Below are 54,570 nucleotides of genomic sequence, written 5' to 3' on the forward strand. Positions count from 1 at the left end.
CATTGAAAAACTGGTTTCGCGAGTACTGGTGCTGGCCGAATGAAAGGAATGTTTCGCGGCCCGCTGAAAGCCTTGTTCAAACGATTGTTGCTGCGGGTTTTGTTGGTGCTGGCCGTCTTCTGGGGCGGCAGCATTGTGCTTTTCAGTTTCCTGCCGGTGCCTTTTTCCGCTGTGATGGCAGAACGGCAATTGGGGGCATGGTTAAGCGGTGATTTCGGCTATGTGGCGCATTCTGACTGGGTCAGTATGGATGACATTTCCCCGGCAATGGCGCTGGCGGTGATTGCTGCGGAAGATCAACGATTTCCCGATCATTGGGGGCTGGATCTACCGGCGATCCAAAAGGCGCTTTCCCATAATGAACGACATGAAAACCGGATCCGCGGTGCATCGACGCTCTCTCAGCAGACGGTGAAGAACCTGCTTCTGTGGGATGGAAAAAGCTGGGTGCGCAAGGGACTGGAGGCCGGGCTGACGCTGGTTATGGAGACCGTCTGGAGTAAGCGGCGGATCCTCACCGTGTATTTGAACATTGCGGAGTTCGGCGAGGGGATTTTTGGCGTGGAAGAGGCAGCACAACGCTACTTCCATAAACCTGCAAGCCGGCTTTCCGCTTCGGAGGCGGCGCTACTGGCCGCTGTATTACCTAACCCGATACGGTTTAATGCAGGCGCGCCTTCGGGCTATGTACGCAGCCGACAGGCCTGGATTATGCGGCAGATGCGCCAGCTCGGCGGCGACGAGTTTTTGCAGCGTAACGCGCTACATTAATTCAGTCTTCGTCAAAACCGGCGTTAAACAGCGCGATCACTGCAGCCAGCGCTTCGACTTCCTGTGGACCGTTGGCTTCAATCTCTATCTGCCGTCCTTTGGCGGAGTCCAGCATCAGCAAAGCAATCACGCTGCTGGCTTCCGCTTCGGTTCCTTCGTCGTTGCGTAACAGGACCTCGGCATCAAAGCCCTGTACCAGTTCAAACAGTTTCATCGCCGGGCGAGCATGCATACCCAGCTTATTGGTTATCTCAACGGTCTGTTTTACGGTCATGTTTTGCGTTTTTCCAGCGTACGGTGACGGGACTGAACGTTTTTACCGCGTGAACGGAAATAATCCGCCAGCTGTTCGGCGACGTAGACAGAGCGGTGTTTACCGCCGGTACAGCCGATAGCCACGGTCAGATAACTGCGGTTGTTGGTTTCCAGCATCGGTAGCCACAGTTCAAGATAGCTACGGGTCTGGTAAATAAAGTTATGCACTTCGGTGTGCCGGTCAAGGAACGCTGCGACAGGTTTATCGAGACCGGTCATGGGGCGCAGTTTGGGGTCCCAGTGTGGGTTAGGCAGGAAGCGTACGTCAAAAACGTAATCGGCATCGATCGGAATGCCATGTTTGAAGCCGAAGGATTCAAACACCATTGTCAGCTCACGCTCGCGTTTGCCCAGCAGGCGCGTGCGCAGCATTTCTGCCAGCTCGTGCACCGACATTTCTGAGGTATCGACGATCAAATCTGCCCGGGAGCGCAGCGGCTCGAGCAGGTTGCTCTCTTCGTCTATTGCGCTTTCCAGCGACAGATTTTTACTGGAGAGCGGGTGAAGACGGCGGGTGTCGCTATAGCGGCGAATCAGCGTGTTGCGATCGGCGTCCAGAAACAGCAGTTGCGGGGAAAACGAGTCCGGCAGATTATTCATCGCCTGTTCGAATATTTCCGGAGATTCCGGCATATTGCGCACATCAATACTGACAGCGGCTGATGTCTGGCGATCGGCAAGCGTGCGTGCCAGATCCGGCAGCAGAACGACCGGGAGGTTATCGACGCAATAAAAACCCATATCTTCCAGGGCGCGGAGCGCCACTGATTTGCCTGAACCCGAACGACCACTTACGATCATCAGGACCATGGATCATCTCTCCTCAAAGCGACGGATAAAAAAGCAGTCTGTCCGTTACGCATCGTCACTGTCGCCTTCTGTTTGCGTGATGATCTGATACAGTTCTTCATCACTTTGCGCGCTGCGTAAGCGTCGGCAGATAGTTTTATCCGCCAGGCGTTTGGCGACCAGCGAGAGTGTATGCAAATGCGTTTTGGTTTGATCTGCCGGCACCAGTAACGCAAAGAGCAGATCGACAGGCTGATTATCGATAGCGTCGAAAGCAATGGGCGTCTCGAGTTGTACAAAAACGCCAACGGCGCGAAGCGTGTCTTCTTCGAGCTTACCGTGAGGAATGGCGATACCGTTACCAATACCGGTACTGCCCATTTTCTCACGTGTCAGAATCGCTTCGAAAACGACCTGCGGCGGCAGGCCCAACTGTTTTGCCGCCAGCTCACTGATGATTTCCAGAGCGCGTTTTTTGCTCTGACAGTGAACGCCGCTACGGGTACATTCCTGGTTAAGGACATTGCTCAACTGAAGAGCGGAATCGTTGTTCATCATAATTTCACCTAAGCGACGCCAGTGCAGACACCCTGCCGGGTTGCGGCAGGGTGCAACGCGCCAAACGGACGCCCGGACAATTAGTGTTGTTTCAGTTTATCTTTATGCTTCGTGAGCTGCCTCGCCAGTTTATCAATTAAACCGTCGATTGCAGCATACATATCCTGCCCTTCCGCACTGGCATGAAGCTCCCCTCCATTTACATGGAGCGTCGCATCCGAAGTGTGAGTCACTTTCTCCACTTTCAACACAATATAGACCTGATTAATCCTGTCGAAATACTGTTCAAGTTTAGCGAATTTGCTGTTTACAAAATCGCGAAGTGCATCAGTGATCTCGACGTTCTGTCCTGTGATGTTAAGCTGCATAGTGTCTTCCTTATCGGTTTGGTCAAACCAGTTGTTTGCGCTGGTTAGACGGCGGAATGGATAAAGACTCTCGATACTTTGCAACGGTACGCCGCGCCACCATGATTCCCTGATCGGAAAGGAGGGTGGTCAGCTTACTGTCACTCAGTGGTTTCGCAGGGTTTTCTGCGGCGATTAACTTCTTCACCAGTGCGCGAATCGCCGTCGACGAGGCTTCGCCACCGCCTTCGGTGCTTACGTGACTGGAGAAGAAATATTTAAGTTCAAAAATGCCGCGTGGACTATGAAGGTACTTCTGGGTTGTCACACGAGAAATCGTGGATTCATGCATTTCGACGGCCTGCGCGATATCCGCCAGCACCATCGGTTTCATAAACTCTTCGCCTTGCTCAAAGAAAGCCTGTTGCTGTTCAACAATACAGCGGCTAACGCGCAGCAGTGTATCGTTACGGCTTTCCAGGCTTTTAATCAGCCATTTCGCTTCCTGCAGATTACTGCGGATAAACTGGCTATCGGCGTCGTTACGCACACCGCCGCACATGGAGGCATAATGCTGGTTAATTTGCAGACGCGGAATGCTGTCGGTGTTCAGTTCGACTGCCCAGCGACCATTGTGCTTACGCACCAGCACATCCGGAATAACATATTCCGGTTCCCCGGTCTGGATTGACTGGCCCGGACGAGGATCCAGCGACTGGATCAGATTGACGGCTTCCTTCAGCACATCTTCTTTCAGTCGCGTTACGCGCATCAGCGAGCGGAAATCGTGATTAGCAAGCAGATCGAGATGTTCGCTAATGATAAGCCGGGCCTCTTCACACCACGGGGTGTCTTTAGCAAACTGAGAGAGTTGGATCAGCAAGCAATCGCGCAGATCCCGTGCCGCAACACCGACAGGGTCAAAGCGTTGGATACGTTTCAGCACGGCTTCGACTTCATCCAGCCCGACCTCTTCGTTGCCCATGCTTTCCAGGATATCTTCCAGCGACACGGTCAGATAACCGGTGTCGTCAACGGCATCAACAATGGAGGTCGCGATAGCGCGATCGGTATCGGAAAACGGCGTCAGTTCCACCTGCCACATAAGGTAGTCTTGCAGGGACTGCGTGGTTTCACCCTGATAAATCGGCAGTTCGTCATCAACGTAATCGTTACTGCTACCGGATGGGGTACCCGCGGTGTAGATCTCATCCCAGCTCGCATCCAGCGGCAGTTCGTCAGGCATCTCTTTTTGTTCGAGAGCATCGACGCTATCCAGTCCTTCGTTATCCTGGCTTTGTTGGGTATCCACTTCTTCATGAAGATCGGTTTGTTCCAGCAATGGATTACTCTCCAGCGCTTGCTGAAGTTCCTGCTGAAGTTCCAACGTGGACAACTGCAATAGACGGATAGCCTGTTGCAGTTGTGGCGTCATGGCCAGCTGTTGGCTGAGCCTAAGTTGCAAACCTTGCTTCATATTCAGAGCAGCACTCTCCGACAAAATACGTCAATAAACTCTACCCTATCAGAGTCTGAAGTCTTCCCCAAGATATACGCGCTTAACGTGTTCGTCTTCAAGGATTTGCTGCGGTGTTCCATGCGCAATTAAATGCCCCTGGCTGACGATGTAAGCACGTTCGCATACTGCCAGCGTTTCGCGGACATTATGGTCGGTGATCAGGACACCCAACCCGCTGTCACGCAGGTGTTCGATGATGCGCTTAATATCAATAACCGAAATGGGGTCAACGCCGGCAAACGGCTCATCAAGTAAAATGAATTTGGGATTCGCCGCCAGCGCGCGGGCAATTTCCACGCGTCGACGTTCGCCGCCGGACAGCGCCTGGCCCATGCTGTCGCGCAGGTGCTCAATATGGAACTCTTCCATCAGCTCTTTAGCGCGATCGTCACGCTGCTCGGCCGTCAAATCGTCACGTATTTGCAGCACTGCCATCAGGTTGTCGTAGACGCTCAAACGGCGAAAAATTGACGCTTCCTGCGGTAAATAACCAATACCGCGACGCGCGCGTGCATGCAGCGGCAGCAAGCTAATGTCTTCGTCATCAATGATGATATTACCGGCGTCACGCGGCACGATACCCACAACCATATAAAAGGTGGTGGTTTTCCCTGCGCCGTTAGGACCGAGAAGGCCGACGATTTCGCCAGAGTTCACCGTCAGGCTGACATCTTCAACAACACGACGGCCTTTATAAGCCTTGGCGAGATTCTTTGCAGTTAAGGTTGCCATAACGAATTAGTTACTCTTTTTTTGCGCCGGAGCCGGGGTTTTGTTGCCGTTTTTATCCTGCAACTGCGAAGGCACCAGTACGGTAGTTACGCGTTTACCTTTCTCACTGAATGCCTGCATTTTCTGCTCTTTGACCAGATAGGTGATTTTGTCACCCTTGATATTGCTATCCAGTTGTTCGAGGTAAGCATTGCCAGTTAACACCACGAAGTCGTTAGCCAGTTCGTAATGCATCTGCGAGGCGTGGCCTTTTACGGGTTTACCGTTATCCTGCATCTGGTAGAAGGTGGCCGGGTTGCCATAGCCATCGATGATCTCTTTGCCCTGCTCACCGCCCGGGCGGGTAACCACGACTTTATCGGCATTAATTTTGATTGTCCCTTGTGTGACCACAACATTGCCAGTGAACGTCACAATGTTGCCTTGCATATCCAGTGACTGCTGATCGGAGTCGATATGGATCGGCTGCTCGGTGTCACCCGTGACGGCAAGCGCCGGAAGCGCAGCGGCAAAAAGCGTACTGGCCAGGATAAGATTAAGGCTGAGTTTGTTTGTTTTGGATTTCATAGGAGCTTTTAACCTTTTCAATCAGCTCGGCGTTTTTGCTGCGTAAATTGCCGCGCATTTTCAGGCCGGTGGAATTAAATGTTGTACCGTACAACGTGACCTGATCATCGGAGGTAACATCCTGCGTTACCAGGTTGATCTGGGCGTTATCCGTGGTGATTTTTCGTAACTGTGCGTCCGCTGTCAGGGCGTTGACCTCAACATGTCCGTAAAGATAAAGCATTCTGTTATCGGTCAGCTTTGCTTTATCCGCCTTGATTGACCAGGTCGGGACCTTATCCTTATCAAAGGTGGTCAGTAGCGGCTGAGCGAACCAGCTCACACCCTCAGCGGAAAAATATTCTACATTTTGCGCGATCAAGCGGTAGTTCAGCGCCCCTTCCGGGCTGTAGGCCACTGAGTCGGTATGCTGGCTCTTATAAGTCGGCTCGTTACTGTTAGTCGCAACCGGCTCTGGTGCATCCTGAGTCGTCAGGTTGATACCAATTAGCACCAGTACCGCCAGCGACAGCAGAATGATGACCCAACGTCTGGTTTTACTCATATTGATTGCCCTTTGGCCTCATCCAGCTTGCCCTGCGCCAGCAGCAACAAATCACAGACTTCCCGAACAGCGCCGCGCCCGCCGTTAATACGGGTGACATAGTCTGCACGCGGGACGAGTAACGGGTGCGCATCCGCCACGGCGACGCTTAAACCTATTTCTGCCATCACAGGCCAGTCGATCAGGTCATCACCAATATAAGCGACCTGATCCGGCGCCAGATCCAGCTTCGTCAATAATTCACGATAAGCCAGCAGCTTATCGGATTGTCCCTGATACAGGTGTGTGATGCCAAGTGTCTCGCAACGATCTTCTACCAGTTTAGCTTTTCGTCCGGTAATAATGGCGATCTCAATGCCGGAGGTGAGCGCGCTACGGATGCCGTAGCCGTCACGGACGTTAAACGCTTTTAATTCTTCGCCGTTGTTGCCCATATAAATGAGCCCATCGGACAACACACCGTCGACATCCAGGATTAACAGCCGGACGTTACGGGCTTTTGCCATGACTTCCGCGCTTACCGGCCCGTAGCAGGTTGCAAGCGACGCGTCAGCGTTACTCATTCTCGTGTCCTTCTTTACACTACGCCTGCGCGCAGCAGATCATGCATATGTAACACACCCAGCAACTGGTCGCCATCGGCAACCATAACGGAGGTAATATGCCGGGATTGCATCAGGTTAAGGGCATCGACGGCCAGCGTGTTCGGACGTACGCGAACACCTCCCATCGTCATCACATCTGCAATACCTAAGTTGCGTACGTCGCCGCCCATATCGAACACGCGGCGCAAGTCACCATCGGTAAAAATGCCTTCAATCTTCATGAGGTCGTCGCAAATCACCGTCATGCCGAGATTTTTGCGCGTAATTTCCAGCAGGGCATCGCGCAGGCTGGCGCTTTTGCTCACATGCGGGATCTCGTCGCCAGTATGCATAATATCGTTGACCCGCAGCAGTAGCTTCCGACCCAGCGCGCCGCCAGGATGCGACAGCGCAAAATCTTCGGCAGTAAAGCCGCGGGCTTTCAGCAAGGCGACAGCCAGCGCATCGCCCATCACCAGCGCTGCTGTGGTACTGGATGTCGGTGCCAGACCCAGAGGGCAGGCCTCTTTTGGCACTTTTACGCAGAGATGGATATCCGCCGCGCGCGCCATGCTGCTTTCCGGGCGGCTGGTCATGCAGATCAAGAAGACTTTCAGTCGTTTCAGTACCGGGATCAGCGCAAGGATCTCATTCGATTCGCCGGAGTTCGACAGCGCAATAACCACATCCTGTGGGCTGACCATGCCCAAATCACCGTGCGCGGCTTCTCCGGGATGCACGAAGAAAGAAGACGTGCCGGTACTGGCAAAAGTGGCGGCCATTTTTCTGCCAATGTGGCCGGATTTGCCCATGCCCATGACGACCACTTTACCTGCGCAATAGAACATCTTCTCGCACGCCTGTGCGAACGCCTCATTGATGTATTGATCCAGCTCAGCGAGGCCTTCACGTTCAATCTCCAGGACCTCTTTTCCTGCCTGTTGAAAGTCAAAACCCGGCTGCAAATCTCTCTGCGACATAATGCGTATCCGATTATCCAGTCAAAAGCGGCGACAGCCAGTAAAGCAGCGCCAGCCATACGATAAACCCGCTGAACAATAGCGCGCCTACGCCCCGGGTGATTTGCTTACGCTTCCAGCAAATAAGGGCAAAAATGGCGCTGACCAGCAACATCACGCCGTAATCACGCGTGAAGGCCATTGGGTTGAAACTGCCCGGCGCAATCAGCGCAGGCAGGCCCAGCACAATGGCGATGTTAAAAATGTTTGAGCCGATAATATTGCCAATGGCGATATCATCCTCACCTTTACGCGCGCCGGCGATGGCTGTTGCCAGCTCCGGCAACCCGGTACCGATGGCGATGACCGTCAGACCAATGGTGAGTTCGCTGATGTCAAAATAGTTCGCCACCACGGTGGCGTTATCCACCACCATGCGTGTTGCCATCGGCATAATAATTAATGCTACGCCAAGCCACAGGCAGGCTACCGAGAGACTTCCTTCTCGCGGTAATTCGGCGAGTTGCTCGCGGGTCAGGCTGTCGTTACCCTGTCGTTCGGCCAGGCGGGCGATTTTAACAATGAACACCAGCCATAGCACAGCTAATATCAGTAAAATAATGCCGTCGAAGCGGCTGAGTTCCCCATCATACAGCACGGCGCCCGCCAGCAGGCTGGCAACTAAGGTTAGTGGCAATTCACGGCGCAGAATATCGGAATGCACGGTAAAAGGGTGAAGCAGAGCGGCAACACCGAGAATCAGCAGAATATTCGTGATGTTGGAGCCGATAGCGGTACCGATAGCCAAATCCAGTTGGCCGTGAAGCGATGCGGCGACAGAGGTGATAATTTCTGGCAGGGACGTCCCGATGCTGACCACCGTCATCCCGATAATTAATGGCGGAATGCCGAGTGCCCGGCAGAAGATGGAGGCGGCAAAAACCAGACGATCGGCGCTGTAGACCACCAAGAGTAAACCAATTATCAATAGCGCCGTCGCTAAAAGCATCTAACGTCCTTTCTTCAGGTATAATCGCCGGTTCGCAGGCTGCCATGCCGGAGGATACCGGGTGTTCCGCGTAGCGTAATGATTCCTAATTTTGACTTTATGCGGCTCAAAAGTAAAACAAATGCCAGCTTTCGCTAACCTCTGCGGGTAATATTCTGTAAAAATGTTGTGTTTGTAGTGTTATCCGGCGTCATGCTTACACCCGGTAAGGCTTATAAGGAAAAGTCAATGAGCCAGAATGTGGCGAATTTGGTCGATGTTCGTGGCGTCAGCTTCTCCCGTGGCAGCCGCCCCATCTTTGACAATATTTCACTCACGGTGCCGCGCGGTAAAATCACCGCCATTATGGGGCCGTCGGGGATCGGTAAAACAACGTTGCTGCGCCTTATTGGCGGGCAGATCCCGCCGGATAGCGGCGAAATTCTGTTCGATGGCGAAAATGTGCCGGAGATGACCCGTTCGCGCCTGTTCACCGTGCGTAAAAGAATGAGCATGCTGTTTCAGTCTGGCGCTCTGTTTACCGATATGAACGTGTTTGACAATGTTGCTTATCCCTTGCGCGAACATACGCAGTTATCTGAGTCGCTGTTGCACACCACCGTCATGATGAAGCTGGAAGCGGTGGGGCTGCGCGGCGCGGCAAAATTGATGCCTTCTGAGCTTTCCGGCGGCATGGCGCGCCGTGCGGCACTGGCCCGCTCGATTGCGCTGGAGCCGGACCTGATTATGTTCGATGAGCCGTTTGTCGGTCAGGATCCGATCACCATGGGTGTGCTGGTGAAACTGATTTCGGAACTCAATAGCGCATTAGGCGTCACATGTATCGTTGTTTCCCACGATGTACCGGAAGTGCTGAGCATCGCCGATTATGCCTACATTGTGGCGGACAGAAAGATCGTAGCCCATGGCAGTGCGCAAGGATTGCAGGAGAATAGCGATCCCCGGGTACGTCAGTTTCTTGATGGTATTGCCGACGGACCGGTTCCATTCCGTTATCCTGCCGGCGACTATCAGCTCGATTTATTAGAAACAGGGAGTTAAGTACTCATGCTGTTAAATGCACTGGCATCGCTTGGGCATCGCGGGATCAAAACGATCGCGACGTTCGGGCGCGCCGGTTTGATGCTCTTCAACGCGGTGGTCGGTAAGCCCGAGTTCCGCAAGCATGCGCCGTTGCTGGTACGCCAACTCTATAATGTCGGCGTATTGTCGATGCTCATCATTATTGTCTCCGGCGTGTTCATTGGCATGGTGCTGGGCCTGCAAGGGTACCTGGTGTTGACCACATACAGCGCGGAAACAAGCCTTGGCATGCTGGTGGCCCTGTCGCTGTTGCGTGAGTTAGGACCCGTTGTCGCCGCACTGCTGTTTGCCGGGCGCGCCGGATCGGCGTTGACCGCCGAAATCGGTTTGATGCGCGCAACAGAGCAGCTTTCAAGCCTTGAAATGATGGCGGTAGACCCGCTGCGTCGCGTGATTTCTCCGCGCTTTTGGGCCGGGGTTATCTCGCTGCCGCTGCTGACGATCATCTTTGTGGCCGTTGGTATTTGGGGCGGTTCCCTGGTGGGCGTTAACTGGAAAGGCATTGATACCGGCTTCTTCTGGACTGCGATGCAAAACGCCGTTGACTGGCGTATGGATCTGGTCAACTGTCTGGTCAAAAGTGTGGTGTTTGCCATCACCGTGACCTGGATTGCGCTGTTTAACGGTTATGACGCGATCCCGACGTCCGCCGGGATCAGCCGTGCGACAACACGTACCGTTGTGCACTCCTCGCTGGCCGTCCTTGGCCTTGATTTTGTGCTCACCGCATTGATGTTTGGGAATTGAGTTCATGCAAACGAAAAAAAGTGAAATTTGGGTAGGCGTTTTTCTGTTGCTGGCGCTGCTGGCTGCACTGTTTATCTGCCTGAAAGCGGCAGATGTCGCCTCAATGCGTACCGAGCCCACTTACCGTGTCTACGCCACGTTCGACAATATTGGTGGTCTGAAAGCCCATTCGCCAGTACGTATCGGCGGGGTAGTGATTGGCCGTGTGGCGGATATTACCCTCGATCCTAAAACCTATTTGCCGCGTGTGGCGCTGGATATTGAAGAGCGCTACAACCAAATACCCGATACCAGTTCGCTTGCGATTCGCACGTCTGGTCTGCTTGGCGAGCAATACCTGGCATTAAATGTCGGGTTTGATGACCCTGAGCTGGGAACTTCTATGCTTAAAGAAGGCAGCACCATTCAGGATACAAAATCCGCCATGGTGCTTGAGGATCTGATAGGACAATTCCTTTACAACAGTAAAGGCAGCGACAATAAGAATTCAGGCGATGCGGCGGCGCAAAGCGAAGCAAATACTCAAGCCGCACCGTCTGCAGGTCAGACGAAATAACGAGGAGAAGCGACGCATGTTCAAACGTTTATTAATGGTTGCCCTGCTGGTAGTTGCACCGCTGGGCGCGGCCGTTGCCGCCGACCAAAGCAACCCTTACGCAGCCATGAAAGAAGCAGCGCAGAAAACATTCGATCGCCTGAAAAGCGAACAACCCAAGATTCGCGCCAATCCCGATTACCTGCGCGATGTGGTTGATCAGGAATTGTTGCCATATGTACAGGTGAAATACGCTGGTGCACTGGTCCTGGGGCGTTACTACAAAGATGCTACCCCTGCACAGCGTGAAGCCTATTTTGCCGCTTTCCGTGAATACCTGAAGCAGGCTTACGGCCAGGCACTGGCAATGTACCACGGTCAGACTTACCAGATTGCGCCGGAACAACCGCTTGGCGATGCCACGATCGTGCCGATCCGCGTCACTATCATTGATCCTAATGGTCGCCCGCCGGTACGTCTCGACTTCCAGTGGCGTAAAAATACCCAGAGCGGCAACTGGCAGGCATACGACATGATCGCCGAAGGCGTAAGTATGATCACCACCAAGCAGAATGAGTGGAGCGACCTGCTGCGCACAAAAGGGATTGATGGCCTGACAGCGCAACTGCAATCTATTTCCCGCCAGAAAATTACTCTGGACGAGAAAAAGCAATGACCCCTCAGTTGAGCTGGTCGCGCGATGGAGCACGATTGACGTTGCTGGGCGAGCTGGATCAGGATGTGCTCAACCCACTGTGGGATGCGCGCGTGCAGGCGATGAAAGGGGTGACCTGCATTGATTTGCACGGATTATCGCGCGTCGACACGGCAGGCATCGCGCTACTGGTTCACCTCGTGGCGCTGGGTAAAAAGCAGGGTCTGAGCGTGCAGCTTGATGGTGTGAGCGAGAATGTCGCCACGCTGGCAGCGCTCTACAATTTGCCCCTGGATGTATTGCCCCGTTAACTTTTTCAATACGTTACTACCTAAAGCCCCATCCTTTATATTGATGGGGCTTTTTGCTTGTTTAAGCCTGCGTCACTTTCCTCTAAGATGTGTGACTGTTTTCACTATCAGATGATATTTACGCCCATGGAAAATCATGAAATTCAGGCAGTGCTCATGAAAGCACTCCCTCTCGAGGAAGCCCACGTCACTGGCGATGGCAGTCACTTTCAGGTTATTGCTGTGGGTGAAATTTTTGATGGCATGAGTCGGGTCAAGAAGCAGCAGACCATTTATGGCCCATTGATGGAATACATTGCGGATAATCGTATTCATGCCCTGTCGATCAAAGCATACACTCCTGCGGAGTGGGCACGGGATCGCAAACTTAACGGCTTTTGAGCGCTGGGGGGATACTCCTTAGCGCGTGTGAATTCTTAACAGAGATCAGATTAATGGATAAGTTTCGTGTACAGGGGCCGACGCGCCTCCAGGGCGAGGTGACAATTTCAGGCGCGAAAAACGCTGCGCTGCCGATCCTTTTTGCCGCATTGCTGGCGGAAGAGCCGGTTGAAATTCGTAACGTTCCGAAACTGAAAGATATCGACACCACCATGAAGCTGCTCAGTCAGCTGGGCACCAAGGTGGAGCGCAATGGTTCCGTGTGGATCGATGCGAGCAATGTCAATGTGTTCTGCGCACCCTATGAACTGGTGAAAACCATGCGTGCCTCGATTTGGGCGCTGGGTCCGCTGGTGGCGCGTTTCGGTCAGGGTCAGGTTTCCCTGCCTGGCGGCTGCGCTATTGGCGCGCGTCCGGTGGATCTCCACATCACCGGCCTGGAACAATTGGGCGCAGAGATCACCCTCGAAGAGGGTTACGTTAAGGCTTCTGTTAATGGCCGCCTGAAAGGCGCGCATATCGTAATGGATAAAGTGAGCGTTGGCGCCACGGTTACCATTATGTCTGCGGCCACGCTGGCTGAAGGCACCACAATTATTGAGAACGCGGCGCGTGAGCCGGAAATTGTTGATACGGCGAACTTCCTTAATACCCTTGGTGCGAAAATCACCGGTATGGGAACCGACCGTATAACCATCGAAGGGGTGGCGCGTCTGGGCGGCGGTGTGTACCGCGTTCTGCCGGACCGTATCGAAACCGGTACCTTCCTGGTGGCGGCGGCGATCTCTGGTGGTAAGATTGTTTGCCGTAATGCACAGCCAGATACGCTGGATGCTGTGCTGGCAAAACTGCGTGATGCAGGGGCTGACATTGAAGTTGGCGATGACTGGATCAGCCTGGATATGCATGGTAAACGTCCGAAAGCCGTTAACGTGCGCACCGCTCCGCACCCGGGATTCCCGACAGACATGCAGGCGCAGTTTACGCTGCTGAACCTGGTGGCTGAAGGGACCGGCGTGATAACGGAAACCATCTTCGAAAACCGTTTCATGCACATTCCTGAGCTGATCCGTATGGGGGCTCATGCCGAAATCGAAAGTAATACTGCTATCTGTCACGGTGTGGAGAAACTGTCCGGTGCTCAGGTAATGGCAACCGATCTGCGTGCCTCCGCAAGCCTTGTACTGGCGGGCTGTATTGCCGAAGGGACCACTTTTGTCGATCGTATTTATCACATCGACCGTGGTTACGAACGTATTGAAGACAAGCTCAGCGCCCTCGGGGCTCATATCGAGCGAGTTAAGGGCGAATAAGTTTTACCCGCGTAAAAGGGAGCTAAAGCTCCCTTTTTTATGGGCTTACTGAAAGGATGCCAGGCTAATGACGACTGCACCGTTTAGCGGTTTTGACCTCAGCGAATTCTGGAACGATAGCAAATACGCGCATGAGGCTTATATTAATGCCCCGTTTAGCGACGAGGAACTGGCTGCGATTGAAACCGCGCTTGGATACCGTTTGCCGGCTTCGTATGTCTGGTTAATGAAGCAGCACAATGGCGGCATCCCTCACAAACAGAATTTCCCAACCTGTGAGGCGACCAGTTGGGCGGAGGATCATATTGCCATTACTGGCATTTTTGGCATCGGCAGTAAACGTTACTCGCTTGGCAGTGACTTCGGCAGCCGTTTCTGGATCGAGCACTGGGGTTACCCGGATATTGGTATTGCAATTTGCGACTGTCCCTCCGCAGGGCACGATATGGTCTTTCTTGATTACCGGCATTGCCGGACACCGGAAGATGAGCCCGCCGTCGTGCATATTGATCAGGAATCTGATTACCAGATCGTGCATCTCGCGGATAATTTTGAAGCCTTTATACGTGGTCTGGTCGATGATGATGCTTTTGATATGTAGCCGGTCATTTGTGGCTCGCACCGTTCTCTGATCCCGCCCGTATAGCCCCTTGCGAAGAGACGCAAGGGGGATTGCTGCTTGATACGCTACCGCCTTACTTCGTGGTTCGCTTCTTTCTCATCAGCTTTGTTTTATCGATAAATTCATGGGTGATTGGATCGTGATAGCGCGAGGGCCAGATAACCCAGGGATCGGTGTCCAGTGCCTGGGCGATGATCCATTCCCCTTTAGGCCATGAGCGGGTTAATGCATTGGCAAGCGTCGAAGAGCTAAGGCCGTTCTTGCGTGATTCCGCCGCAAGCGATGTGCCTTTCTTGCGCAAGCCGGCAATAATATCGGCCTGGTGCCAGTCGGTAAATTTCGTTTCCATACTACCTCCCTGAGAATAAAACGCTCTGTACTTAAGTTGCGTAATGGCACTTACTATACGCATACAAGTGCATATGCTCTAAAAGGTTCATGTAGTGATGGCGCGTTTTAGGATTACGCCAGGGAGCGTAGTATAAGGTTGTGGGTGTTTTTTGATTTTTTATATGAACTTATTGGAGCTTTCCCGCAACAATATGCGGGAAAGTAAAGCGGCTTAGCGGTCGCGCTGAACTGCGATATGGGCAAGGCCAATCAGTGCTTCGCGCCAGGGGGTATCCGGCAGAACCTGTAAAGCTGCAATGGCTTTATCCGCCTCTTCTTCCGCACGACGACGTGTCCACTCCAGTGAGCCGCACGCGGCCATAGCTTCCAGAACTGGCTCCAAAAGGTGCCGGCCATTACCTTGTTCAATAGCATTGCGGATCATCAAGGACTGCTCAGGGCTACCATGGTGCATTGCATGCAGCAGAGGCAGGGTTGGTTTGCCTTCGTTGAGATCATCGCCGGTATTTTTCCCAAGCGTTTCGCCGTCAGCACTGTAGTCCAGCAAGTCGTCAATCAGCTGGAAAGCAGTGCCAAGATAACGGCCATAATCCTGCAACCCTTTCTCCTGCGCTTCGCTGCATCCAGCAAGAAGACCCGAGCATTGTGCCGCCGCTTCAAACAGACGTGCTGTTTTGCTGTAGATCACGCGCATGTAATTTTCTTCGGTGATGTTCGGATCGTTGACGTTCATCAACTGCAGTACTTCGCCTTCTGCAATAACGTTCACGGCTTCTGACATCACTTCCAGCACTTTCAGCGAGCCCAGGCTGGTCATCATCTGGAAGGCGCGGGTGTAAATGAAATCGCCAACCAGAACGCTTGCAGCATTGCCAAACGCCGCATTGGCCGTCGCCTTGCCGCGTCGCATATCTGACTCATCCACAACGTCATCATGCAGAAGCGTAGCTGTATGAATAAATTCGATTAACGCGGCGATAGTGACATGCGAGTTGCCTTCATAACCTACGGCGCGAGCCGCCAGTACGGCAATCATGGGGCGGATACGTTTTCCGCCGCCGCTAACGATGTAATAACCCAACTGGTTGATTAACTGAACGTCCGAGTTGAGTTGGTTCAGGATCGTCGCATTCACACCCGCCATGTCTTGCGCGGTTAACTCATTGATTTTTTCTAAATTCATCGCAAAAGCCGGGCTTTCAGTCCTGTTTACCACATATCAAAATGGGATAACGAAGGGTTACGGGTTAGAATAGTATCGCTGATTGTACTGAAAAAACGCGCCAGATAAACGTTACCTTACATGTTGTGTTTTTTTTCTTCATGGATCGCTGATCGCTCTTGTCAAAGGCTCACGACTTGCGTAATATTCGCGCCCTATTGTGAATATTTTTAGCGCGCTCTGAATCATTCAGAAGAAGTGCGCGGAAGCGGAGTTTTATATGTACGCGGTTTTCCAAAGTGGTGGTAAACAACACCGAGTAAGCGAAGGTCAGACCGTTCGCCTGGAAAAGCTGGACATCGCAACTGGCGAATCTGTTGAATTCGCAGAAGTTCTGATGATCGCAAACGGTGAAGAAGTCAAAATCGGCGTTCCTTTCGTTGATGGCGGCGTAATCAAAGCTGAAGTTGTTGCTCATGGTCGTGGCGAGAAAGTTAAAATCGTTAAGTTTCGTCGTCGTAAACACTACCGTAAGCAGCAGGGTCACCGTCAGTGGTTCACTGATGTGAAAATCACTGGCATCAGCGCCTAAGACCTGAGGAGAGATTTAAATGGCACATAAAAAGGCTGGCGGCTCAACTCGTAACGGTCGCGATTCAGAAGCTAAACGTCTGGGCGTAAAACGCTTTGGCGGCGAAGCAGTTCTGGCAGGTAGCATCATCGTTCGTCAGCGTGGCACCAAGTTCCACGCCGGCTCTAACGTTGGTTGCGGCAAAGATCATACTCTGTTCGCTTTGACTGACGGTAAAGTTAAGTTCGAAGTTAAAGGCCCGAAAAACCGTAAATTCATCAGCATCGTTGCTGAATAAGTTTTTCGAGTCCCGGTAACGGAAGAAAGCCCCGCAACACGTTGCGGGGCTTTTTACATTAGAAGTCCGGAAAAATTCTGGCAGGGAATACGGGCATGAAACAGCAGGCTGGCATCGGTATCCTCCTGGCGCTCACTACCGCGATGTGCTGGGGTGCGCTACCCATTGCGATGAAGCAGGTGCTGGAAGTGATGGAGCCGCCGACGGTGGTATTTTATCGCTTTTTAATGGCAAGTATCGGCCTCGGTCTGATCCTTGTCTGGAAAAGAAAGCTTCCGCCTGTGCGTATTTTTCGCAAGCCACGCTGGCTAATTCTGCTTGCTATTGCGACAGGGGGGCTGTTCGGGAATTTCATTCTGTTCAGCTCTTCCTTGCAATATGTCAGCCCTACGGCTTCCCAGGTGATTGGGCAGCTTTCACCAGTGGGGATGATGGTTGCCAGTGTCTTTATTTTGAAAGAGAAGATGCGCGCGACGCAGGTCGTGGGTGCCCTGATGCTGATTAGCGGGCTGGTGATGTTCTTTAATACCAGTCTGGTGGAGATTTTTACCCGGCTCACGGATTACACCTGGGGCGTAATTTTTGGCGTAGGCGCTGCCACCGTGTGGGTCAGTTATGGCGTGGCGCAAAAAGTATTATTGCGGCGACTGGCGTCCCAGCAAATTCTCTTTTTGCTGTACACTTTATGTACAATTGCATTGCTGCCGCTGGCGAAGCCAGCCGTAATATTGCAGTTAAGTGACTGGCAACTGGCATGCCTGATATTTTGCGGGCTGAATACGTTGGTCGGTTATGGCGCGCTGGCGGAAGCCATGGCGCGTTGGCAGGCGGCGCAGGTCAGTGCGTTAATCACGCTGACACCGCTGTTTACCCTGCTATTTTCAGATGTGTTATCAATGGCCTGGCCCGATGTTTTCGCCAGACCGATGTTAAACCTTGTAGGTTATCTCGGTGCGTTTGTCGTGGTTGCGGGCGCGATGTTTTCCGCTATTGGCCATCGTCTTTTGGGACGCTGGCGCAGTCGTGAAGTGGTCGCCACTGTGCCCCGCTCAGGCGAATGAGTTACGGAGAGTAAAATGAAGTTTGTTGATGAAGCTACAATCCTGGTTGTAGCGGGTGATGGCGGTAACGGTTGTGTAAGCTTCCGCCGCGAGAAGTATATTCCGAAAGGCGGCCCTGATGGCGGTGACGGCGGTGACGGCGGTGATGTCTGGCTGGAAGCCGACGAGAACCTGAATACCCTGATCGACTACCGTTTTGAAAAATCTTTCCGCGCTGAACGCGGCCAGAATGGTCAGAGCCGTGATTGCACCGGTAAACGTGGTAAAGATATCACGGTAAAAGTCCCTGTCGGTACGCGTGTCATTGACCAGGGTACGGGCGAAACCATGGGGGATATGACCAAACATGGTCAGCGCCTGCTGGTTGCAAAAGGCGGCTGGCACGGTTTGGGTAATACCCGTTTCAAATCTTCAGTTAACCGTACTCCGCGTCAAAAAACGATGGGCACGCCAGGCGATAAGCGCGATCTGCAACTGGAACTGATGTTGCTGGCAGATGTCGGTATGCTCGGTATGCCGAACGCCGGTAAATCGACATTTATTCGTGCGGTTTCTGCTGCAAAACCGAAAGTGGCGGATTACCCGTTTACGACGCTGGTACCCAGCCTTGGCGTTGTGCGTATGGACAACGAAAAGAGCTTTGTGGTTGCCGACATTCCGGGCCTGATTGAAGGCGCAGCGGATGGCGCAGGCCTTGGCATTCGCTTCCTGAAGCACCTGGAACGCTGCCGTGTGCTGCTGCATCTCATCGATATTGATCCAATCGACGGTTCCGATCCCGTTGAGAACGCGCGCATTATCGTGGGTGAGCTGGAGAAATACAGCGATAAGCTTGCGGCTAAGCCACGCTGGCTGGTGTTCAACAAAATTGACCTGATGGATAAAGCCGTAGCGGAAGAAAAAGCGCAGGCCATCGCGCAGGCGCTGGGTTGGGAAGAGAAATACTACCTGATTTCCGCCGCCAGCCAGCAGGGGGTTAAAGACCTGTGCTGGGACGTAATGACCTTTATCATCGAAAACCCTGTCGCACAGGCGGAAGAAGATAAACAGCCTGAGAAAGTCGAGTTTATGTGGGATGATTACCATCGCCAGCAGCTCGAAGAAGCGGTAGAGGAAGACGACGAAGAGTGGGATGACGACTGGGACGAAGACGACGAAGAAGGCGTCGAGTTCATTTACAAGCGTTAATTCCGCTATCTCCCCGCTCAGCCGGGGAGTGTGCCGCTAAAATGCCGGGTCAGCTTTTTTGCTCCCCGGCATTTTTGTTAGTTGTTTTGGTAAATGTCTTTGTAGAGACGGCTCTCAAAACGTACCAGCGGGATACGGCGGTTACGCTGATCTGCTGGCTCCACAGCATAGCCTGAAAGGTACTGTACAAACGCCATCCGCTGACCGCTGGCAGTGGTAATAAAGCCCGCCAGATTATACACGCCCTGCAGCGAACCCGTTTTCGCAGAGACTTTGCCATCGACACCAGCCTGATGTAGTCCCGCGCGATATTGCAATGAGCCGTCATAGCCCGCTAATGGCAACATTGAGATAAAGTTAAGCTCCGTATCATGCTGTGCGATGTATTGCAGCACCTGCATCATGGTTGCTGGTGCCAGCAAGTTATGTCGCGACAGGCCGGAACCGTCGGCAATGATCGTATTGCCGAGATCTACACCGGCTTGCTGACGCAGGATCTGACGCACCGCATCTGAGCCGGCGCGCCATGTTCCGGGGACGCCAAATCGCGCATGGCCGATCATGCGAAAGACGGTGTCGGCAATCATATTGTCTGACTTTTTCAGCATGATCTTCAGCAGATCGTGTAACGGCGCTGATTGTTTGCTGGCAATCACTGTGCCTGGCTGGTTCTCTTGCGTCTGGCGGAGCAGCGTGCCGGTGTAAGTTATTCCCGCGTCTTTCAGCTCATCTTTAAGAATGGCACCAGCGTAACTGGCGCCGTCCTGGATAGCGAAAGCCAGCGGCAGCGGATCGGCTCGTTGGGGCAGGCAACCCGTTAAGGTAAAGCGGTTGAGGTCCCCTGGCACCACATCCAGCTCGCAGTATTGCGCATCAGACGATCCCCGGGCGAGGGTACGCACCTGACTGAACATGTTGACCGGATAATAGGAAGCGACACGGATGTACGCCAGGTCGCCAGGTTTCTGCGCGCTGTACAGTGAAATTGAGAAGCAGTTGCGGTCCACGATCGCCGCAGCAGGTGGCGCGCTAAAGCACTGCGTCATATCGTTCCACGGCCAACCAGGCGCTTTATCATGGCTGGCGAAAATGGAGGTATCGACAAATACATTGCCGTCGATCTTCTGCACGCCTGACTTTTTCAATGCTGCGACCATGTTGCGAAGATCCTGACGTTTAAATGTCGGATCGCCGCCAAATCGCGCAATTAAGTCGCCTTTTAATGTGCCATTGTCGACGGAGCCTTTGCTTTCCAGCGTTGTGGTAAAGCGAAAGTCTGGCCCAAGTTGTAGCAGTGCCGCCAGTGCAGTAATCACTTTCTGGGTACTCGCAGGCAGCGCCATTTGCTGACCGTGATAGTCGATTTCTGGCGCTTGTGCTCCCACTTTTTGCACCATCAATGCCAGGTTCGCCCCATCCGGAAGCTGGTTAATGTATTCGTCGACATTCGCGGCCTGAACATTCAAGGCTATACTGGTGGTCAATCCGATGATAAAGCTGGAAAATCGCATAATCTCGCGCTAAGAACCTGGAAACAAGACGCCATACTACGGCGCATCGCCCTCGAAAGTAAACGATGACCCATAGTGAACTTCCGGGTAAAATACGTATCAAATTGAAAAATTGCTGCTGACCTGGGGCTTTGTCTCCGGGTCAGTTTTCTTTTGCTTCTGCCCGGCGGTATGCGCCTGTAATCGGGCAGGTAGAGCTGTCGGGGCGGGGCAACTGCTCCTTACAGGAATGTTCAAGAGGTATAAAAAATGCAAGCTATTCCGATGACCTTACGTGGTGCTGAAAAACTGCGCGAAGAACTGGAGTTTCTGAAATCCGTTCGTCGCCCTGAAATTATCGCCGCTATCGCAGAAGCCCGCGAACATGGCGATCTGAAAGAGAACGCGGAATATCACGCGGCGCGCGAGCAACAAGGCTTTTGCGAAGGCCGGATTAAAGACATTGAAGCAAAACTGTCTAATGCGCAGGTTATCGATATTTCTAAGATGCCGAAGAGCGGACGTGTCATTTTTGGTTCGACGGTTACCGTGCTGAATCTGGATAACGACGAAGAGCAAACCTACCGCATTGTGGGCGACGATGAAGCTGATTTTAAACAGAACCTCATCTCGGTGAATTCACCCATCGCGCGCGGTCTGGTCGGTAAAGAGCAGGATGATGTGGTGGTGATCCGCACGCCTGGCGGCGAAGTGGAATACGAAATCATTAAAGTAGAGTATTTGTAATTACGCTGCGGACTTAGTTGTTGACGCATTGTAAAGAAAAGAAAAAGGCCGCATTGCGGCCTTTTAACAACTTCAGGAGCGTGGCATTTTGCACGTCTGCTGGCGGAAAACCCCTCGTTTTACACAGATTTTGTGTTCAATTCAGGATATTCTTAGCGTGGCAGCGAGATTTTACGCTCTGCGGTTGGGCGATAAAGCACCAGCGTTTTCCCGATGACCTGTACGTTACAGGCGCCGGTTTCGCGAACGATAGCTTCCACAATCAAGGTTTTAGTTTCTCTGTCTTCAGAGGCGATCTTCACCTTGATAAGTTCATGGTGTTCTAACGCTTGTTCAATCTCGGCCAGTACCCCTTCGGTCAAACCATTGTTGCCAAGCATAACTACTGGCTTGAGCGGATGTGCCAGACCTTTCAGGTGCTGTTTTTGTTTAGTACTCAGATTCATCGTATATTTTGCTTACGTTGGGATTGAAAACGGTTCATTCTACCGCCATCTCCTCTGTATCGCCAAATTGCGCGTCGAAATTTATCGATGTCTACGATGAACCCGGATGGAAAGTTAAATGACAGGTAAAAAGCGTTCTGCCAGCTCAAGCCGCTGGCTCCAGGAACACTTTAGCGATAAATATGTTCAACAAGCGCAGAAAAAAGGGTTACGTTCCCGTGCCTGGTTTAAACTTGATGAAATACAGCAAAGTGACAAACTTTTTAAACCAGGGATGACGGTTGTTGACCTGGGTGCCGCACCCGGTGGGTGGTCGCAATATGCGGTCACGCAAATCGGTGGCAATGGTCGTATTATCGCTTGCGACCTTTTGCCGATGGATCCAATCGTCGGCGTTGACTTCCTTCAGGGCGATTTTCGTGATGAATTAGTCCTGAAAGCATTACTGGAACGCGTCGGCGACAGTAAAGTGCAAGTTGTCATGTCAGATATGGCGCCAAACATGAGTGGAACGCCAGCGGTAGATATCCCTCGCTCTATGTATCTGGTAGAGCTGGCGCTGGATATGTGCCGTGATGTATTGGCGCCTGGCGGTAGTTTTTTAGTGAAGGTGTTCCAGGGCGAAGGTTTCGATGAGTACCTGACGGAAATTCGCTCCCTGTTTACGAAGGTGAAAGTTCGTAAACCGGACTCTTCGCGTGCACGTTCTCGCGAAGTGTATATTGTAGCGACCGGGCGAAAATGATACCCCGTTGACTTCGGCCTTTGGTTTGAATGAGATGGGATATGTTGTATCCTGACGCTGTTTTTAACACAGTTGTAATATGAGGTTAATCCCTTGAGTGACATGGCGAAAAACCTAATACTCTGGCTGGTCATTGCCGTCGTGCTGATGTCAGTATTCCAGAGCTTTGGGCCCAGCGAGTCTAATGGCCGTAAGGTGGATTACTCTACCTTCCTGCAAGAGGTCAACCAGGACCAGGTTCGCGAAGCGCGTATCAACGGACGTGAGATCAACGTTACCAAGAAAGATAGTAACCGTTACACGACTTACATCCCGGTCAACGATCCGAAACTGCTCGACAACCTGCTGACGAAAAGCGTCAAGGTTGTAGGCGAACCCCCTGAAGAGCCGAGCCTGCTGGCTAACATCTTCATTTCCTGGTTCCCGATGCTGCTGTTGATTGGGGTCTGGATTTTCTTTATGCGCCAGATGCAGGGCGGCGGTGGCAAAGGTGCCATGTCGTTCGGCAAGAGCAAGGCGCGCATGCTTACGGAAGATCAGATCAAAACCACCTTCGCCGATGTTGCTGGCTGTGACGAAGCAAAAGAAGAAGTTGGCGAACTGGTCGAATATTTGCGTGAGCCGAGCCGTTTCCAGAAACTGGGCGGTAAAATCCCGAAAGGCGTCCTGATGGTCGGGCCTCCGGGTACCGGTAAAACGCTGCTGGCGAAAGCTATCGCGGGTGAAGCAAAAGTACCGTTCTTTACTATTTCTGGTTCTGACTTCGTGGAAATGTTCGTAGGTGTGGGTGCATCTCGTGTGCGCGACATGTTCGAGCAGGCCAAGAAAGCTGCACCGTGCATTATCTTTATCGATGAAATCGATGCCGTTGGCCGTCAACGTGGCGCCGGTCTCGGCGGTGGTCATGATGAACGTGAACAGACCCTGAACCAGATGCTGGTTGAGATGGACGGGTTCGAAGGTAACGAAGGTATCATCGTTATCGCCGCGACTAACCGCCCTGACGTGCTTGACCCTGCGTTGCTGCGTCCTGGTCGTTTTGACCGTCAGGTTGTGGTCGGTCTGCCGGATGTGCGTGGTCGCGAGCAAATACTGAAAGTGCATATGCGTCGCGTACCGCTGTCTCCGGACATTGATGCGGCGATCATTGCGCGTGGTACGCCAGGCTTCTCAGGTGCCGATTTGGCTAACCTGGTGAACGAAGCAGCGCTTTTCGCCGCGCGCGGTAACAAACGCGTTGTTTCTATGGTGGAATTCGAAAAAGCGAAAGACAAAATCATGATGGGCGCGGAACGCCGCTCTATGGTGATGACAGAAGCGCAAAAAGAATCCACGGCATACCATGAAGCAGGCCACGCGATCATTGGCCGTCTGGTTCCGGAACACGATCCAGTGCATAAAGTGACGATCATTCCTCGTGGACGTGCGTTGGGTGTGACGTTCTTCTTGCCAGAAGGCGATGCTATTAGCGCCAGCCGTCAGAAACTGGAAAGTCAGATTTCAACCCTGTACGGTGGTCGCCTGGCTGAAGAGATTATTTACGGCGTCGAGCATGTCTCTACTGGTGCGTCGAACGACATTAAAGTCGCGACCAACCTGGCGAGAAACATGGTCACTCAGTGGGGCTTCTCCGACAAGCTGGGCCCGTTGCTGTATGCGGAAGAAGAAGGCGAAGTATTCCTTGGCCGTTCCGTGGCAAAAGCGAAACATATGTCGGATGAAACGGCACGTATCATCGATCAGGAAGTGAAAGCATTGATTGAGCGTAACTACAATCGTGCGCGTCAGCTCCTGAATGAGAATATGGACATCCTTCACGCCATGAAAGATGCGTTGATGAAGTATGAAACCATCGATGCGCCGCAGATTGATGACCTGATGTCACGTCGTGATGTACGTCCGCCGGCGGGCTGGGAAGAGCCGGGTACGAACAATTCTGACAATAATGGTACGCCTCGTGCGCCACGTCCGGTTGATGAACCACGTACGCCGAATCCGGGCAACACCATGTCAGAACAGCTGGGCGACAAATAAGTTATCCGCTGTGTGGAACCTGTTCTTCTTTGAAACCCCGGGGCTTGCTCCGGGGTTTTTCTTTACCGATTAACTGCAATAATTTCAGGGATTTTAGTCATGAAACTTCATGCTCAGGGCTCAATGCTCGATCTCTCTCATCCTCATGTGATGGGGATCCTCAATGTCACGCCAGATTCGTTCTCTGACGGCGGCACGCACAATACACTGATTGAAGCCGTCAAACATGCCAATCTGATGATCAATGCTGGTGCGACAATTGTGGATATCGGCGGCGAGTCAACGCGGCCAGGTGCAGCGGATGTGAGCGTCGAAGAAGAACTGCAGCGAGTTATTCCGGTGGTCGAAGCCATTGCCCAGCGCTTTGAAGTGTGGATTTCAGTCGATACGTCAAAACCGGAAGTCATTCGCGAGTCGGCGCGCGTTGGGGCGCATATTATCAATGATATTCGCTCGCTTACCGAGCCGGGGGCACTGGAAGCCGCAGCAGAAACGGGCCTGCCCGTCTGCCTGATGCATATGCAAGGTCAGCCGAAAACCATGCAGGAAGCACCAAAATATGATGATGTGTTTGCTGATGTGAATCGCTTTTTTGCGCAGCATATCGCGCGGTGTGAGGAGGCAGGCATCGCAAAAGATAAATTGTTACTCGACCCGGGATTCGGTTTCGGTAAAAATCTCTCCCACAATTATGCGCTGCTTGCCCGGTTGGCTGAATTTCATCACTTTGGGCTGCCGTTGCTGGTGGGAATGTCCCGCAAGTCTATGGTCGGTCAGCTATTAAATGTCGGTCCTTCCGAACGGTTAAGCGGCAGTCTGGCCTGTGCGGTGATTGCCGCCATGCAGGGTGCGCAGATTATTCGTGTTCACGATGTGAAAGAAACAGTAGAGGCTATGCGGGTGGTGGAAGCCACGCTGTCAGCGAAGGAAAATAAGCGTTATGAGTAATCGTAAATATTTTGGCACCGATGGCATTCGTGGCCGTGTTGGCGACGCACCTATCACCCCTGATTTTGTTTTGAAACTGGGCTGGGCTGCGGGTAAGGTTCTCGCCCGTCACGGTTCGCGTAAAATTATTATTGGTAAAGATACGCGAATCTCTGGCTATATGCTGGAATCAGCGCTCGAAGCGGGCCTCGCCGCTGCCGGTCTTTCCGCATCGTTCACTGGTCCAATGCCGACACCGGCGGTTGCTTACCTGACGCGCACTTTCCGTGCGGAAGCGGGTATTGTCATTTCTGCCTCGCATAACCCTTTCTATGATAATGGCATTAAATTCTTTTCGATTGATGGCACGAAATTGCCGGATGCCGTAGAAGAGGCCATTGAAGCTGAAATGGAAAAAGAGCTGACATGCGTCGATTCTGCTGAATTGGGGAAAGCCAGCCGCATTGTTGACGCCGCAGGCCGTTATATCGAGTTCTGTAAGGCGACGTTCCCTAATGAACTGAGCCTTAATGCACTGAAAATTGTTGTTGATTGCGCTAATGGCGCAACTTATCACATTGCGCCTAGTGTTTTCCGCGAGCTGGGGGCGAAAGTCATCGCGATGGGTTGTGATCCTGACGGGGTCAACATTAATGAAAAATGTGGTGCCACGGATGTTGCCGCGCTGCAGCAGCGAGTGCTGGCTGAAAAGGCCGACCTGGGCATTGCATTTGATGGTGACGGCGATCGGGTCATTATGGTTGACCACCAGGGCAATAAAGTCGATGGCGATCAGATCATGTATATCATTGCGCGTGAGGGGCTACGCCAGGGGCAACTGCGCGGTGGCGCGGTGGGCACGCTGATGAGCAACATGGGATTAGAAGTGGCCCTCAAGCAACTGGGTATTCCTTTTGCCCGCGCGAAAGTGGGCGATCGCTATGTGCTGGAAAAAATGCAGGAAAAAGGCTGGCGCATTGGTGCGGAAAACTCCGGGCATGTGATCCTGCTTGATAAAACTACCACCGGGGATGGGATCGTGGCGGCATTGCAAGTTGTGGCAGCGATGGTGCGCAATCATATGAATCTGCACGATCTGTGCAGTGGTATGAAAATGTTCCCGCAGGTGCTGGTGAATGTGCGCTTTACGGCTGGCAATGGCGATCCGCTCGAAGACGAAACGGTTAAAGCGGTAACGGCGGAAGTGGAGTCGACACTGGGCAACCGTGGCCGCGTACTGCTGCGTAAGTCGGGTACTGAGCCGCTGATCCGCGTAATGGTGGAAGGCGAGGATGAAGCACAGGTCACGGCGCTGGCGAATCGCATTGCAGATGCGGTAAAAGCGGTATAAGTGCATGTTAAGTGCTTAAAAAGGCGGCTATTGATACCTTTTTTGTGGACAGATATCGCAGTTTTGCTGTTTTTTTCCGCACTTGATAAAATGCGCTGAAATTGCCCTTGCGAAGGTCATTCGCTTTAGTTAGTATTCACACCCGCTTCAGTGGGAAAGCAAGAAAAGTCCCGCGTTTATTGGTTTGAAGCATTGGCTGCGGCAACCCCGCAAGGAACAGGTTGATTATGTACGAAGCTCTTTTAGTTATTTTCCTTATTGTAGCGCTGGCTCTGGTGGGTCTGATTATGCTGCAGCAAGGTAAAGGCGCTGACATGGGAGCCTCTTTTGGCGCTGGCGCGTCCGGTACACTGTTCGGTTCAAGTGGTTCTGGTAACTTCATGACCCGCATGACCGCAGTACTGGCAACTCTGTTTTTTATCATTAGCCTGGTGTTGGGTAATATCAACAGCAATAAAACCAATAAAGGAAGCGAGTGGGAAAATTTGAGTGCTCCGGCTAAAACCGAGCAAACTCAGCCAGCAGCGCCGGCGCAGCCGAGCAGCGATATCCCGCGCTAATCAGTAAGTCGTGCCGAGGTGGTGGAATTGGTAGACACGCTACCTTGAGGTGGTAGTGCCCGATTGGGCTTACGGGTTCAAGTCCCGTCCTCGGTACCAATATTCCGGAAAAAAGACATCGAAAGATGTCTTTTTTTTCGTCTGTAATCCGGGCGCTGAAATTCACTGGGTGTATTTGACTGTCAGAAACAAATAAACGCGTTTATCATAAGTGGCATGATTGAGACCCTTGCGAACCTGCCCCCCTAAAAATAAGCCCTGCCTGTTCTGTCAGTTTTCACTTTAAACTCGCCATACCTGTTGCTTACCGCGCCCATGGGCGTGCTACTTAACTGGCAACAAAAAGGCGCCTTTCGGCGCCTTTTTCTATTCACATTCGCGATTACTTTTTATCATTGTGTTCCAGGTTTTCTACCTGCGGCAGGCCATTGCCGGAGGTGGTAGAGATCAAACCTGTCTGTACGTAGTTAAACAGTTTCTCACGCGTATCGGTAATATCCAGGTTCCGCATTGTTAACTGGCCAATACGATCGTCCGGGGAGAAGACGGACTCTCCTTTTTCCATGGTCAGGCGCTCTGCTTTATAGGTCAGGTTGTCAGACACGGTATTCAGGATGGAGTAATCGTTACCGCGACGCAGTTCCAGTGTGACTTCACCGGTAATGGAGCTTGCAACCCAACGTTGCAACGCATCACGCAGCATCAGCGCCTGCGGATCAAACCAGCGGCCCTGATACAACAACCGACCCAGCTGGCGACCATGCGCATGGTACTGCTCGATGGTATCTTCGTTATGAATACCGGTCAAAAGGCGTTCGTAAGCGATATGCAGCAGCGCCATGCCCGGTGCTTCGTAAATGCCGCGGCTTTTTGCTTCAATGATACGGTTTTCTATTTGGTCGCTCATACCCAGGCCGTGACGGCCACCAATGCGGTTGGCTTCCAGCATCAACTCTACATCATCAGTAAATGTTTTACCGTTCAGCGCCACCGGGTGACCACGTTCAAAACGCACTGTCACTTCTTCAGCCGAAATTTTGATGTTCTCATCCCAGAACTTAACACCCATAATCGGGTTGACGATTTTCACACTCGAATTAAGGAACTCAAGATCCTTCGCTTCGTGTGTTGCGCCCAACATATTGGAGTCAGTTGAGTAGGCTTTTTCTGCCGACATTTTGTAGTCAAAACCGGAAGCGGTCATGAATTCGGACATTTCCTGACGGCCGCCCAGCTCATCAATAAAATCGGTATCCAGCCACGGCTTATAGATTTTCAGTTCGGCGTTGGTCAGCAGACCGTAACGATAGAAGCGCTCAATATCATTACCTTTATAGGTGCTTCCATCACCCCAGATGTTTACGCCGTCTTCTTTCATCGCAGCAACCAGCATCGTACCGGTTACGGCACGGCCGAGCGGCGTGGTATTGAAATAGGTCAGGCCGCCAGTAGTATTGTGGAATGCGCCGCACTGAATCGCCGCAATACCTTCAGCAACGAGCTGTTTCCGGCAGTCGATCAGCCGGGCATTTTCCGCACCGTATTCTTTCGCGCGACGGGGAATCGCTTCATAGTCATCCTCATCCGGTTGGCCCAGATTTGCCGTATAGGCATAAGGAACCGCGCCTTTTTGGCGCATCCACAACAGCGCCGCGCTGGTATCCAGACCGCCAGAGAAAGCGATGCCAATACGTTGACCTGCGGGAAGATGCTTGAGAATCGTCGTCATAAAAAAATCCCTGCTTGATAGACCTATGGAGAAAGACTTTACAGCCACGCCACCACGTTTGTGCCATTCATTTGAGTTTCTTAATGAATGGTTATGCAAAATAAATGAGTTTTCATTTAATCATCTTTTGATGATGACCGGAAGAGAAGAGTGCAATTTTCATCGTAATATTGCCGTGATACCTCGACTGACCACGTTAAAATTTTGGGGGACTCTATGCATACTTCCAGGCGCACGGGATGCTAACGCTGTGAGGTTGACAGATAGTTATGTTTTTCAATATACTGCAAGCCGATTTTACGTCCCGTCTTCGGTACCAAATCCCAGCATTATTTGCAAATTCGCTCTCGAACGAGTAGAATTTGCCACGTTTCAGGCGCGGGGTGGAGCAGCCTGGTAGCTCGTCGGGCTCATAACCCGAAGGTCGTCGGTTCAAATCCGGCCCCCGCAACCACTTTCCCTAAGTGTTCTTTTTCAAATATACTATGAGGACTTAACGCCTTCGTAGCTGGATTTGAAAAAAACACTCATGGAAGGTTCTCCAGACCGCATTTGCGGTTATAGGGTTCAGTTATTTAAAGCCCCGATTTATCGGGGTTTTTTGTTATCTGACTACGGAATAACTGGGCTATAGGCCCTTTTTTTATGTCTTGGGGGTGGACTTGTCCACATTAGAGCAAAAGTTAACTGAGATGATTACGGCGCCGGTTGAAGCACTGGGCTATGAACTGGTCGGTATTGAGTTTGTACGTGGGCGTACATCCACGCTGCGCATCTATATTGATAGTGAAGATGGCATCAATGTTGATGATTGCGCTGATGTTAGCCACCAGGTCAGTGCGGTATTGGACGTTGAAGATCCGATTACCGTAGCTTACAACCTGGAAGTTTCTTCTCCAGGTCTTGAGCGTCCTTTGTTTACGGCTGAGCACTATACGCGTTTTAAGGGCGAAGAAGTCTCGCTGGTGCTGCGTATGGCGGTACAGAATCGTCGTAAGTGGCAGGGCATCATTAAAGATGTCGATGGCGAGATGATCACCGTTACGGTCGAAGGTAAAGATGAAGTGTTCGCATTGAGCAATATTCAGAAAGCGAACCTGGTCCCCCACTTTTAACAGTCTGAATTGAGGTGAAAGGCCCCCGATGAACAAAGAAATTTTGGCTGTTGTTGAAGCTGTTTCTAACGAAAAATCGCTTCCGCGTGAAAAAATCTTTGAAGCGCTGGAAAGTGCTCTGGCTACAGCAACCAAGAAAAAATATGAACAAGAGATCGATGTGCGTGTAAGTATCGATCGTAAAAGCGGTGATTTCGATACATTCCGTCGCTGGCTCGTTGTTGAAGAAGTAACGCAGCCGACGCGTGAAATCACTCTGGAAGCGGCACGTTACGAAGATGAGAGCCTGAACGTTGACGATTACGTCGAAGATCAGATCGAATCCGTCACCTTCGACCGCATCACTACGCAAACTGCGAAGCAAGTTATCGTACAGAAAGTACGTGAAGCTGAACGCGCCATGGTGGTAGACCAATTCCGCGAGCATGAAGGCGAAATCATCACCGGCGTTGTGAAAAAAGTGAACCGCGACAATATCACGCTTGATCTTGGCAACAATGCGGAAGCTGTGATCCTGCGTGAAGATATGCTCCCGCGTGAAAACTTCCGCCCAGGCGATCGCATCCGTGGTGTACTGTACGCAGTGCGTCCGGAAGCCCGGGGTGCGCAGCTGTTTGTGACCCGTTCCAAACCGGAAATGTTGGTCGAGCTGTTCCGCATTGAAGTGCCGGAAATTGGCGAAGAAGTGATTGAAATTAAAGCTGCGGCTCGCGATCCGGGTTCACGCGCTAAAATCGCGGTGAAAACGAACGACAAGCGTATCGATCCGGTCGGTGCTTGCGTTGGTATGCGTGGCGCGCGTGTTCAGGCGGTTTCAACGGAACTTGGCGGTGAACGCATTGATATCGTGCTGTGGGACGACAACCCGGCACAGTTTGTTATCAACGCGATGGCACCGGCTGACGTTGCCTCAATCGTGGTGGATGAAGACAAACACACGATGGATATCGCAGTAGAAGCGGGCAACCTGGCGCAAGCGATCGGCCGTAATGGGCAGAACGTGCGTCTCGCGTCTCAACTGAGCGGCTGGGAACTCAACGTAATGACCGTTGAAGACCTGCAGTCTAAGCATCAGGCTGAAGCGCATGCGGCGATTGATACCTTCACTCGTTACCTGGACATCGACGAAGATTTCGCTACCGTTCTGGTCGAAGAAGGTTTCTCTACGCTGGAAGAACTGGCCTATGTGCCAATCAAAGAGCTGCTGGAAATTGACGGTCTGGATGAAGATACCGTTGAAGCCCTGCGCGATCGTGCGAAAAATGCGCTGACCACTCTGGCGCTGGCACAGGAAGAAAGTCTGGGCAATAAAGAACCCGCTGAAGACTTACTTAACCTGGAAGGGCTGGATCGCGCACTGGCATTTAAACTGGCTGCTCGTGGTGTTTGTACGCTTGAAGACCTCGCCGAACAAGGCGTGGACGACCTGAGCGATATCGAAGGGTTAACCGACGAGAAAGCAGGTGAGCTCATCATGGCCGCACGTAATATTTGCTGGTTTGGTGACGAAGCGTAATAAACTGTAGCAGGAAGGAACAGCATGACAGATGTAACCGTAAAAACGCTGGCCGCTGAGATTCAAACCTCTGTGGACCGCCTGGTACAGCAATTTGCTGATGCAGGGATCCGCAAGTCTGCTGAAGACTCAGTAACAGCGCAAGAAAAGCAGACGCTATTAGCGCACCTGAACCGTGAACATGGCTCAGGTCCTGATAAGCTGACGCTGCAGCGTAAAACGCGCAGCACATTAAGTATTCAGGGCACCGGTGGTAAAAGTAAATCGGTGCAGATCGAAGTCCGTAAAAAGCGCACCTTTGTAAAACGCGATCCACAAGAGGCTGAACGTCTCGCTGCGGAAGAAGAGGCGATGCGCGAAGCGGAAGAGAAGGCCCGTCGTGAAGCACAGGAACTTGCTGAGCGCGAAGCCGAAGAAAAAGCAAAGCGTGACGCCGAAAGCCGTGTGAAACGTGAAGCCGAAGAAAAAGCTAAACGCGAACATGCTGAAAATGCAAAACGTGAGGCTGCGGAAAATAGCAAAGTGAGCAATCAACAATCTGACGAAATGACCAGGACTGCCCAGGCGGAAAAAGCCCGCCGTGAATCCGAAGCGCAAGAACTCAAGCGCAAAGCGGAAGAAGAGGCTCGTCGTAAACTGGAAGAAAACGCACGTCGCGTAGCGGAAGAAGCTCGTCGTATGGCAGAACAGAATGAAAATGGCTGGAAAGCCGGCGAAGAAGAAGAAACTGTCGGTGATTATCACGTAACCACTTCCCAGCACGCGCGTCAGGCTGAAGATGACAATGACCGCGAAGTTGAAGGTGGTCGTGGTCGTGGCCGCACCGCAAAAGCGCCGCGTCCGAAAAAAGGTAACAAACACGCTGAAAGCAAAGCCGACCGTGAAGAAGCGCGTGCTGCGGTTCGTGGCGGTAAAGGTGGGCGCCAGCGTAAAGGTTCTACTCTGCAACAGGGCTTCCAGAAGCCGGCGCAGGCGGTTAACCGTGATGTTGTGATTGGCGAAACCCTGACTGTTGGCGAACTGGCCAACAAGATGGCGGTGAAAGGTTCTCAGGTCATCAAAGCGATGATGAAACTGGGCGCAATGGCCACCATCAACCAGGTGATCGACCAGGAAACGGCACAACTGGTTGCCGAAGAAATGGGCCACAAAGTTATCCTGCGTCGTGAAAACGAGCTGGAAGAAGCAGTAATGAGCGACCGTGATACTGGCGCTGCCGCTGAACCGCGTGCACCGGTTGTGACCATTATGGGTCACGTTGACCACGGTAAAACCTCTCTGCTCGACTACATTCGTTCTACGAAAGTGGCTTCTGGCGAAGCGGGCGGCATTACTCAGCATATCGGTGCTTACCACGTTGAAACTGACAACGGGATGATCACCTTCCTGGATACCCCAGGCCACGCCGCGTTTACCGCAATGCGTGCCCGTGGTGCGCAGGCAACAGATATCGTGGTATTGGTTGTTGCTGCAGACGACGGCGTAATGCCGCAAACTATTGAGGCTATCCAGCACGCGAAAGCGGCGCAGGTGCCAGTGGTAGTTGCAGTAAACAAAATTGATAAGCCGGAAGCTGATCCGGACCGTGTGAAGAATGAACTGACTCAGTACGGGATCATTCCGGAAGAGTGGGGCGGCGAAAGCCAGTTCGTCCACGTATCTGCTAAAGCGGGTACCGGCATTGATGAACTGCTCGACGCGATTCTGCTGCAGGCGGAAGTTCTGGAGCTGAAAGCGGTTCGTAAAGGTATGGCAAGTGGCGTCGTTATCGAATCCTTCCTGGATAAAGGTCGTGGTCCGGTAGCAACGGTTCTGGTGCGTGAAGGTACGCTGCATAAAGGCGATATCGTACTGTGTGGTTTTGAGTACGGTCGCGTGCGTGCGATGCGTGATGAACTGGGTCGTGAAGTGACCGAAGCGGGTCCGTCCATTCCGGTGGAAATTCTCGGTATGTCCGGTGTCCCTGCAGCGGGTGACGAAGCGACAGTCGTCCGTGACGAGAAAAAAGCGCGTGAAGTGGCGCTGTATCGTCAGGGTAAATTCCGCGAAGTCAAACTGGCACGTCAGCAGAAATCCAAACTGGAAAACATGTTTGCCAACATGACCGAAGGCGAAGTTCACGAAGTGAACATCGTCATGAAGGCCGACGTTCAGGGTTCTGTGGAAGCGATTGCCGACTCTCTGCTGAAATTGTCTACCGACGAAGTCAAAGTGAAGATCGTGGGCTCTGGCGTAGGTGGTATCACCGAAACCGACGCAACACTGGCTGCGGCTTCGAATGCGATTCTGGTGGGCTTCAACGTTCGTGCTGATGCGTCTGCGCGCCGCGTTATCGAGGCGGAAAGCCTGGATCTGCGTTACTACTCGGTCATTTATAACCTGATCGACGAAGTGAAAGCAGCGATGAGCGGTATGCTTTCTCCGGAACTGAAACAGCAGATCATCGGTCTGGCTGAAGTTCGCGACGTCTTCAAATCGCCGAAATTTGGCGCGATCGCAGGCTGTATGGTTACCGAAGGTGTGGTTAAACGTCACAACCCAATCCGTGTCCTGCGCGACAACGTGGTTATCTATGAAGGCGAGCTGGAATCCCTGCGTCGCTTCAAAGATGACGTCAACGAAGTTCGTAACGGTATGGAGTGTGGTATCGGCGTGAAGAACTACAATGACGTACGTACTGGCGATATGATCGAAGTGTTCGAAATTATCGAGATCCAGCGTACCATCGAGTAATCAACGCGATAGTGCAATGTAGGCCGGGGAAGCGCAGCGCCACCCGGCAAGAAATATCAAAAGGGGCTACGGCCCCTTTTTAGTCTGGAGAATTATTATGGCGAAAGAATTTGGTCGCCCTCAGCGCGTCGCTCAGGAACTGCAAAAAGAGATTGCGATTATCCTGCAGCGCGAGATCAAAGATCCGCGTTTGGGTATGATGACCACGGTTTCCGGTGTTGAGGTGTCCCGCGATCTGGCGTATGCCAAAGTGTTTGTCACCTTCCTCAACGATAAAGATGAAGCCTCGATTAAAGCAGGCATCAAAGCGTTGCATGATGCATCCGGTTTTATTCGTACCCTGTTGGGCAAAGCGATGCGTCTGCGTATTGTGCCGGAACTGACCTTCTTCTATGACAATTCGCTGGTCGAAGGGATGCGTATGTCCAATCTCGTCACCAGCGTGGTGAAACACGATGACGAGCGTCGTGTGAACCCGGACGACAACAAGGAGGACTGATGAGTCGTCCTCGTCGTCGCGGTCGCGATGTGCATGGCGTACTGCTGTTGGATAAACAGCAAGGTGCGTCCAGTAATGATGTACTGCAGAAAGTAAAACGTCTCTATAATGCCAACCGCGCTGGGCATACCGGCGCGTTGGATCCGCTGGCTACCGGCATGCTGCCGATTTGCCTCGGAGAAGCGACGAAATTCTCCCAGTATCTGCTTGATTCTGATAAACGTTACCGGGTCATTGCCCGCCTCGGGCAGCGTACCGATACATCGGATGCGGATGGGCAGGTTGTGGAAGAACGCCCGTTGACCTTCACCGCCGATCAATTGACGGTGGCACTGGAGAGTTTCCGCGGCGATACACAGCAAGTGCCTTCGATGTACTCTGCATTGAAATATCAGGGGAAGAAACTCTACGAATATGCGCGCCAGGGGATAGATGTCCCCCGTGAGGCACGCCCAATTACCGTTTATGAACTGTTGTTCATTCGCCATGAAGGTAACGAACTGGAGCTTGAAATCCACTGTTCGAAGGGCACCTATATCCGCACTATCATTGATGATCTGGGCGAAAAACTGGGCTGTGGCGCGCACGTTATCTATTTGCGCCGCCTGGCGGTCAGCAAATATCCCGTTGAACGCATGGTAACGCTGGAACAGCTGCAGGAACGTGTAACGCAGGCTGAACAACAAGGTATCCCGGCGGCGCAACTGTTGGATCCTCTGTTGATGCCGATGGATAGCCCGGCTTCAGATTTCCCGGTGGTGAATATCCCTTCTGTTGTGGCGGCGTACTTTAAAAACGGTCAGCCAGTGCGTGCCTCAGCCGCGCCAAAAGATGGCCTGGTTCGCGTCACGGAAGGTGAAGACGAGACGTTTATCGGGATGGGCGAAATTGATGGTGAGGGGCGTGTTGCTCCCCGTCGTCTTGTGGTCGAATATCCTGCTGTATAACGGGCCTGGCTTGCGGGAATCCGTGACTACGAGTAGAATATTGCCGCTTAATGTCTGGCTTAGTGGTTAACTGGGTCTGGCGTTAAACCTGGGGTCGCTGAATTAGAGATCGGCACCCTTTCCTTTTTTTATCACTGGAGTTCAAAATGTCTCTAAGCGTTGAAGCTAAAGCAAAAATCGTTTCCGAGTTTGGTCGTGGTTCTAACGACAGCGGTTCTACCGAAGTTCAGGTTGCGCTGCTGACTGCTCAGATTAACCACCTGCAGGGTCACTTTGCAGAGCACAAAAAAGATCACCACAGCCGTCGTGGTCTGCTGCGCATGGTTTCTCAGCGTCGTAAACTGCTCGACTACCTGAAACGTAAAGACGTTGCACGCTACACCGCGCTGATCGAGCGTCTGGGTCTGCGTCGCTAAGTCTGGCGAGTTTCAAGAAGGGGCCTACAAGGCCCCTTTTTTCAACCAGGCGGCAGCAATTGGCAGTAAACTAATGTATTGTTGCCATGTATGATCTTCTCTGCAGAGGTTCGCGCGGCTAATGAGAGCCTTTATCCGCAATGGGGCGGGTCAGGATTGTCATTAGTCGCGAGGATGCAAGAAGGTCCTGTTAAATAATCAGCACGCCTGAGGTGTGCTGATCTTCATTAAGAAAGGATAGAATTTTGCTGAATCCGATCATTCGTAAATTCCAGTATGGTCAACATACCGTCACGCTGGAAACCGGCATGATGGCGCGTCAGGCCACTGCTGCCGTAATGGTAAGCATGGATGACACCGCTGTATTTGTGACCGTTGTTGGCCAGAAAAAAGCTAAACCGGGTCAGGACTTTTTCCCACTGACCGTTAACTACCAGGAGCGTACCTACGCTGCCGGTAAAATCCCGGGCGGTTTCTTCCGCCGCGAAGGCCGTCCGAGCGAAGGCGAAACCCTGATTGCTCGTCTGATTGACCGTCCGGTTCGTCCGCTGTTCCCGGAAGGTTTCGTTAACGAAGTGCAGGTTATTGCGACCGTTGTTTCCGTTAACCCACAGGTTAACCCGGACATCGTTGCAATGATCGGTGCGTCTGCTGCGCTGTCACTGTCCGGTATTCCGTTCAACGGCCCGATCGGTGCTGCTCGTGTGGGTTATATTAATGACCAGTACGTACTGAACCCGACCCAAGAAGAGCTGAAAGAAAGCAAGCTGGATCTGGTGGTTGCTGGTACCGAAGCTGCGGTGCTGATGGTTGAGTCTGAAGCAGAACTGCTGAGCGAAGATCAGATGTTAGGTGCAGTGGTATATGGCCACGACCAGCAGCAGGTTGTTATCCAGAACATCAACGATCTGGTGAAAGAAGCGGGTAAACCGCGTTGGGACTGGCAGCCAGAAGCCGTGAACGAAGCGCTGAACGCGCGCGTTGCTGCACTGGCTGAATCACGTCTGAGCGATGCTTACCGCATCACCGACAAACAAGAGCGTTATGCTCAGGTTGATGTTATCAAATCTGAAACCATCGCGACGTTGGTTGCCGAAGACGAAACGCTGGACGCTAACGAGCTGGGCGAAATCCTGCACGCTATCGAGAAAAATGTCGTTCGTAGTCGCGTGTTGGCTGGCGAACCGCGTATCGATGGCCGTGAAAAAGACATGATCCGTGGTCTGGACGTCCGTACCGGCGTTCTGCCGCGTACCCACGGTTCTGCTCTGTTCACCCGTGGTGAAACTCAGGCGCTGGTAACGGCGACGCTGGGTACCGCGCGTGATGCTCAGATCATCGACGAACTGATGGGTGAGCGTACTGACTCCTTCCTGTTCCATTACAACTTCCCTCCGTACTCCGTAGGTGAAACCGGGATGGTAGGTTCGCCGAAACGTCGTGAAATTGGTCACGGCCGCCTGGCAAAACGCGGTGTACTGGCTGTCATGCCGGATGCAGATAAATTCCCGTACACCGTACGTGTTGTTTCTGAAATCACTGAATCCAATGGTTCTTCTTCCATGGCTTCTGTGTGTGGCGCATCTCTGGCGCTGATGGATGCCGGTGTTCCGGTGAAAGCTGCCGTTGCGGGTATCGCAATGGGCCTGGTGAAAGAAGGCGAAAACTTCGTCGTGCTGTCTGACATCCTGGGTGATGAAGACCACCTGGGCGATATGGACTTCAAAGTAGCGGGTTCCCGCGACGGTATCTCTGCTCTGCAGATGGATATCAAAATTGAAGGCATCACCAAAGAGATCATGCAGGTTGCGCTGAACCAGGCGAAAGGTGCACGTTTGCATATTCTGGGCGTGATGGAGCAGGCGATTAACGCGCCGCGTGGTGATATTTCAGAATTCGCACCGCGTATTCACACCATTAAGATCAATCCGGACAAAATCAAAGATGTGATCGGTAAAGGCGGCTCCGTAATCCGTGCGCTGACCGAAGAAACCGGCACGACCATTGAAATCGAAGATGACGGTACTGTGAAAATTGCAGCGACCGATGGCGATAAAGCGAAACATGCTATTCGTCGTATCGAAGAGATCACGGCTGAGATCGAAGTGGGCCGCATCTACAACGGTAAAGTGACCCGTATCGTCGACTTTGGCGCGTTTGTTGCCATTGGTGGCGGTAAAGAAGGTCTGGTACACATTTCTCAGATCGCTGACAAGCGTGTAGAGAAAGTGACTGACTACCTGCAGATGGGTCAGGAAGTGCCGGTTAAAGTTCTGGAAGTTGACCGCCAGGGCCGTATCCGTCTGAGCATTAAAGAAGCAACTGAGCAAACTCAGCCTGCAGAAGCGGTAGAAGCGCCGCAAGCAGAGCAGGGCGAGTAAGTCAGGTTGCCTTTGCCCTCCGCATTAGCGGAGGGCTTATTAGCAGGCAGGACGCCATGTTTGCAGCCGGGGGACAGGACGTTCATCCAATTGTTGTCTTCGGGAGTGGGAAATGAAGCCTTTTTTGCGCTGGTGTTTCGTTGCGACAGCTTTAACGCTGGCAGGATGCAGCAACTCTGCCTGGCGTAAGAGCGAAGTCCTCGCGGTGCCATTGCAACCGACTTTGCAGCAAGAAGTGATTCTGGCACGTATGGAACAAATTCTTGCCAGTCGGGCTTTAACCGATGATGAACGCGCACAGCTTTTATATGAGCGCGGAGTATTGTATGATAGCCTCGGTTTGAGAGCCTTAGCGCGAAATGATTTCTCACAAGCGCTGGCGATTCGACCTGATATGCCTGAAGTATTCAATTACTTAGGCATTTATTTAACGCAGGCAGGCAATTTTGATGCTGCCTATGAAGCGTTTGATTCTGTACTTGAGCTTGATCCAACTTACAACTACGCGCACTTAAATCGCGGTATCGCATTACATTACGGCGGCCGTAATAAGTTAGCGCAAGATGATCTGCTGGCGTTTTATCAAGACGATCCTAATGATCCTTTCCGGAGTCTGTGGCTTTATATCGTTGAGCGGAAGCTCGATGAGAAGCAGGCTAAAGAAGCACTGAAACAGCGCTTCGAAAAATCGGATAAGGAACAGTGGGGATGGAACATTGTCGAGTTCTACCTCGGTGACATCAGTGAAGCAACGCTGATGGATCGCCTGAAGGCGGACGCAACGGATAACACCTCGCTCGCTGAGCATCTCAGTGAAACCAACTTCTATTTAGGTAAGTACTACCTAAGTCTGGGGGATAAGGACAGCGCCACGGCACTGTTCAAACTAGCGGTTGCCAACAACGTCCATAATTTTGTTGAGCACCGTTACGCATTGTTGGAATTAGCGCTCTTGGGCCAGGAGCACGACGACCTGGCAGAATCGGACCAGCAATAGCTGACGAACATATCAGCCCGTAATCTCTTTTGATTGCCATCATCTTCGCGGGTGAGGGCTTTATTGTTCGTTAATTAACCTACTTTGAGCCGGTTCACACTTTTCAATGAAAATTGCTAATTTTTTTCACGATGAGTTATGTAGACTGGCCGCCAATGACATAGAGGCACTTGTACTACATGGCTGAATTCGAAACCACTTTTGCAGATCTGGGCCTGAAGGCTCCTATCCTTGAAGCCCTTAACGATCTCGGTTACGAAAAACCATCTCCGATCCAGGCTGAGTGCATTCCGCACCTGCTTTCTGGTCGTGACGTGCTGGGTATGGCCCAGACTGGTAGCGGTAAAACCGCAGCGTTTTCCCTGCCACTGCTTAACAACATCGATCCAGACCTGCGTGCGCCGCAGATCCTCGTGCTTGCTCCGACCCGCGAACTGGCGGTTCAGGTTGCTGAAGCCATGACCGATTTCTCTAAACATATGCGCGGCGTAAGCGTGGTTGCCCTGTACGGTGGCCAGCGTTATGACGTGCAATTACGCGCCCTGCGCCAGGGGCCGCAGATCGTCGTCGGTACGCCGGGTCGTCTGCTGGATCACCTGAAACGCGGCACGCTGGATCTCTCTAAACTGAGCGGTCTGGTGCTGGATGAAGCAGACGAAATGCTGCGCATGGGCTTTATCGAAGACGTTGAAACCATTATGGCGCAGATCCCGGAAGGTCATCAGACCGCTCTGTTCTCTGCAACCATGCCGGAAGCCATTCGTCGCATCACCCGTCGCTTTATGAAAGAGCCGCAGGAAGTGCGCATTCAATCCAGCGTGACCACACGCCCGGACATCAGCCAGAGCTACTGGACGGTGTACGGCATGCGCAAAAACGAAGCGCTGGTGCGTTTCCTGGAAGCGGAAGATTTTGATGCGGCGATCATTTTCGTCCGTACCAAAAACGCAACGCTGGAAGTGGCTGAAGCGCTGGAGCGCAACGGCTACAACAGCGCCGCGCTGAACGGTGACATGAACCAGGCGCTGCGTGAGCAAACGCTGGAACGTCTGAAAGATGGTCGTCTGGATATTCTGATCGCAACCGACGTTGCTGCACGTGGTCTGGACGTTGAACGTATCAGCCTGGTCGTTAACTACGACATCCCGATGGATTCTGAATCCTACGTTCACCGTATTGGCCGTACCGGTCGTGCGGGTCGCGCCGGCCGCGCACTGCTGTTTGTTGAGAACCGCGAACGTCGTCTGCTGCGCAACATCGAACGTACGATGAAGCTGACCATTCCGGAAGTGGAACTGCCGAACGCAGAACTGCTGGGCAAACGCCGTCTGGAAAAATTCGCCGCTAAAGTTCAGCAGCAGCTGGAAAGCAGCGATCTGGATCAGTACCGTGCACTGCTGGCAAAAATCCAGCCTGCTTCCGAAGAAGAGATGGATATCGAAACGCTGGCCGCTGCACTGCTGAAAATGGCTCAGGGCGAACGTCCACTGATCCTGCCGCCGGATGCGCCGATGCGTCCGCGTCGCGAGTTCCGTGAGCGTGATGAGCGTTTCGAACGCCGCGGCGACCGTAACGATCGTGGCCCGCGTGGCGACCGTCCGGAACGTGCTGGTGAAGACCGTCCGCGCCGTGAGCGTCGTGATGTTGGCGAAATGGAACTGTACCGTATTGAAGTGGGCCGTGATGACGGTGTTGAAGTTCGTCATATCGTTGGCGCCATCGCGAACGAAGGTGACATTAGCAGCCGTTACATCGGTAACATCAAACTGTTCGGTACCCACTCCACTATCGAACTGCCGAAAGGCATGCCGGGCGAAGTTCTGCAGCACTTTACCCGTACGCGTATTCTGAACAAGCCGATGAATATGCAACTGCTGGGCGATGCACAGCCGCGTGAGCGTAGCGAACGTCGCGGTGGCGGTGAGCGCCGTGGTGGTGGTTTCGGTGGCGAACGTCGTGAAGGCGGTCGCGGTGGTGAAGGCCGCCGTTTTAGCGGTGAGCGTCAGGAAGGTCGTGGTTTCGGCGGTGAACGTCGTGCCCCGCGCCGCGATCGTGACGACAGCGCCCCACGTCGCCGTAACGACGCATAATTCGCGTTACATAGCGTAAAGAAATAGATACAGCCCCGATCGAAATGATTGGGGCTTTTTTTATCTGTAATGTACTCCTGTACTGGTACAATGTGGCGTTTTCACTTTCCGGCATTGACCATCACAGGAGAATTTTTCAGATGTCGACACTGACAACCACTCAGGCTTCCCCTTCGCTGTTCGGCGGGGTGGTGATTATCGGCGGCACGATCATTGGCGCAGGCATGTTTTCGCTGCCCGTGGTGATGTCCGGCGCGTGGTTCTTCTGGTCGCTGCTGGCACTGGTTTTTACCTGGTTTTGCATGTTGCACTCCGGGCTGATGATCCTTGAGGCGAACCTGAACTATCGCAGCGGCGCGAGCTTTGACACCATCACTAAAGATCTGCTCGGCAAAGGCTGGAACCTGGTCAACGGCGCCTCCATTGCCTTTGTTCTCTATATTCTGACTTATGCCTATATTTCAGCGAGCGGCTCCATTCTGCATCACACCTTTGCGGAAATGTCGCTGAATGTGCCAGCTCGTCTGGCAGGCTTTGTCTTTGCGCTGGCGGTGGCGTTTATCGTCTGGCTCTCCACCCACGCAGTGAGCCGTATGACAGCGATTGTCCTCGGCGCGAAAGTGATCACCTTTTTTCTCACTTTCGGCAGTCTGCTGGGGCACGTACAGCCCGCCACGCTGTTCAATGTGGCGCAAAGCAATGCGTCCTACACGCCCTATTTGTTAATGACGCTGCCGTTCTGTCTGGCATCGTTCGGGTACCACGGTAATGTCCCTAGTCTGATGAAATATTACGGCAAAGACCCCCGCACCATCATCCGTTGCCTGGTTTACGGCACGCTGCTGGCGTTGGGGTTGTATGTTGTCTGGCTGCTGGTGACGATGGGCAATATTCCGCGCCCTGCATTTATTGAGATCGCAGCGAAAGGCGGCAACATTGATGTGCTGGTACAGGCGTTAAGCGGCGTGCTGAACAGTCGCAGCCTGGATCTGCTACTGGTCATTTTCTCTAACTTTGCGGTTGCCAGTTCCTTCCTGGGCGTCACGTTGGGGCTGTTTGATTACCTTGCGGATCTGTTTGGTTTTGATGATTCGCCGCGCGGGCGTTTTAAAACGGCACTGCTGACATTCATCCCGCCGGTTATCGGTGGAGTGCTCTGGCCGAACGGTTTTTTATACGCCATTGGTTATGCGGGCCTGGCAGCGACCATATGGGCAGCCATTGTTCCGGCGCTGCTGGCAAACGCTTCCCGTAAACGCTTTGGCAGCCCGGCGTTTCGCGTCTGGGGCGGGAAAGCGATGATTGCCCTGATCCTGCTCTTTGGCGCAGGTAACGCCGTCGTACATCTGCTGTCCAGCTTTAACCTGTTACCCGTTTACCAGTAACGTCTGACACTTTGCCCGGCCCGCAAATCGTGCGGGCCGGGCAAAGAACGGTTTACCCCAATAGTTCTTCTTTCACCTGCATTGCCAACTCAAACGAGTAGAGCCGTGCCTGGTGATCAAAAATCTGCCCGTTCACCATGATCTCGTCGGCTCCAGTTTCACGCAGGATGGATTCGAGGCCGTGGCGCACTTTCGCTTTGTCCCCCACCAGCGACATACTCAATGCCTGCTGCACGCCATACTGCTCCGACGGCGACCAGAACTTATCCATATTCTCGATAGGTGGCGGCAGTTGCGCACTTTCACCACGACGCAGCCGGACAAACGCCTGCTGCATAGAGGTAAACAGAAACTCCGCATCGCGATTACTGTCGGCGGCAACAATATTAATGCACACCATCGCGTAGGGTTTTTCCAGCCGTTCGGAGGGTTTGAATTGCGTACGGTAAAGGTGCAGCGCCTGGAACAGCATATCCGGAGCAAAATGCGAGGCGAAAGCAAAGGGCAAGCCGAGTTGCGCCGCCAGTTGCGCACTGTACAGGCTTGAGCCTAACAGCCACACCGGGATCTTTTCACCATAACCCGGTACGGGGCGTACAGGCGGGTTCGGATCGCGCGCGTCAAACCAGTTCACCAGTTCCGCCACGTCGCGCGGGAAGTTATCAATATCGCCACTCATATGGCGACGTAACGCCATCATGGTGCGCTGATCGCTGCCTGGCGCACGGCCAAGCCCAAGATCGATACGGCCAGGATAGAGTGTATTCAACGTGCCGAACTGCTCAGCGATCACCAGCGGTGAGTGGTTAGGGAGCATCACGCCGCCAGAACCCAGGTGCAGGGTTTGTGTGTTCGCCGCCAGATAACCAATCAGCACCGACGTCGCCGCGCTGGCGATGCCGGTCATATTGTGGTGTTCTGCCAGCCAGTAACGATGATAACCGCGCTTTTCGGCAAGTTTCGCCAGATCCAGCGAATGGGTGAATGCCTCGCGGGCACTGGAATGTTGCGGGATCGGTGCCAGATCGAGCACCGAAAAAGGAATGGCTTTCTCAGACATAAAAGACTCACTTTGCTACAGCATCGTCATCAGATTGAAGGTCTTCTTCCAGCCTGGCGCAAAGTGCTGCACCCGGCCAGAAAAGCTGCAACTTTCATACTGCATGAGGATCGGTATATTGCTGTTAACAAAGTGAGCTATTTATTTACAACTGCAACGCAAGGCCAGGTAATCTGCGCCAGTAGCCATTACAATCGCTATTTGCTGCCAGCGGTAGCGGCGCTGCGCCGGTTTCATTTGCGCGAAAGGCATCAAGCATGGCAAACGTGTCATTACCCATCGGCGACAGACGCACCATATCAACGATCCCTTTCATGGACGCCAGTTCATTACCAAGGTTATACACATAACCGCTCATGGTCTGGATACCGTTCAGGACGAATACCTGCTGATTTTCCTGCGACAACATGCTGCGCCCGTTCGGGTATTTAATACAGCACGTTTCACATTCATCTTTCGGTCTGTCTTCCGAGCGGGCGGTAAAGCAGCGCGCGGAGTAGGCCAGCGGCAGGTGCCCGTAGCTCAACACTTCCACTTCAAAGTGCTGGCGAATGCCCAGGCTTTCACACTGCTCAAGCAGGTTGACAAGCCAGTCGCGGGAAAGCTCCACCGGCATGCACCAACGTACCATGCCCTGTTTTTGCAGCAGGCGCAGGGTAACCGCGTTATAGCAGTTAAGCGCATGGCCTGCGACGAACGGTAATTTACGTTCCGCACACAGGTTCACCACGCCTAAGTCGCTGGCTTCCAACAGGAAGTCGCCGTTATCGACATAGCGCTTAAGCTCATTCAGCTCGGAAGAGGCCTGCACAAGAGCCAGCGTGGAAAGCACCACCTGTTTGCCGCTGCCAGCCAGTGTTTTCGCCATATCCAGCCAGTCGCCCACTTTGGTCGCACGGCGTTTGCTGCACACGGTTTCGCCAAGATAAATCACGTCGGCAGCGCTGCCGGCGGCCTGCTGGTAAAAATCCTCCAGCGTCTCTTTTGCCCAGTAGTAAAGCACTGGCCCTAATGAATATTTCATTTTCTTCCTACTGCCATTTACGGTGGTATGCGCCGAGGGTGGTTTGAGTGCCTTCCGACATTGAGCCCAGCGTATCCATCCATGCGGGCTGCGGCACAAAGTTTTGCGGCGAGGCCATACAGCGATCGATGGCCTGACGCCACACTTTTGCCACCTGGCTAACATAGGCCGGGCTACGCTGACGACCTTCAATTTTTACCGACGCAATATTGGCTGCCAGCAGTTCCGGCAGCAGTTCCAGCGTATTGAGACTGGTGGGCTCTTCCAGCGCGTGGTAACGCTCGCCGTCGACCAGATAACGCCCTTTACATAAGGTGGGATAACCGGCGTTTTCCCCATCCTGGTAGCGGTCGATTAACACATCATTAAGACGTGACTCCAGCCCCTGCGGCGTTTGCTGCCAGCGTACAAACCGCGCAGGTGAGCAGGCTCCAACGGTATTCGGTGACTCACCCGTCAGGTAAGAGGAGAGGTAGCAGCGACCCTCCGCCATAATGCACAAACTGCCAAAGGCGAAGACCTCCAGCGGTACCGGTGTAACGCGCGCCAGCTGTTTAACCTGGTGAATGGATAACACTCGTGGCAGTACCACCCGCGCGACGTCAAAATGGCGATGATAAAAGCGAATCGCTTCTTCGTTGGTAGCGGAGGCCTGCACCGAGACGTGACGTTCAATGTGCGGATAGCGCGCAGCGGCATATTCCAGCATCGCCAAATCGGCGAGGATCAACGCGTCGGCGCCAATTTGCGCCGCCATGTCTACCGCGCGTTCCCAGCGCTGGTAACCGTCCGGGTGCGCAAAGGTATTGATGGCGATATGCAACTTGCGGCGGTGCTGATGGACAAAATTGACCGCTTCCTGGAGTTTCTTCTCCGTAAAATTGAGTCCGGCAAAATGACGGGCGTTGGTGTCATCTTTCAGGCCGATATACACAGCATCGGCGCCGTTTTCAATGGCCGCCTTCAACGCCGGAAGATTTCCGGCAGGGCAGAGCAACTCCATAGTGTATCCTGCTGTCTGGGGCCGCTGTGGCCCGGTCGAACCCCTAAGGGTGCTAAGTTGTTAATGAACTGGGATTTTAGTTAACCTGCCTGCGACAATTTTTGATTTGAGGCAGTTAAATGTGCATTGGCGAGGCCAATAATTGCGGCCTGTTTATTGTGTAATTGTTGATTTGCGCCGCTATGCAAGGGCGCTAATGTGGCAGAATAGCCCCCATTATCATTTCAGGGAGTAAAGCTCGTGTTGGAAAAATTGCGCTCACATCTTGTTCACTTCGGTCCGTCGATACTGAGTGTGCCGGTTAAGTTGACGCCTTTCGCCATTAAGCGCCAGGTACTGGAGCAGGTGCTGCGCTGGCAGTTCCAACAGGCTCTGGCGGACGGAGAGCTTGAGTTTCTTGAAGGCCGCTGGTTAAGTATTCAGGTACGTGATATCGGCCTGACGTGGTATACCTCTGTTGAGGATGAACAGCTTATTGTGCGCGAGTCGGCAGAGGCCGATGTGAGTTTCAGCGCCGATGCCAGCGACCTGTTGATGATTGCGGCACGCAAACAGGATCCCGATACACTCTTCTTCCAGCGCCGTCTGGTTATTGAAGGTGACACGGAGCTGGGGCTGTACGTTAAGAATTTGATGGATGCGATTGAACTGGAGCAGATGCCAAAGCCCCTGCGGGTGATGCTGCTGCAGTTGGCGGAATTTGTTGAGGCGGGTCTGCAAGCACCGCCTCTAACGACACAACCTTCTGTAGGTGAGCCATGCTGATAAGAGTTGAAATTCCCATTGATGCGCCGGGTATCGACGCGTTACTCCGTCGCAGCTTCGGCGGCGAAGGCGAAGCCCGGCTGGTACACGATCTGCGTGAAGAGGGGTTGATTACCCTGGGATTTGTCGCGACGGATGATGAAGGGCAGGTCATCGGCTACGTTGCTTTTAGCCCGGTCACGGTCGAAGGTGAAGAACTGCAATGGGTCGGGCTTGCGCCGCTGGCCGTGGACGACCAATACCGCGGGCAGGGCATTGCCCGCCAGTTAGTGTACGAAGGGCTGGATTCGCTCAATGAATTTGGCTATGCGGCAGTAGTGACGCTGGGGGATCCCGCGTTTTATGGTCGTCTCGGTTTTGAAAAAGCCGCGCAGTATGCGCTGCGCTGCCGCTGGCCGGACAGCGCCGATGCTTTTCTGGTGCATCGTCTGGCTGATGACGCTTTTAACGGCGTTAGCGGCCTGGTGGAGTATTCCGATCACTTCAATCGCCTGTAACCCCAGGCGATAACAAACTTTCCCGCAGCGCTTCGAATGAGCCATCTCCGGCAACGAGGCGCTCTTTCTGGCGCTTGTTAAGTTGTTTAATGCGGTATTCCAGCCGCAGCGCCAGCGATCTTTCGCCGACCGGCGCTGAAAAGACCAGCTCCAGTGCGCCTTTCCCCCGTAATGCTTTGGCCCCTTTTCCGCTTTGATGCTGCATAAAGCGGCGGGCAACATCAGTTGTAATACCGGTATAAAGCGTATTGTCGTTGGTGCGAATAAGATAGAGAAACCAGGGCGTCATGACAGCGTTCAGTATGTTAATGTCGACGAAAAATAACACGAGGAAGAGCAAAAATGGAAACTCTTGCAGCCATTAATCGCTGGCTGGCGAAGCAGCATGTGGTGACATGGTGTGTCGCAAACCGGGGAGAGTTATGGTGCGCGAATGCGTTTTATATTTATGATCCGCAGAGAGTGGCGTTTTACGTTCTCAGCGAAGATCAGACCCGGCATGCCCAGATGACAGGGTTGCATGCACCGGTGGCGGGCACGGTCAACGGCCAGCCTAAAACTGTTGCGCTGATCCGCGGCGTGCAGTTTAGCGGTGAGATCCGCCGTCTCGAAGGAGAGGAAAGCGCGGCACCGCGTGCGCAGTACAACCGACGCTTTCCTGTCGCCCGCATGTTGTCAGCCCCCATGTGGGAAATTCAGCTTAACGAGGTGAAATTCACCGACAACACGCTGGGGTTTGGCAAAAAACTTCACTGGCTTCGGGCATCAGGCACCCAGTAAGCGCAGCGCTTCGCGGTTAAATGCCGGTAAATCATCGGGGGTGCGGCTGGTCACTAACTGGTCTTGATCCACGACCACTTCCTGGTCATAGAATTCGCCCCCGGCGTTTTTCACATCGATGACAATCGGTTTGACCGCAGTGAGTTTACGCCCGCGTATCGCATCAGCGCTAATCAACAGTTGTGGCCCATGGCAGATGGCGAACACCGGTTTCCCACTGCTGATAAAATCTCGCGTAAAGGTGACAAAACGATCGTCGCCGCGCAGATGATCGGGCGAATGTCCTCCGGGCAGCAACAGGGCGTCGAAGTCTGCCGGGCGAACCTCATCAATCGCCTTATCGATGACCACATCGGCGTCGCCTTGCTTGCCGTGCACGGTTTTTCCCGCCTGCTTCTCAATGGTGATAACTTCATGTCCGGCCTGACGGAACTCCTGTGCCGGGGAAGTGAATTCTGAATCTTCGAACTCGTCGGTGATCAAGACAGCGATTTTCTTGCTCATAATTCCTCCGTTGTTTTGGCTTCAGAGTGGAGAGTTAACCATACTAATAACTCGCCAGAACAGTAAGCCTGGTTCAGCAGGCGGACAATGCAACACGGATTCATCTGCAAAGGAGGAGAAATGCGACGTGTATTACTGACCGGAGCGACAGGCCTGGTAGGCGGTCACTTACTGCGCCTGCTGATGACCGAACCGCGCGTCACTGCCATTGCCGCACCAACGCGGCGCCCGCTGAGCAATGCGCCCGGCGTCTTCAATCCTCACGATCCGCAGCTTACCGATGCGTTGCTACAGGTGACAGAGCCGGTGGATACCGTCTTTTGCTGCCTGGGAACGACGCAGCGCGAAGCGGGAAGTAAAGAGGCGTTTATTCATGCCGACTATACGTTAGTGGTCGACACGGCGATAACCGGCCTGCGGCTGGGGGCGAAACAGATGCTGGTGGTCAGCTCGCTGAGCGCCAGTCCGCGATCGCCTTTTTTCTATAGTCGGGTGAAAGGTGAAATGGAAAATGCGCTGATAGCGCAGGAGTGGCCTTCGCTAATCATCGCCCGTCCGTCGATGTTGCTGGGCGATCGGCAGAGACCGCGGTTGAATGAATCTTTCCTTGCGCCGCTTTTCCGCTGGCTACCGGGTAACTGGCGTGCAATCGCCGCACAGGATGTTGCCCGCGCATTGTTGGCGTTGTCTCTGTCTTCTGATGAAAGGGGGGTGCAAATCATCAGGTCGGCACAGTTACGTGAGATCGCAGCCAGGGACGCGTTTGCAAAATAATTTTTCAGGCGTACTATTCGCAGGCTTAAAATTCCATTATCCCCGGTGAATGTTATGACTGGTCAGTCTTCATCTCAGGCGGCACCCCGTTTTCAGTGGTGGAAACCCGCACTGTTCTTTCTTGTTGTTATTGTTGGTCTTTGGTACGTGAAATGGCAGCCTTATTATGGCAAAGCCTTCACGGCTGCCGAAACACACAGCATAGGTAAATCCATTCTTGCCCAGGCGGATGCCAGCCCTATAAAAGCGGCGATCGATTACGCCATGGTCTATTTTCACGCCGTCTGGAAAGCCGCCGTGCTTGGCGTGCTGCTTGGTTCATTGATTCAGGTGTTGATCCCGCGCGACTGGTTACTCAGAACGCTGGGGCAGCAACGTTTTAGCGGCACGCTGTTCGGCACTCTGTTCGCGTTGCCGGGCATGATGTGCTCCTGCTGTGCAGCGCCTGTGGCTGCAGGAATGCGCCGTCAGCGCGTTTCAATGGGCGGTGCGCTGGCATTCTGGATGGGGAACCCGCTGCTTAACCCGGCCACGCTAGTATTTATGGGCTTTGTGCTCGGCTGGCATTTTGCCGTCATTCGCCTGGTGGCGGGGCTGGTGACGGTAACGGGTGTGGCGATGCTGGTGCAGGCGCTGGTGAAAGAGAACCTGCAGCAGGCAGACGCAATTGATATTACCTTGCCGGAACCGCAGGGCAGCTTTATGGCGCGCTGGGGTAGGGCACTGTGGCAGCTGTTCTGGAGCACCATTCCGGTGTATATCCTGGCCGTGCTGGTGCTGGGGGCTGCGCGCGTCTGGTTATTCCCACATGCAGAGGGGGCTATCGATAACACCTTACTGTGGGTGATTGCGATGGCGATTGTGGGTTGTCTGTTCGTGATCCCGACTGCGGCGGAAATTCCCATCGTGCAAACTATGATGCTGGCCGGTATGGGCATGGCGCCCGCGCTGGCGTTGTTAATCACTCTGCCAGCGGTCAGCCTGCCGTCACTGATCATGCTGCGTAAGTCATTCCCGGCAAAAGCCCTTTGGCTGACAGCGCTGCTGGTGGCGTTATGTGGAGTGATCACCGGCGCGATGGCGTTGTGGTGATAAAACAGAAAAGTGTTAGCCCGGCCAGTGCGCCGGGCTTTTTATTACTTGAGGATCGTAAAGGCTGTCGTGACGTGTTTTACACCGCTAACGCGGCTGGCGATATCTGCCGCCGCACGGCCTTCACGCTCGGTGACCAGCCCCATCAGGAACACTTCGCCGTTCTCGGTGGTGACTTTCACGTTGGAGGATTTTACCTGATCGCTGCCCAGCAACTGGGAACGTACTTTTGTCGTTATCCAGGTATCTGTGGAGGCCGTGCCCAGACCAATCGGCTGGCCCTGACGGATCTCGTTGAACACTTCGACCGTGCCTTCTACGCCAACGGCAATTTGTTTCGCCCGCGAGGAGAGATCGGTCGTCGGCGCCTGGCCGGTTAACAGGACTTTACCCTGATAGGCGGTGACATTCACACGCGCTTCTTTCTTGATCTGTTCGTCTTTCGACAACGCGCTGTTTACGCGCAATTCCAGTGTACTGTCGTCGACCTGAGTGCCAACAGTACGGGGATCTGTTGCGGCTTTGGTGCCCACGGCTGCGGAACCAACCACCACTGCGCCAACACAACCCTGTAACAGCAGCGCGGAAATAAGGACTGCGAGGGGCGTAAATGCCTTCATGTGTACTCCTTAATCATCCTGGTGAGGAAAAAGCGTGTTATCAATCAGATCGCATAAGCAATTTACCGTCAGCATGTGCATTTCCTGGATGCGTGCGCTGCGGTGGGAAGGAATACGAATTTCGACATCCTGCGGCCCCAGCAGACCCGCCAGCTCACCACCGTCATAGCCCGTCAGCGCGATAATAGACATGTCACGCGTCACCGCTGCTTCCACGGCTTTCACGATATCGCGACTGTTGCCCCGCGTAGAAATGGCGAGCAGAATATCGCCCGTATGGCCGAGTGCGCGAACCTGCTTGGCATAAATCTCATCATGCAGACGATCGTTTGCGATCGCGGTTAAGACCACATTATCGGTATTAAGTGCAATGGCAGGTAAACTGGGACGTTCTGTTTCAAAACGGTTGATCATGCTGGCAGCAAAATGCTGTGCGTTGGCGGCGGAGGTACCATTACCACAACAGAGGATTTTGTTGCCGTTCAGCAGGGAGTGAACCATTGTCATGGCGGCACGTGAAATTGCATCAGGCAGGGCTTCTGCCGCCGCAATTTGAGTTTGAATGCTTTCCGTAAAGCAGACTTTAATTCGTTCGAGCACGGTAATCCCTATAATTCAGCAATTATGAGTGGTCATTAAACGCGTTTTGTATCCACTCAACCTCATTTCCGGTGAAGGCTACCACATCAAACCGGCAATCCACAGTATCAAAACTCCCATTGTGCCGGGCCAGCCACAAACGGGCGGTGTGCAGCAGTTTCACTTGCTTGGCATGGGTAACGCTACTTAATGCGCCACCGAAATTGGCCGACTTGCGATAACGTACTTCGATAAAGACGGTGCAGTGACGGTGACGCATGATCAAATCGATTTCGCCGCCGCGCTCATGCACATTGGCGGCGATAAATTGCAGTCCTTTGCTCTCTAGCCAGCGACGCGCTTTGGCTTCCCACGCATCGCCGGTCTGTTTGCGGCTTAGTTTGCCGGGACGATTTGCCCCTGCTGGTATTTGAGCCATGACAACTTCCTGTTGATCACGCAATCCTGATTCGCGGTTAAATCGCCCGTGTTGCCGTTGAGTTCAAACCCAGGCACCTGACGCATTTGGGTAAAGTTATTCGCCAGTGACCAGGCATCCGCACCCATGGCATACAGCCGCGCCAGCGAGTAATCGTTATTTACGCTTTTCAGCGCCTGCTGCATGAGCGACGGATTAGCGCCCGCCAGCATCGGAATGTCGTTAAACTGCAACCCTTCCATTTCGAGGCGGAAGTCCGGGCCAGCACCGCCCTGAGCGCTGCGCGAGCTGGCATACAGCATGACGCCGCTCTGGCTGCCGGTGCGCATGGTGATCATCGGTTTGATCAGCGCAATTTCATCCTGCGTGGCCACAATATAGGCTGCGTCAACATTGCCGCCGCTGGTGATTTGCGCATCGCTCGGGGCCGCCGGAATGTTCAGACCACCAATGGTCACGCCCTGCTGTTTCGGCAGACTGGCAACAACCGGACTGCCGGTCATGGCAATACCTGAGCCGCTGTTGATGCCCATGCGCAGTTCGGCGGTAGAGCCAAATTTTTGCGCCAGCACTACACCGCCGCCCAGTTTTTGCCACTCCTGCGCAAAGGCGTTGCTGATACGATCGCCCAGCGCGCTGCGCGGGATAAGGAGTAGCGGCGTATGGCGCCCCTGTTCATGGATATGACGTGCGGCATCACGTGCTTCATCTTCTGGCGACAGCGCGAAGTAACAGATGTTGGCCCGGTTCTCGATGTTTTCTGGCTGATTAAGCGCCAGCACATTCAGCGTGGTGTGGCTGCGCATCAGTTCTTCTACGTGGTTTTTCAACAGCGGCCCGACCACAATGCTGGCACCATCCTGCTGCACCTGGTTAAGGATCTGATCCATCGGCTGTGAACTGGTGTCATAGACTTTCAGCTCCGCAGACGGGTTGGCAGGCGTTGCGGCCACTGCCGGTGCGGTGACAGGTTGAGCAACATTGGCCTCTGCTGGCTGGGCGGTGTTATCGGTCCCGGCTTCATCAGACGTTGCTGCTGCCGTTTGCGCTGCGCTATCCGGTGCCTGTGCCTGTTGTGCATCCGGCGCGACGGCAGTCTGTTGAGCGGACGGATTTGTTAAATCGCTCACGCTGGTTTGCGATGGGCTGACCACCGTGCTGGCGGCCTGGGCTACCTGTTGCGGTACGGCCGGACCCGATACCGGGGATGCGCCATTTTTCGCGGCTTCAAAACCTTGCTGAATCGCACGGCCAAACACCGCTGCCTGACCGTTTAACGGCAGTAAAAGCGCGACTTTGTTTGTTGAGGCCGGTTTGAAATTCTGCAAATTTGCCAGCTGCGTAGGCAGCATTTTCGCGCCCGGGTTCTGCGGGTAGCGGGTCTGCCAGTCGGCGATCCCGGCTTTCAGCATGGTCGGATCGTTGCGATTGTCGAACCAGACACGCTGTAAATCGAGCCATCCCTGCAGGGTGACTTCATCAGCATTGATCACAAAGGTTTTCGCCTGGTCCTGGGTAATGGAGGACAGCGCTTGCCAGGTCGCATCAATATTTTTCTGTTTCAGATCTGCTGCCGTTAACAGCGGCTCTTGTGCAACCAGCGCTCGAAGCAGTGTCAATGAGGGTTTGCCTTGTGCGGCAGTGATGCCAATCTGCCAGTAACGTGCTTGCTGGTTTTGCTCGAGGTCAGCAGGATCGATCTTACCCAGCAGCGCCTGGGCGCCGGCTAAATCCTGCTGCGCCAGTTTCATTTCAGCAGCCAGTAGTGCGTACTCTTTACGCTGATTGTCGTTCAAATCCTGCGGCAGTTGCGCGAACAGCTCGCTTGCCTGCTGGGTTTTCCCCTCTTTCAGCAGTGCACGAATGGCGAGTAATTGCCAGTTGGTCTTGCTATCATCTGTGCTTTGCTGCATCTGCTGCAGGTAAAAACTGGAGTCAGCCTGCGCCGAGCCCTGCATATGTGTGCTGCTCTGGTCGGTAGACTGTGTGCCGCAGCCAGCAAACAGCAGGGCGGCCAGCACCACAGGCAGGCAGCGTGTGGCTTTCGAACGTAGATATCTTGACGGTAGCATACTGTATCCAGTGATATTTTTTACGCAATGCTCAATATTAAATCGGCAATACGGATGAAACAATGAAACAACACGAATCGGCGGAGAATTCTCAAGGTCAGCTCTATATTGTACCCACTCCTATCGGGAATTTGGCTGATATTACGCAACGTGCGCTGACTGTGTTGCAAGCCGTTGATTTAATAGCAGCGGAAGACACCCGTCACACCGGTTTACTGCTCCAGCACTTTGCCATTAATGCCCGGTTGTTTGCGTTGCACGATCACAATGAGCAACAAAAA

62 protein-coding genes and 2 tRNA genes (2 of these 64 running past the window's edge) are annotated in these 54,570 nt (G+C 53.2%); 39 read left to right on the forward strand and 25 right to left on the reverse strand.

Going from position 1 to position 54,570, the window contains the following annotated elements; genetic code table 11:
- Positions 1-43, forward strand: partial view of an isoprenoid biosynthesis glyoxalase ElbB gene (gene elbB, locus RTX30_RS16265; RefSeq protein ID WP_312691210.1) — the end only. It extends 611 nt beyond the left edge of the window; only the last 43 of its 654 coding nucleotides appear in the window; its start codon lies off the left edge, out of view; the stop codon is at positions 41-43.
- Positions 40-771, forward strand: a complete 732-nt coding sequence (mtgA, locus tag RTX30_RS16270) for a monofunctional biosynthetic peptidoglycan transglycosylase (RefSeq protein ID WP_312691211.1) — start codon at positions 40-42, stop codon at positions 769-771. Before elbB ends, mtgA begins: the two co-directional genes overlap by 4 nt.
- A gap of 1 nt (position 772) precedes the next feature.
- Here mtgA and npr read toward each other — a convergent pair whose 3' ends face one another.
- The 11 genes from npr to RTX30_RS16325 form a co-directional block, all read right to left on the reverse strand.
- On the reverse strand, positions 773-1,045 hold the full coding sequence (gene npr, locus RTX30_RS16275; RefSeq protein WP_312691212.1) for a PTS phosphocarrier protein NPr: 273 nt from the start codon (positions 1,043-1,045) through the stop codon (positions 773-775).
- Positions 1,042-1,896 carry an RNase adapter RapZ gene (gene rapZ / locus RTX30_RS16280; protein ID WP_312691213.1) on the reverse strand — a complete coding sequence of 285 codons (855 nt, stop codon included), beginning with the start codon at positions 1,894-1,896 and terminating at the stop codon, positions 1,042-1,044. Before rapZ ends, npr begins: the two co-directional genes overlap by 4 nt.
- Before the next feature lie 45 nt (positions 1,897-1,941).
- The gene (ptsN, locus tag RTX30_RS16285) at positions 1,942-2,433 is read right to left on the reverse strand and encodes a PTS IIA-like nitrogen regulatory protein PtsN (protein ID WP_312691214.1); all 492 of its coding nucleotides are present in this window, start codon (positions 2,431-2,433) and stop codon (positions 1,942-1,944) included.
- Between the two features lie 80 nt (positions 2,434-2,513).
- Positions 2,514-2,801 carry a ribosome hibernation promoting factor gene (hpf, locus tag RTX30_RS16290; RefSeq protein ID WP_061492991.1) on the reverse strand — a complete coding sequence of 96 codons (288 nt, stop codon included), beginning with the start codon at positions 2,799-2,801 and terminating at the stop codon, positions 2,514-2,516.
- 22 nt (positions 2,802-2,823) lie between these two features.
- Complete coding sequence (rpoN, locus tag RTX30_RS16295) at positions 2,824-4,257, reverse strand: RNA polymerase factor sigma-54 (RefSeq protein ID WP_312691215.1); 1,434 nt, start codon at positions 4,255-4,257, stop codon at positions 2,824-2,826.
- A 48-nt stretch (positions 4,258-4,305) separates the two neighbouring features.
- Positions 4,306-5,031: an LPS export ABC transporter ATP-binding protein gene (gene lptB, locus RTX30_RS16300; RefSeq protein WP_263099140.1), complete on the reverse strand. Its 726-nt coding sequence runs from the start codon at positions 5,029-5,031 to the stop codon at positions 4,306-4,308.
- Positions 5,032-5,037: 6 nt separating this feature from the next.
- On the reverse strand, positions 5,038-5,598 hold the full coding sequence (gene lptA / locus RTX30_RS16305; RefSeq protein ID WP_312691216.1) for a lipopolysaccharide ABC transporter substrate-binding protein LptA: 561 nt from the start codon (positions 5,596-5,598) through the stop codon (positions 5,038-5,040).
- Positions 5,567-6,142 carry an LPS export ABC transporter periplasmic protein LptC gene (gene lptC / locus RTX30_RS16310; protein WP_312691217.1) on the reverse strand — a complete coding sequence of 192 codons (576 nt, stop codon included), beginning with the start codon at positions 6,140-6,142 and terminating at the stop codon, positions 5,567-5,569. The genes lptA and lptC overlap by 32 nt, the downstream gene beginning before the upstream one ends.
- Complete coding sequence (gene kdsC / locus RTX30_RS16315; protein WP_312691218.1) at positions 6,139-6,705, reverse strand: 3-deoxy-manno-octulosonate-8-phosphatase KdsC; 567 nt, start codon at positions 6,703-6,705, stop codon at positions 6,139-6,141. The genes lptC and kdsC overlap by 4 nt, the downstream gene beginning before the upstream one ends.
- A gap of 14 nt (positions 6,706-6,719) precedes the next feature.
- A complete protein-coding gene (gene kdsD / locus RTX30_RS16320) occupies positions 6,720-7,706 on the reverse strand; it encodes an arabinose-5-phosphate isomerase KdsD (RefSeq protein WP_312691219.1) in 987 nt (328 codons plus the stop codon).
- A gap of 13 nt (positions 7,707-7,719) precedes the next feature.
- Positions 7,720-8,694 carry a calcium/sodium antiporter gene (locus tag RTX30_RS16325; protein WP_312691220.1) on the reverse strand — a complete coding sequence of 325 codons (975 nt, stop codon included), beginning with the start codon at positions 8,692-8,694 and terminating at the stop codon, positions 7,720-7,722.
- Positions 8,695-8,922: 228 nt separating this feature from the next.
- Between RTX30_RS16325 and mlaF the strand changes: the two genes are divergently transcribed.
- The 8 genes from mlaF (at position 8,923) to RTX30_RS16365 (ending at position 14,320) form a co-directional block, all read left to right on the forward strand.
- Positions 8,923-9,735 carry a phospholipid ABC transporter ATP-binding protein MlaF gene (mlaF, locus tag RTX30_RS16330; RefSeq protein ID WP_312691221.1) on the forward strand — a complete coding sequence of 271 codons (813 nt, stop codon included), beginning with the start codon at positions 8,923-8,925 and terminating at the stop codon, positions 9,733-9,735.
- A gap of 6 nt (positions 9,736-9,741) precedes the next feature.
- A complete protein-coding gene (mlaE, locus tag RTX30_RS16335; RefSeq protein WP_312691222.1) occupies positions 9,742-10,524 on the forward strand; it encodes a lipid asymmetry maintenance ABC transporter permease subunit MlaE in 783 nt (260 codons plus the stop codon).
- 4 nt (positions 10,525-10,528) lie between these two features.
- Positions 10,529-11,080 carry an outer membrane lipid asymmetry maintenance protein MlaD gene (gene mlaD, locus RTX30_RS16340; RefSeq protein ID WP_312691223.1) on the forward strand — a complete coding sequence of 184 codons (552 nt, stop codon included), beginning with the start codon at positions 10,529-10,531 and terminating at the stop codon, positions 11,078-11,080.
- 16 nt (positions 11,081-11,096) lie between these two features.
- The gene (mlaC, locus tag RTX30_RS16345; RefSeq protein ID WP_312691224.1) at positions 11,097-11,735 is read left to right on the forward strand and encodes a phospholipid-binding protein MlaC; all 639 of its coding nucleotides are present in this window, start codon (positions 11,097-11,099) and stop codon (positions 11,733-11,735) included.
- Positions 11,732-12,025 carry a lipid asymmetry maintenance protein MlaB gene (gene mlaB, locus RTX30_RS16350; protein WP_312691225.1) on the forward strand — a complete coding sequence of 98 codons (294 nt, stop codon included), beginning with the start codon at positions 11,732-11,734 and terminating at the stop codon, positions 12,023-12,025. Before mlaC ends, mlaB begins: the two co-directional genes overlap by 4 nt.
- Positions 12,026-12,151: 126 nt before the next feature.
- Entirely contained in the window at positions 12,152-12,406 is a 255-nt protein-coding gene (gene ibaG / locus RTX30_RS16355) for a BolA family iron metabolism protein IbaG (protein WP_312691226.1), read from the forward strand.
- Positions 12,407-12,459: 53 nt separating this feature from the next.
- Positions 12,460-13,719 (forward strand): UDP-N-acetylglucosamine 1-carboxyvinyltransferase, encoded by a 1,260-nt coding sequence (gene murA, locus RTX30_RS16360; protein ID WP_312691227.1) that lies wholly within the window; start codon positions 12,460-12,462, stop codon positions 13,717-13,719.
- Between the two features lie 67 nt (positions 13,720-13,786).
- Positions 13,787-14,320 (forward strand): SMI1/KNR4 family protein, encoded by a 534-nt coding sequence (locus RTX30_RS16365; protein ID WP_312691228.1) that lies wholly within the window; start codon positions 13,787-13,789, stop codon positions 14,318-14,320.
- A 94-nt stretch (positions 14,321-14,414) separates the two neighbouring features.
- On the opposite strand, the gene sfsB is transcribed toward RTX30_RS16365, so the two are convergent.
- Entirely contained in the window at positions 14,415-14,690 is a 276-nt protein-coding gene (sfsB, locus tag RTX30_RS16370) for a DNA-binding transcriptional regulator SfsB (protein ID WP_312691229.1), read from the reverse strand.
- A gap of 213 nt (positions 14,691-14,903) precedes the next feature.
- Positions 14,904-15,875: an octaprenyl diphosphate synthase gene (ispB, locus tag RTX30_RS16375; RefSeq protein ID WP_312691230.1), complete on the reverse strand. Its 972-nt coding sequence runs from the start codon at positions 15,873-15,875 to the stop codon at positions 14,904-14,906.
- A 259-nt stretch (positions 15,876-16,134) separates the two neighbouring features.
- Here ispB and rplU point away from each other — a divergent pair, with 259 nt between their 5' ends.
- The 4 genes from rplU to cgtA all read left to right on the forward strand — a co-directional run bounded on the left by rplU (position 16,135) and on the right by cgtA (position 18,972).
- On the forward strand, positions 16,135-16,446 hold the full coding sequence (gene rplU / locus RTX30_RS16380; RefSeq protein ID WP_003025032.1) for a 50S ribosomal protein L21: 312 nt from the start codon (positions 16,135-16,137) through the stop codon (positions 16,444-16,446).
- Positions 16,447-16,465: 19 nt separating this feature from the next.
- Positions 16,466-16,723 carry a 50S ribosomal protein L27 gene (rpmA, locus tag RTX30_RS16385; RefSeq protein WP_121267728.1) on the forward strand — a complete coding sequence of 86 codons (258 nt, stop codon included), beginning with the start codon at positions 16,466-16,468 and terminating at the stop codon, positions 16,721-16,723.
- A 95-nt stretch (positions 16,724-16,818) separates the two neighbouring features.
- Positions 16,819-17,784 (forward strand): DMT family transporter, encoded by a 966-nt coding sequence (locus tag RTX30_RS16390; RefSeq protein ID WP_312691231.1) that lies wholly within the window; start codon positions 16,819-16,821, stop codon positions 17,782-17,784.
- Positions 17,785-17,799: 15 nt separating this feature from the next.
- Complete coding sequence (gene cgtA, locus RTX30_RS16395; protein WP_312691232.1) at positions 17,800-18,972, forward strand: Obg family GTPase CgtA; 1,173 nt, start codon at positions 17,800-17,802, stop codon at positions 18,970-18,972.
- A gap of 77 nt (positions 18,973-19,049) precedes the next feature.
- Here the strand turns inward: cgtA and dacB are convergent, their stop codons facing one another.
- A complete protein-coding gene (gene dacB, locus RTX30_RS16400; RefSeq protein WP_312691233.1) occupies positions 19,050-20,483 on the reverse strand; it encodes a serine-type D-Ala-D-Ala carboxypeptidase in 1,434 nt (477 codons plus the stop codon).
- Positions 20,484-20,732: 249 nt separating this feature from the next.
- Here dacB and greA point away from each other — a divergent pair, with 249 nt between their 5' ends.
- Positions 20,733-21,209 carry a transcription elongation factor GreA gene (gene greA / locus RTX30_RS16405; RefSeq protein ID WP_017457342.1) on the forward strand — a complete coding sequence of 159 codons (477 nt, stop codon included), beginning with the start codon at positions 20,733-20,735 and terminating at the stop codon, positions 21,207-21,209.
- 152 nt (positions 21,210-21,361) lie between these two features.
- Here greA and yhbY read toward each other — a convergent pair whose 3' ends face one another.
- Entirely contained in the window at positions 21,362-21,655 is a 294-nt protein-coding gene (gene yhbY / locus RTX30_RS16410; protein ID WP_007369919.1) for a ribosome assembly RNA-binding protein YhbY, read from the reverse strand.
- Positions 21,656-21,773: 118 nt separating this feature from the next.
- On the opposite strand from yhbY, the gene rlmE reads away from it, so the two are divergent.
- The 6 genes from rlmE to RTX30_RS16440 all read left to right on the forward strand — a co-directional run bounded on the left by rlmE (position 21,774) and on the right by RTX30_RS16440 (position 27,371).
- Positions 21,774-22,400, forward strand: coding sequence for a 23S rRNA (uridine(2552)-2'-O)-methyltransferase RlmE (gene rlmE, locus RTX30_RS16415; protein ID WP_312691234.1), 627 nt, complete (start codon positions 21,774-21,776; stop codon positions 22,398-22,400).
- 102 nt (positions 22,401-22,502) lie between these two features.
- Entirely contained in the window at positions 22,503-24,434 is a 1,932-nt protein-coding gene (ftsH, locus tag RTX30_RS16420; protein WP_312691235.1) for an ATP-dependent zinc metalloprotease FtsH, read from the forward strand.
- 99 nt (positions 24,435-24,533) lie between these two features.
- Positions 24,534-25,382, forward strand: a complete 849-nt coding sequence (gene folP, locus RTX30_RS16425; protein WP_312691236.1) for a dihydropteroate synthase — start codon at positions 24,534-24,536, stop codon at positions 25,380-25,382.
- Positions 25,375-26,712: a phosphoglucosamine mutase gene (glmM, locus tag RTX30_RS16430; protein ID WP_312691237.1), complete on the forward strand. Its 1,338-nt coding sequence runs from the start codon at positions 25,375-25,377 to the stop codon at positions 26,710-26,712. The genes folP and glmM overlap by 8 nt, the downstream gene beginning before the upstream one ends.
- Positions 26,713-26,939: 227 nt before the next feature.
- Positions 26,940-27,272 carry a preprotein translocase subunit SecG gene (secG, locus tag RTX30_RS16435; RefSeq protein WP_312691238.1) on the forward strand — a complete coding sequence of 111 codons (333 nt, stop codon included), beginning with the start codon at positions 26,940-26,942 and terminating at the stop codon, positions 27,270-27,272.
- Between the two features lie 12 nt (positions 27,273-27,284).
- A tRNA-Leu gene (locus RTX30_RS16440) sits at positions 27,285-27,371 on the forward strand.
- Positions 27,372-27,654: 283 nt separating this feature from the next.
- Here the strand turns inward: RTX30_RS16440 and argG are convergent.
- Positions 27,655-29,001, reverse strand: a complete 1,347-nt coding sequence (argG, locus tag RTX30_RS16445) for an argininosuccinate synthase (RefSeq protein WP_312691239.1) — start codon at positions 28,999-29,001, stop codon at positions 27,655-27,657.
- A gap of 377 nt (positions 29,002-29,378) precedes the next feature.
- Between argG and RTX30_RS16450 the strand changes: the two genes are divergently transcribed.
- From RTX30_RS16450 to mtr, 12 genes are all read left to right on the forward strand, one after another.
- A tRNA-Met gene (locus RTX30_RS16450) sits at positions 29,379-29,455 on the forward strand.
- Positions 29,456-29,663: 208 nt separating this feature from the next.
- Complete coding sequence (gene rimP / locus RTX30_RS16455) at positions 29,664-30,116, forward strand: ribosome maturation factor RimP (protein WP_312691240.1); 453 nt, start codon at positions 29,664-29,666, stop codon at positions 30,114-30,116.
- A gap of 28 nt (positions 30,117-30,144) precedes the next feature.
- Positions 30,145-31,632, forward strand: a complete 1,488-nt coding sequence (gene nusA, locus RTX30_RS16460; RefSeq protein WP_312691241.1) for a transcription termination factor NusA — start codon at positions 30,145-30,147, stop codon at positions 31,630-31,632.
- Positions 31,633-31,656: 24 nt separating this feature from the next.
- On the forward strand, positions 31,657-34,365 hold the full coding sequence (infB, locus tag RTX30_RS16465) for a translation initiation factor IF-2 (protein ID WP_312691242.1): 2,709 nt from the start codon (positions 31,657-31,659) through the stop codon (positions 34,363-34,365).
- A gap of 97 nt (positions 34,366-34,462) precedes the next feature.
- Positions 34,463-34,864: a 30S ribosome-binding factor RbfA gene (rbfA, locus tag RTX30_RS16470; protein WP_312691243.1), complete on the forward strand. Its 402-nt coding sequence runs from the start codon at positions 34,463-34,465 to the stop codon at positions 34,862-34,864.
- The gene (truB, locus tag RTX30_RS16475; RefSeq protein WP_312691244.1) at positions 34,864-35,811 is read left to right on the forward strand and encodes a tRNA pseudouridine(55) synthase TruB; all 948 of its coding nucleotides are present in this window, start codon (positions 34,864-34,866) and stop codon (positions 35,809-35,811) included. The genes rbfA and truB overlap by 1 nt, the downstream gene beginning before the upstream one ends.
- A 146-nt stretch (positions 35,812-35,957) precedes the next feature.
- Positions 35,958-36,227, forward strand: coding sequence for a 30S ribosomal protein S15 (gene rpsO, locus RTX30_RS16480; RefSeq protein ID WP_017457357.1), 270 nt, complete (start codon positions 35,958-35,960; stop codon positions 36,225-36,227).
- Between the two features lie 245 nt (positions 36,228-36,472).
- Positions 36,473-38,608: a polyribonucleotide nucleotidyltransferase gene (gene pnp / locus RTX30_RS16485; RefSeq protein ID WP_312691245.1), complete on the forward strand. Its 2,136-nt coding sequence runs from the start codon at positions 36,473-36,475 to the stop codon at positions 38,606-38,608.
- A 112-nt stretch (positions 38,609-38,720) separates the two neighbouring features.
- Positions 38,721-39,605: a lipoprotein NlpI gene (gene nlpI, locus RTX30_RS16490; RefSeq protein ID WP_312691246.1), complete on the forward strand. Its 885-nt coding sequence runs from the start codon at positions 38,721-38,723 to the stop codon at positions 39,603-39,605.
- Between the two features lie 106 nt (positions 39,606-39,711).
- Entirely contained in the window at positions 39,712-39,792 is an 81-nt protein-coding gene (yrbN, locus tag RTX30_RS22400) for a protein YrbN (RefSeq protein WP_097400725.1), read from the forward strand.
- A complete protein-coding gene (locus tag RTX30_RS16495) occupies positions 39,785-41,695 on the forward strand; it encodes a DEAD/DEAH family ATP-dependent RNA helicase (RefSeq protein WP_312691247.1) in 1,911 nt (636 codons plus the stop codon). Before yrbN ends, RTX30_RS16495 begins: the two co-directional genes overlap by 8 nt.
- A 140-nt stretch (positions 41,696-41,835) precedes the next feature.
- Positions 41,836-43,080 (forward strand): tryptophan permease, encoded by a 1,245-nt coding sequence (gene mtr, locus RTX30_RS16500; protein ID WP_312691248.1) that lies wholly within the window; start codon positions 41,836-41,838, stop codon positions 43,078-43,080.
- 52 nt (positions 43,081-43,132) lie between these two features.
- On the opposite strand, the gene RTX30_RS16505 is transcribed toward mtr, so the two are convergent.
- From RTX30_RS16505 to RTX30_RS16515, 3 genes are all read right to left on the reverse strand, one after another.
- Positions 43,133-44,140 carry a luciferase-like monooxygenase gene (locus tag RTX30_RS16505; protein WP_312691249.1) on the reverse strand — a complete coding sequence of 336 codons (1,008 nt, stop codon included), beginning with the start codon at positions 44,138-44,140 and terminating at the stop codon, positions 43,133-43,135.
- 145 nt (positions 44,141-44,285) lie between these two features.
- Positions 44,286-45,164 (reverse strand): U32 family peptidase, encoded by an 879-nt coding sequence (locus RTX30_RS16510; protein ID WP_312691250.1) that lies wholly within the window; start codon positions 45,162-45,164, stop codon positions 44,286-44,288.
- A 7-nt stretch (positions 45,165-45,171) separates the two neighbouring features.
- A complete protein-coding gene (locus tag RTX30_RS16515) occupies positions 45,172-46,167 on the reverse strand; it encodes a peptidase U32 family protein (protein ID WP_312691251.1) in 996 nt (331 codons plus the stop codon).
- A gap of 240 nt (positions 46,168-46,407) precedes the next feature.
- On the opposite strand from RTX30_RS16515, the gene RTX30_RS16520 reads away from it, so the two are divergent.
- A complete protein-coding gene (locus tag RTX30_RS16520; RefSeq protein ID WP_312691252.1) occupies positions 46,408-46,932 on the forward strand; it encodes an SCP2 domain-containing protein in 525 nt (174 codons plus the stop codon).
- On the forward strand, positions 46,926-47,429 hold the full coding sequence (locus RTX30_RS16525; RefSeq protein ID WP_312691253.1) for an N-acetyltransferase: 504 nt from the start codon (positions 46,926-46,928) through the stop codon (positions 47,427-47,429). The genes RTX30_RS16520 and RTX30_RS16525 overlap by 7 nt, the downstream gene beginning before the upstream one ends.
- On the opposite strand, the gene RTX30_RS16530 is transcribed toward RTX30_RS16525, so the two are convergent.
- Positions 47,416-47,718: a GIY-YIG nuclease family protein gene (locus RTX30_RS16530; RefSeq protein WP_312691254.1), complete on the reverse strand. Its 303-nt coding sequence runs from the start codon at positions 47,716-47,718 to the stop codon at positions 47,416-47,418. The genes RTX30_RS16525 and RTX30_RS16530 overlap by 14 nt on opposite strands.
- Before the next feature lie 53 nt (positions 47,719-47,771).
- Between RTX30_RS16530 and RTX30_RS16535 the strand changes: the two genes are divergently transcribed.
- Positions 47,772-48,209: a YhbP family protein gene (locus RTX30_RS16535; protein WP_312691255.1), complete on the forward strand. Its 438-nt coding sequence runs from the start codon at positions 47,772-47,774 to the stop codon at positions 48,207-48,209.
- Here the strand turns inward: RTX30_RS16535 and RTX30_RS16540 are convergent.
- Positions 48,195-48,713, reverse strand: coding sequence for a type 1 glutamine amidotransferase (locus RTX30_RS16540; RefSeq protein ID WP_312691256.1), 519 nt, complete (start codon positions 48,711-48,713; stop codon positions 48,195-48,197). The two genes, RTX30_RS16535 and RTX30_RS16540, sit on opposite strands and share 15 nt — an antisense overlap.
- Before the next feature lie 120 nt (positions 48,714-48,833).
- On the opposite strand from RTX30_RS16540, the gene RTX30_RS16545 reads away from it, so the two are divergent.
- Entirely contained in the window at positions 48,834-49,487 is a 654-nt protein-coding gene (locus RTX30_RS16545) for an NAD-dependent epimerase/dehydratase family protein (protein ID WP_312691257.1), read from the forward strand.
- Positions 49,488-49,541: 54 nt separating this feature from the next.
- Positions 49,542-50,579: a permease gene (locus tag RTX30_RS16550; RefSeq protein WP_312691258.1), complete on the forward strand. Its 1,038-nt coding sequence runs from the start codon at positions 49,542-49,544 to the stop codon at positions 50,577-50,579.
- Between the two features lie 44 nt (positions 50,580-50,623).
- Here RTX30_RS16550 and dolP read toward each other — a convergent pair whose 3' ends face one another.
- From dolP to RTX30_RS16570, 4 genes are read right to left on the reverse strand one after another with little or no spacing between them, the layout of a single operon-like run.
- Positions 50,624-51,199 (reverse strand): division/outer membrane stress-associated lipid-binding lipoprotein, encoded by a 576-nt coding sequence (gene dolP, locus RTX30_RS16555; protein WP_312691259.1) that lies wholly within the window; start codon positions 51,197-51,199, stop codon positions 50,624-50,626.
- A 9-nt stretch (positions 51,200-51,208) separates the two neighbouring features.
- Complete coding sequence (gene diaA / locus RTX30_RS16560) at positions 51,209-51,799, reverse strand: DnaA initiator-associating protein DiaA (RefSeq protein ID WP_040016590.1); 591 nt, start codon at positions 51,797-51,799, stop codon at positions 51,209-51,211.
- A gap of 22 nt (positions 51,800-51,821) precedes the next feature.
- Complete coding sequence (locus tag RTX30_RS16565) at positions 51,822-52,217, reverse strand: YraN family protein (protein WP_312691260.1); 396 nt, start codon at positions 52,215-52,217, stop codon at positions 51,822-51,824.
- Positions 52,175-54,289 carry a penicillin-binding protein activator gene (locus tag RTX30_RS16570; protein WP_312691261.1) on the reverse strand — a complete coding sequence of 705 codons (2,115 nt, stop codon included), beginning with the start codon at positions 54,287-54,289 and terminating at the stop codon, positions 52,175-52,177. The genes RTX30_RS16565 and RTX30_RS16570 overlap by 43 nt, the downstream gene beginning before the upstream one ends.
- A gap of 62 nt (positions 54,290-54,351) precedes the next feature.
- On the opposite strand from RTX30_RS16570, the gene rsmI reads away from it, so the two are divergent.
- Positions 54,352-54,570 carry the beginning of a 16S rRNA (cytidine(1402)-2'-O)-methyltransferase gene (gene rsmI / locus RTX30_RS16575; protein ID WP_312691262.1) on the forward strand. The gene runs 645 nt beyond the window's last position, so 219 of the gene's 864 nt are visible here — the first part of the coding sequence; the start codon lies at positions 54,352-54,354; its stop codon lies beyond the right edge, outside the window.

It is taken from the genome of Kosakonia sp. (genome assembly GCF_032052965.1).
In the GTDB taxonomy this organism is placed as follows: Bacteria; Pseudomonadota; Gammaproteobacteria; order Enterobacterales; family Enterobacteriaceae; genus Kosakonia.

What these genes read in the sequence shown, in the direction of transcription:
- mtgA (WP_312691211.1), top strand. Translation starts at nt 40, where the DNA reads ATGAAAGGAATGTTTCGCGGCCCGCTGAAAGCCTTGTTCAAACGATTG.
- npr (WP_312691212.1), bottom strand. Translation starts at nt 1,045, where the DNA reads ATGACCGTAAAACAGACCGTTGAGATAACCAATAAGCTGGGTATGCAT.
- rapZ (WP_312691213.1), bottom strand. Translation starts at nt 1,896, where the DNA reads ATGGTCCTGATGATCGTAAGTGGTCGTTCGGGTTCAGGCAAATCAGTG.
- ptsN (WP_312691214.1), bottom strand. Translation starts at nt 2,433, where the DNA reads ATGATGAACAACGATTCCGCTCTTCAGTTGAGCAATGTCCTTAACCAG.
- hpf (WP_061492991.1), bottom strand. Translation starts at nt 2,801, where the DNA reads ATGCAGCTTAACATCACAGGACAGAACGTCGAGATCACTGATGCACTT.
- rpoN (WP_312691215.1), bottom strand. Translation starts at nt 4,257, where the DNA reads ATGAAGCAAGGTTTGCAACTTAGGCTCAGCCAACAGCTGGCCATGACG.
- lptB (WP_263099140.1), bottom strand. Translation starts at nt 5,031, where the DNA reads ATGGCAACCTTAACTGCAAAGAATCTCGCCAAGGCTTATAAAGGCCGT.
- lptA (WP_312691216.1), bottom strand. Translation starts at nt 5,598, where the DNA reads ATGAAATCCAAAACAAACAAACTCAGCCTTAATCTTATCCTGGCCAGT.
- lptC (WP_312691217.1), bottom strand. Translation starts at nt 6,142, where the DNA reads ATGAGTAAAACCAGACGTTGGGTCATCATTCTGCTGTCGCTGGCGGTA.
- kdsC (WP_312691218.1), bottom strand. Translation starts at nt 6,705, where the DNA reads ATGAGTAACGCTGACGCGTCGCTTGCAACCTGCTACGGGCCGGTAAGC.
- kdsD (WP_312691219.1), bottom strand. Translation starts at nt 7,706, where the DNA reads ATGTCGCAGAGAGATTTGCAGCCGGGTTTTGACTTTCAACAGGCAGGA.
- RTX30_RS16325 (WP_312691220.1), bottom strand. Translation starts at nt 8,694, where the DNA reads ATGCTTTTAGCGACGGCGCTATTGATAATTGGTTTACTCTTGGTGGTC.
- mlaF (WP_312691221.1), top strand. Translation starts at nt 8,923, where the DNA reads ATGAGCCAGAATGTGGCGAATTTGGTCGATGTTCGTGGCGTCAGCTTC.
- mlaE (WP_312691222.1), top strand. Translation starts at nt 9,742, where the DNA reads ATGCTGTTAAATGCACTGGCATCGCTTGGGCATCGCGGGATCAAAACG.
- mlaD (WP_312691223.1), top strand. Translation starts at nt 10,529, where the DNA reads ATGCAAACGAAAAAAAGTGAAATTTGGGTAGGCGTTTTTCTGTTGCTG.
- mlaC (WP_312691224.1), top strand. Translation starts at nt 11,097, where the DNA reads ATGTTCAAACGTTTATTAATGGTTGCCCTGCTGGTAGTTGCACCGCTG.
- mlaB (WP_312691225.1), top strand. Translation starts at nt 11,732, where the DNA reads ATGACCCCTCAGTTGAGCTGGTCGCGCGATGGAGCACGATTGACGTTG.
- ibaG (WP_312691226.1), top strand. Translation starts at nt 12,152, where the DNA reads ATGGAAAATCATGAAATTCAGGCAGTGCTCATGAAAGCACTCCCTCTC.
- murA (WP_312691227.1), top strand. Translation starts at nt 12,460, where the DNA reads ATGGATAAGTTTCGTGTACAGGGGCCGACGCGCCTCCAGGGCGAGGTG.
- RTX30_RS16365 (WP_312691228.1), top strand. Translation starts at nt 13,787, where the DNA reads ATGACGACTGCACCGTTTAGCGGTTTTGACCTCAGCGAATTCTGGAAC.
- sfsB (WP_312691229.1), bottom strand. Translation starts at nt 14,690, where the DNA reads ATGGAAACGAAATTTACCGACTGGCACCAGGCCGATATTATTGCCGGC.
- ispB (WP_312691230.1), bottom strand. Translation starts at nt 15,875, where the DNA reads ATGAATTTAGAAAAAATCAATGAGTTAACCGCGCAAGACATGGCGGGT.
- rplU (WP_003025032.1), top strand. Translation starts at nt 16,135, where the DNA reads ATGTACGCGGTTTTCCAAAGTGGTGGTAAACAACACCGAGTAAGCGAA.
- rpmA (WP_121267728.1), top strand. Translation starts at nt 16,466, where the DNA reads ATGGCACATAAAAAGGCTGGCGGCTCAACTCGTAACGGTCGCGATTCA.
- RTX30_RS16390 (WP_312691231.1), top strand. Translation starts at nt 16,819, where the DNA reads ATGAAACAGCAGGCTGGCATCGGTATCCTCCTGGCGCTCACTACCGCG.
- cgtA (WP_312691232.1), top strand. Translation starts at nt 17,800, where the DNA reads ATGAAGTTTGTTGATGAAGCTACAATCCTGGTTGTAGCGGGTGATGGC.
- dacB (WP_312691233.1), bottom strand. Translation starts at nt 20,483, where the DNA reads ATGCGATTTTCCAGCTTTATCATCGGATTGACCACCAGTATAGCCTTG.
- greA (WP_017457342.1), top strand. Translation starts at nt 20,733, where the DNA reads ATGCAAGCTATTCCGATGACCTTACGTGGTGCTGAAAAACTGCGCGAA.
- yhbY (WP_007369919.1), bottom strand. Translation starts at nt 21,655, where the DNA reads ATGAATCTGAGTACTAAACAAAAACAGCACCTGAAAGGTCTGGCACAT.
- rlmE (WP_312691234.1), top strand. Translation starts at nt 21,774, where the DNA reads ATGACAGGTAAAAAGCGTTCTGCCAGCTCAAGCCGCTGGCTCCAGGAA.
- ftsH (WP_312691235.1), top strand. Translation starts at nt 22,503, where the DNA reads ATGGCGAAAAACCTAATACTCTGGCTGGTCATTGCCGTCGTGCTGATG.
- folP (WP_312691236.1), top strand. Translation starts at nt 24,534, where the DNA reads ATGAAACTTCATGCTCAGGGCTCAATGCTCGATCTCTCTCATCCTCAT.
- glmM (WP_312691237.1), top strand. Translation starts at nt 25,375, where the DNA reads ATGAGTAATCGTAAATATTTTGGCACCGATGGCATTCGTGGCCGTGTT.
- secG (WP_312691238.1), top strand. Translation starts at nt 26,940, where the DNA reads ATGTACGAAGCTCTTTTAGTTATTTTCCTTATTGTAGCGCTGGCTCTG.
- argG (WP_312691239.1), bottom strand. Translation starts at nt 29,001, where the DNA reads ATGACGACGATTCTCAAGCATCTTCCCGCAGGTCAACGTATTGGCATC.
- nusA (WP_312691241.1), top strand. Translation starts at nt 30,145, where the DNA reads ATGAACAAAGAAATTTTGGCTGTTGTTGAAGCTGTTTCTAACGAAAAA.
- infB (WP_312691242.1), top strand. Translation starts at nt 31,657, where the DNA reads ATGACAGATGTAACCGTAAAAACGCTGGCCGCTGAGATTCAAACCTCT.
- rbfA (WP_312691243.1), top strand. Translation starts at nt 34,463, where the DNA reads ATGGCGAAAGAATTTGGTCGCCCTCAGCGCGTCGCTCAGGAACTGCAA.
- truB (WP_312691244.1), top strand. Translation starts at nt 34,864, where the DNA reads ATGAGTCGTCCTCGTCGTCGCGGTCGCGATGTGCATGGCGTACTGCTG.
- rpsO (WP_017457357.1), top strand. Translation starts at nt 35,958, where the DNA reads ATGTCTCTAAGCGTTGAAGCTAAAGCAAAAATCGTTTCCGAGTTTGGT.
- nlpI (WP_312691246.1), top strand. Translation starts at nt 38,721, where the DNA reads ATGAAGCCTTTTTTGCGCTGGTGTTTCGTTGCGACAGCTTTAACGCTG.
- yrbN (WP_097400725.1), top strand. Translation starts at nt 39,712, where the DNA reads ATGAAAATTGCTAATTTTTTTCACGATGAGTTATGTAGACTGGCCGCC.
- RTX30_RS16495 (WP_312691247.1), top strand. Translation starts at nt 39,785, where the DNA reads ATGGCTGAATTCGAAACCACTTTTGCAGATCTGGGCCTGAAGGCTCCT.
- mtr (WP_312691248.1), top strand. Translation starts at nt 41,836, where the DNA reads ATGTCGACACTGACAACCACTCAGGCTTCCCCTTCGCTGTTCGGCGGG.
- RTX30_RS16505 (WP_312691249.1), bottom strand. Translation starts at nt 44,140, where the DNA reads ATGTCTGAGAAAGCCATTCCTTTTTCGGTGCTCGATCTGGCACCGATC.
- RTX30_RS16510 (WP_312691250.1), bottom strand. Translation starts at nt 45,164, where the DNA reads ATGAAATATTCATTAGGGCCAGTGCTTTACTACTGGGCAAAAGAGACG.
- RTX30_RS16515 (WP_312691251.1), bottom strand. Translation starts at nt 46,167, where the DNA reads ATGGAGTTGCTCTGCCCTGCCGGAAATCTTCCGGCGTTGAAGGCGGCC.
- RTX30_RS16525 (WP_312691253.1), top strand. Translation starts at nt 46,926, where the DNA reads ATGCTGATAAGAGTTGAAATTCCCATTGATGCGCCGGGTATCGACGCG.
- RTX30_RS16530 (WP_312691254.1), bottom strand. Translation starts at nt 47,718, where the DNA reads ATGACGCCCTGGTTTCTCTATCTTATTCGCACCAACGACAATACGCTT.
- RTX30_RS16535 (WP_312691255.1), top strand. Translation starts at nt 47,772, where the DNA reads ATGGAAACTCTTGCAGCCATTAATCGCTGGCTGGCGAAGCAGCATGTG.
- RTX30_RS16540 (WP_312691256.1), bottom strand. Translation starts at nt 48,713, where the DNA reads ATGAGCAAGAAAATCGCTGTCTTGATCACCGACGAGTTCGAAGATTCA.
- RTX30_RS16545 (WP_312691257.1), top strand. Translation starts at nt 48,834, where the DNA reads ATGCGACGTGTATTACTGACCGGAGCGACAGGCCTGGTAGGCGGTCAC.
- RTX30_RS16550 (WP_312691258.1), top strand. Translation starts at nt 49,542, where the DNA reads ATGACTGGTCAGTCTTCATCTCAGGCGGCACCCCGTTTTCAGTGGTGG.
- dolP (WP_312691259.1), bottom strand. Translation starts at nt 51,199, where the DNA reads ATGAAGGCATTTACGCCCCTCGCAGTCCTTATTTCCGCGCTGCTGTTA.
- RTX30_RS16565 (WP_312691260.1), bottom strand. Translation starts at nt 52,217, where the DNA reads ATGGCTCAAATACCAGCAGGGGCAAATCGTCCCGGCAAACTAAGCCGC.
- RTX30_RS16570 (WP_312691261.1), bottom strand. Translation starts at nt 54,289, where the DNA reads ATGCTACCGTCAAGATATCTACGTTCGAAAGCCACACGCTGCCTGCCT.